The sequence below is a fragment of the Peptostreptococcus porci genome (assembly GCF_009695815.1).
GTDB lineage: Bacteria > Bacillota > Clostridia > Peptostreptococcales > Peptostreptococcaceae > Peptostreptococcus > Peptostreptococcus porci.
Window position 1 is genome coordinate 115,344 of sequence record NZ_VUNE01000003.1, and the last position, 57,671, is coordinate 173,014.

51 protein-coding genes, 1 pseudogene, 1 CRISPR repeat array and 1 other annotated feature (2 of these 54 cut by a window edge) are annotated in these 57,671 nt (G+C 32.4%); of the genes and pseudogenes, 8 read left to right on the forward strand and 44 right to left on the reverse strand.

Features of this window, described 5'->3' with window-relative positions; all coding sequences use genetic code 11:
- The 19 genes from FYJ71_RS06250 to FYJ71_RS06330 all read right to left on the reverse strand — a co-directional run.
- Positions 1-1,401: the 5' portion of a DEAD/DEAH box helicase gene (locus FYJ71_RS06250; RefSeq protein ID WP_154537947.1), read on the reverse strand. 1,134 nt of this gene lie to the left of the window's left edge; 1,401 of the gene's 2,535 nt are visible here — the first part of the coding sequence; its start codon is at positions 1,399-1,401; the stop codon falls past the left edge of the window.
- A gap of 19 nt (positions 1,402-1,420) precedes the next feature.
- Positions 1,421-2,335 (reverse strand): HamA C-terminal domain-containing protein, encoded by a 915-nt coding sequence (locus tag FYJ71_RS06255; RefSeq protein WP_331468043.1) that lies wholly within the window; start codon positions 2,333-2,335, stop codon positions 1,421-1,423.
- A 33-nt stretch (positions 2,336-2,368) separates the two neighbouring features.
- Positions 2,369-2,521: a hypothetical protein gene (locus FYJ71_RS09880; RefSeq protein WP_195836911.1), complete on the reverse strand. Its 153-nt coding sequence runs from the start codon at positions 2,519-2,521 to the stop codon at positions 2,369-2,371.
- 84 nt (positions 2,522-2,605) lie between these two features.
- Positions 2,606-3,949 carry an RNA-binding domain-containing protein gene (locus tag FYJ71_RS06260; protein WP_154537949.1) on the reverse strand — a complete coding sequence of 448 codons (1,344 nt, stop codon included), beginning with the start codon at positions 3,947-3,949 and terminating at the stop codon, positions 2,606-2,608.
- Between the two features lie 144 nt (positions 3,950-4,093).
- The gene (locus FYJ71_RS06265) at positions 4,094-4,516 is read right to left on the reverse strand and encodes a sigma factor-like helix-turn-helix DNA-binding protein (RefSeq protein WP_154537950.1); all 423 of its coding nucleotides are present in this window, start codon (positions 4,514-4,516) and stop codon (positions 4,094-4,096) included.
- A gap of 268 nt (positions 4,517-4,784) precedes the next feature.
- Positions 4,785-5,369 (reverse strand): MptD family putative ECF transporter S component, encoded by a 585-nt coding sequence (locus FYJ71_RS06270; RefSeq protein WP_154537951.1) that lies wholly within the window; start codon positions 5,367-5,369, stop codon positions 4,785-4,787.
- Positions 5,370-5,379: 10 nt separating this feature from the next.
- Positions 5,380-6,084, reverse strand: a complete 705-nt coding sequence (locus tag FYJ71_RS06275; protein WP_154537952.1) for an energy-coupling factor transporter transmembrane component T — start codon at positions 6,082-6,084, stop codon at positions 5,380-5,382.
- Positions 6,074-7,591, reverse strand: a complete 1,518-nt coding sequence (locus tag FYJ71_RS06280; protein WP_154537953.1) for an ABC transporter ATP-binding protein — start codon at positions 7,589-7,591, stop codon at positions 6,074-6,076. Before FYJ71_RS06280 ends, FYJ71_RS06275 begins: the two co-directional genes overlap by 11 nt.
- Positions 7,592-7,593: 2 nt before the next feature.
- Positions 7,594-9,303, reverse strand: a complete 1,710-nt coding sequence (locus tag FYJ71_RS06285) for an ABC transporter ATP-binding protein (RefSeq protein WP_154537954.1) — start codon at positions 9,301-9,303, stop codon at positions 7,594-7,596.
- Positions 9,296-11,035: an ABC transporter ATP-binding protein gene (locus FYJ71_RS06290; protein ID WP_154537955.1), complete on the reverse strand. Its 1,740-nt coding sequence runs from the start codon at positions 11,033-11,035 to the stop codon at positions 9,296-9,298. Before FYJ71_RS06290 ends, FYJ71_RS06285 begins: the two co-directional genes overlap by 8 nt.
- Positions 11,036-11,138: 103 nt before the next feature.
- Positions 11,139-11,711 carry a TetR/AcrR family transcriptional regulator gene (locus tag FYJ71_RS06295; protein WP_154537956.1) on the reverse strand — a complete coding sequence of 191 codons (573 nt, stop codon included), beginning with the start codon at positions 11,709-11,711 and terminating at the stop codon, positions 11,139-11,141.
- Positions 11,712-11,822: 111 nt separating this feature from the next.
- Positions 11,823-13,280, reverse strand: a complete 1,458-nt coding sequence (locus FYJ71_RS06300; protein WP_154537957.1) for a relaxase/mobilization nuclease domain-containing protein — start codon at positions 13,278-13,280, stop codon at positions 11,823-11,825.
- On the reverse strand, positions 13,280-13,660 hold the full coding sequence (gene mobC / locus FYJ71_RS06305; protein ID WP_102905361.1) for a plasmid mobilization relaxosome protein MobC: 381 nt from the start codon (positions 13,658-13,660) through the stop codon (positions 13,280-13,282). The genes FYJ71_RS06300 and mobC overlap by 1 nt, the downstream gene beginning before the upstream one ends.
- 299 nt (positions 13,661-13,959) lie before the next feature.
- Positions 13,960-14,970, reverse strand: coding sequence for a virulence-associated E family protein (locus FYJ71_RS06310; protein ID WP_235899091.1), 1,011 nt, complete (start codon positions 14,968-14,970; stop codon positions 13,960-13,962).
- 87 nt (positions 14,971-15,057) lie between these two features.
- Positions 15,058-15,351, reverse strand: a complete 294-nt coding sequence (locus tag FYJ71_RS10005; protein ID WP_235899092.1) for a hypothetical protein — start codon at positions 15,349-15,351, stop codon at positions 15,058-15,060.
- Positions 15,344-16,270, reverse strand: a complete 927-nt coding sequence (locus FYJ71_RS06315; RefSeq protein ID WP_331468045.1) for a hypothetical protein — start codon at positions 16,268-16,270, stop codon at positions 15,344-15,346. Before FYJ71_RS06315 ends, FYJ71_RS10005 begins: the two co-directional genes overlap by 8 nt.
- A 109-nt stretch (positions 16,271-16,379) precedes the next feature.
- Complete coding sequence (locus tag FYJ71_RS06320; protein WP_321055972.1) at positions 16,380-16,829, reverse strand: plasmid mobilization protein; 450 nt, start codon at positions 16,827-16,829, stop codon at positions 16,380-16,382.
- Positions 16,801-17,904, reverse strand: coding sequence for a site-specific integrase (locus FYJ71_RS06325; RefSeq protein ID WP_154537959.1), 1,104 nt, complete (start codon positions 17,902-17,904; stop codon positions 16,801-16,803). The genes FYJ71_RS06320 and FYJ71_RS06325 overlap by 29 nt, the downstream gene beginning before the upstream one ends.
- On the reverse strand, positions 17,904-18,089 hold the full coding sequence (locus FYJ71_RS06330) for a transcriptional regulator (protein ID WP_009529244.1): 186 nt from the start codon (positions 18,087-18,089) through the stop codon (positions 17,904-17,906). Before FYJ71_RS06330 ends, FYJ71_RS06325 begins: the two co-directional genes overlap by 1 nt.
- A 168-nt stretch (positions 18,090-18,257) precedes the next feature.
- Here FYJ71_RS06330 and FYJ71_RS06335 point away from each other — a divergent pair, with 168 nt between their 5' ends.
- A complete protein-coding gene (locus FYJ71_RS06335) occupies positions 18,258-18,803 on the forward strand; it encodes a helix-turn-helix domain-containing protein (RefSeq protein ID WP_328597751.1) in 546 nt (181 codons plus the stop codon).
- A 135-nt stretch (positions 18,804-18,938) separates the two neighbouring features.
- On the opposite strand, the gene FYJ71_RS06340 is transcribed toward FYJ71_RS06335, so the two are convergent.
- Both FYJ71_RS06340 and guaA read right to left on the reverse strand, forming a co-directional pair.
- Positions 18,939-19,754, reverse strand: coding sequence for a hypothetical protein (locus FYJ71_RS06340; RefSeq protein WP_154537961.1), 816 nt, complete (start codon positions 19,752-19,754; stop codon positions 18,939-18,941).
- A 280-nt stretch (positions 19,755-20,034) separates the two neighbouring features.
- Positions 20,035-21,570, reverse strand: a complete 1,536-nt coding sequence (gene guaA, locus FYJ71_RS06345) for a glutamine-hydrolyzing GMP synthase (RefSeq protein WP_154537962.1) — start codon at positions 21,568-21,570, stop codon at positions 20,035-20,037.
- 228 nt (positions 21,571-21,798) lie between these two features.
- Here guaA and FYJ71_RS06350 point away from each other — a divergent pair, with 228 nt between their 5' ends.
- Entirely contained in the window at positions 21,799-22,104 is a 306-nt protein-coding gene (locus FYJ71_RS06350) for an ArsR/SmtB family transcription factor (protein ID WP_154537963.1), read from the forward strand.
- A gap of 100 nt (positions 22,105-22,204) precedes the next feature.
- Positions 22,205-23,173: an NADH:flavin oxidoreductase gene (locus FYJ71_RS06355; RefSeq protein WP_154537964.1), complete on the forward strand. Its 969-nt coding sequence runs from the start codon at positions 22,205-22,207 to the stop codon at positions 23,171-23,173.
- A gap of 255 nt (positions 23,174-23,428) precedes the next feature.
- On the opposite strand, the gene FYJ71_RS06360 is transcribed toward FYJ71_RS06355, so the two are convergent.
- From FYJ71_RS06360 to FYJ71_RS06400, 9 genes are all read right to left on the reverse strand, one after another.
- Positions 23,429-24,172 carry an amino acid ABC transporter ATP-binding protein gene (locus FYJ71_RS06360; protein WP_331468047.1) on the reverse strand — a complete coding sequence of 248 codons (744 nt, stop codon included), beginning with the start codon at positions 24,170-24,172 and terminating at the stop codon, positions 23,429-23,431.
- 14 nt (positions 24,173-24,186) lie between these two features.
- On the reverse strand, positions 24,187-24,852 hold the full coding sequence (locus FYJ71_RS06365) for an amino acid ABC transporter permease (protein ID WP_154537965.1): 666 nt from the start codon (positions 24,850-24,852) through the stop codon (positions 24,187-24,189).
- A 176-nt stretch (positions 24,853-25,028) separates the two neighbouring features.
- Positions 25,029-25,877, reverse strand: coding sequence for a transporter substrate-binding domain-containing protein (locus FYJ71_RS06370; protein ID WP_154537966.1), 849 nt, complete (start codon positions 25,875-25,877; stop codon positions 25,029-25,031).
- Between the two features lie 174 nt (positions 25,878-26,051).
- Positions 26,052-26,256, reverse strand: a binding site (T-box leader).
- Positions 26,257-26,324: 68 nt separating this feature from the next.
- Positions 26,325-28,214 (reverse strand): ATP-dependent helicase, encoded by a 1,890-nt coding sequence (locus tag FYJ71_RS06375; RefSeq protein ID WP_235899093.1) that lies wholly within the window; start codon positions 28,212-28,214, stop codon positions 26,325-26,327.
- Between the two features lie 62 nt (positions 28,215-28,276).
- Positions 28,277-29,866, reverse strand: a complete 1,590-nt coding sequence (locus FYJ71_RS06380; protein WP_154537967.1) for a ClC family H(+)/Cl(-) exchange transporter — start codon at positions 29,864-29,866, stop codon at positions 28,277-28,279.
- A 20-nt stretch (positions 29,867-29,886) separates the two neighbouring features.
- Positions 29,887-30,741: a bifunctional 5,10-methylenetetrahydrofolate dehydrogenase/5,10-methenyltetrahydrofolate cyclohydrolase gene (locus FYJ71_RS06385; protein ID WP_154537968.1), complete on the reverse strand. Its 855-nt coding sequence runs from the start codon at positions 30,739-30,741 to the stop codon at positions 29,887-29,889.
- An 82-nt stretch (positions 30,742-30,823) separates the two neighbouring features.
- Positions 30,824-31,462, reverse strand: coding sequence for a cyclodeaminase/cyclohydrolase family protein (locus FYJ71_RS06390; RefSeq protein ID WP_154537969.1), 639 nt, complete (start codon positions 31,460-31,462; stop codon positions 30,824-30,826).
- A gap of 222 nt (positions 31,463-31,684) precedes the next feature.
- Positions 31,685-32,959 (reverse strand): YeeE/YedE family protein, encoded by a 1,275-nt coding sequence (locus FYJ71_RS06395; protein ID WP_154537970.1) that lies wholly within the window; start codon positions 32,957-32,959, stop codon positions 31,685-31,687.
- A 166-nt stretch (positions 32,960-33,125) separates the two neighbouring features.
- On the reverse strand, positions 33,126-34,817 hold the full coding sequence (locus tag FYJ71_RS06400; RefSeq protein ID WP_154537971.1) for an FAD-dependent oxidoreductase: 1,692 nt from the start codon (positions 34,815-34,817) through the stop codon (positions 33,126-33,128).
- A 391-nt stretch (positions 34,818-35,208) separates the two neighbouring features.
- On the opposite strand from FYJ71_RS06400, the pseudogene FYJ71_RS10185 reads away from it, so the two are divergent.
- Positions 35,209-35,358, forward strand: a pseudogene (locus FYJ71_RS10185) (ISL3 family transposase); the annotation flags it as partial.
- 130 nt (positions 35,359-35,488) lie between these two features.
- A CRISPR array of direct repeats spans positions 35,489-36,052; the repeat unit is 36 nt; unit sequence GTTTAAGTACCATATAAAATTACACCACTCTCAAAC.
- A gap of 64 nt (positions 36,053-36,116) precedes the next feature.
- Here the strand turns inward: FYJ71_RS10185 and csn2 are convergent.
- The 6 genes from csn2 to FYJ71_RS06435 form a co-directional block, all read right to left on the reverse strand.
- A complete protein-coding gene (gene csn2, locus FYJ71_RS06410) occupies positions 36,117-36,788 on the reverse strand; it encodes a type II-A CRISPR-associated protein Csn2 (RefSeq protein ID WP_154537972.1) in 672 nt (223 codons plus the stop codon).
- Positions 36,785-37,105: a CRISPR-associated endonuclease Cas2 gene (gene cas2 / locus FYJ71_RS06415; protein WP_235899094.1), complete on the reverse strand. Its 321-nt coding sequence runs from the start codon at positions 37,103-37,105 to the stop codon at positions 36,785-36,787. Before cas2 ends, csn2 begins: the two co-directional genes overlap by 4 nt.
- Positions 37,095-37,976, reverse strand: a complete 882-nt coding sequence (gene cas1, locus FYJ71_RS06420) for a type II CRISPR-associated endonuclease Cas1 (RefSeq protein WP_154537973.1) — start codon at positions 37,974-37,976, stop codon at positions 37,095-37,097. Before cas1 ends, cas2 begins: the two co-directional genes overlap by 11 nt.
- A gap of 2 nt (positions 37,977-37,978) precedes the next feature.
- On the reverse strand, positions 37,979-42,109 hold the full coding sequence (cas9, locus tag FYJ71_RS06425; protein ID WP_154537974.1) for a type II CRISPR RNA-guided endonuclease Cas9: 4,131 nt from the start codon (positions 42,107-42,109) through the stop codon (positions 37,979-37,981).
- A gap of 319 nt (positions 42,110-42,428) precedes the next feature.
- Positions 42,429-43,655 carry a sensor histidine kinase gene (locus FYJ71_RS06430; protein WP_154537975.1) on the reverse strand — a complete coding sequence of 409 codons (1,227 nt, stop codon included), beginning with the start codon at positions 43,653-43,655 and terminating at the stop codon, positions 42,429-42,431.
- Positions 43,648-44,325 (reverse strand): response regulator transcription factor, encoded by a 678-nt coding sequence (locus FYJ71_RS06435; RefSeq protein ID WP_154537976.1) that lies wholly within the window; start codon positions 44,323-44,325, stop codon positions 43,648-43,650. The genes FYJ71_RS06430 and FYJ71_RS06435 overlap by 8 nt, the downstream gene beginning before the upstream one ends.
- 472 nt (positions 44,326-44,797) lie before the next feature.
- Between FYJ71_RS06435 and FYJ71_RS06440 the strand changes: the two genes are divergently transcribed.
- The 3 genes from FYJ71_RS06440 to FYJ71_RS06450 all read left to right on the forward strand — a co-directional run bounded on the left by FYJ71_RS06440 (position 44,798) and on the right by FYJ71_RS06450 (position 48,332).
- On the forward strand, positions 44,798-45,520 hold the full coding sequence (locus tag FYJ71_RS06440; RefSeq protein WP_154537977.1) for a polyphosphate polymerase domain-containing protein: 723 nt from the start codon (positions 44,798-44,800) through the stop codon (positions 45,518-45,520).
- Positions 45,513-46,190, forward strand: a complete 678-nt coding sequence (locus FYJ71_RS06445) for a DUF4956 domain-containing protein (protein WP_154537978.1) — start codon at positions 45,513-45,515, stop codon at positions 46,188-46,190. The genes FYJ71_RS06440 and FYJ71_RS06445 overlap by 8 nt, the downstream gene beginning before the upstream one ends.
- A 93-nt stretch (positions 46,191-46,283) precedes the next feature.
- Positions 46,284-48,332: a carbohydrate-binding domain-containing protein gene (locus tag FYJ71_RS06450; protein WP_154537979.1), complete on the forward strand. Its 2,049-nt coding sequence runs from the start codon at positions 46,284-46,286 to the stop codon at positions 48,330-48,332.
- 152 nt (positions 48,333-48,484) lie between these two features.
- On the opposite strand, the gene FYJ71_RS06455 is transcribed toward FYJ71_RS06450, so the two are convergent.
- The 3 genes from FYJ71_RS06455 to FYJ71_RS06465 all read right to left on the reverse strand — a co-directional run bounded on the left by FYJ71_RS06455 (position 48,485) and on the right by FYJ71_RS06465 (position 51,036).
- Complete coding sequence (locus FYJ71_RS06455) at positions 48,485-49,342, reverse strand: PrsW family glutamic-type intramembrane protease (RefSeq protein ID WP_154537980.1); 858 nt, start codon at positions 49,340-49,342, stop codon at positions 48,485-48,487.
- Between the two features lie 245 nt (positions 49,343-49,587).
- Positions 49,588-50,097, reverse strand: coding sequence for a hypothetical protein (locus tag FYJ71_RS06460; protein ID WP_154537981.1), 510 nt, complete (start codon positions 50,095-50,097; stop codon positions 49,588-49,590).
- Between the two features lie 351 nt (positions 50,098-50,448).
- On the reverse strand, positions 50,449-51,036 hold the full coding sequence (locus tag FYJ71_RS06465; protein WP_331468048.1) for a nitroreductase family protein: 588 nt from the start codon (positions 51,034-51,036) through the stop codon (positions 50,449-50,451).
- Positions 51,037-51,339: 303 nt separating this feature from the next.
- Here FYJ71_RS06465 and FYJ71_RS06470 point away from each other — a divergent pair, with 303 nt between their 5' ends.
- The gene (locus tag FYJ71_RS06470; RefSeq protein ID WP_154537982.1) at positions 51,340-52,143 is read left to right on the forward strand and encodes a thermonuclease family protein; all 804 of its coding nucleotides are present in this window, start codon (positions 51,340-51,342) and stop codon (positions 52,141-52,143) included.
- Positions 52,144-52,215: 72 nt separating this feature from the next.
- On the opposite strand, the gene FYJ71_RS06475 is transcribed toward FYJ71_RS06470, so the two are convergent.
- The 5 genes from FYJ71_RS06475 to dapB form a co-directional block, all read right to left on the reverse strand.
- A complete protein-coding gene (locus FYJ71_RS06475; protein WP_154537983.1) occupies positions 52,216-53,169 on the reverse strand; it encodes a Gfo/Idh/MocA family protein in 954 nt (317 codons plus the stop codon).
- Between the two features lie 71 nt (positions 53,170-53,240).
- Positions 53,241-55,232 (reverse strand): transketolase, encoded by a 1,992-nt coding sequence (gene tkt, locus FYJ71_RS06480; protein ID WP_154537984.1) that lies wholly within the window; start codon positions 55,230-55,232, stop codon positions 53,241-53,243.
- 384 nt (positions 55,233-55,616) lie between these two features.
- Positions 55,617-56,138 carry a gamma carbonic anhydrase family protein gene (locus FYJ71_RS06485; protein ID WP_154537985.1) on the reverse strand — a complete coding sequence of 174 codons (522 nt, stop codon included), beginning with the start codon at positions 56,136-56,138 and terminating at the stop codon, positions 55,617-55,619.
- A gap of 28 nt (positions 56,139-56,166) precedes the next feature.
- On the reverse strand, positions 56,167-56,856 hold the full coding sequence (locus FYJ71_RS06490; protein ID WP_154537986.1) for a DNA alkylation repair protein: 690 nt from the start codon (positions 56,854-56,856) through the stop codon (positions 56,167-56,169).
- 90 nt (positions 56,857-56,946) lie between these two features.
- On the reverse strand, positions 56,947-57,671 hold the 3' portion of the coding sequence (gene dapB, locus FYJ71_RS06495) for a 4-hydroxy-tetrahydrodipicolinate reductase (RefSeq protein ID WP_154537987.1). 40 nt of this gene lie beyond the right edge of the window; 725 of the gene's 765 nt are visible here — the last part of the coding sequence; its start codon lies beyond the right edge, outside the window; the stop codon is at positions 56,947-56,949.

Here is a 57,671-nt window from a genome sequence, read left to right on the forward strand (position 1 = left end):
ATTTTTATTCGCTATGGCCACCTCCAAAGTTCTTCTCACATGCAAAGGTAATTTCCCATGGTGATATGCAACACCCTTCATAAGTGTTTCGCATAAAGAATAATTTTCACTTACAGAATTCCGATAGTACTCTACTAAGTCTGAATTAGATTGTGTTACAGGAAACTCTAACGTTACCGCTATTTTTCTTGCAGTGGATGATGTCGGCGCAAAAATAATATTTTGTGAATTCCTGCCAATTTTATCTACAATACAACCCAAATATTCCAAATAATCATTAGTATATATCTTCTTGCCATAGCACTTTATAAGATTAGTATTTTCAATCCCTATTACTAATGGATTTTTAGTAAGAATACAGTACTGTTTTAAAAAATATCTTTTATCTTTTTTCTTTATACTGTACGTCAAATTTAAAACTGGACTAATATTCGTCGTATGCTCAATAGTCTCAATACCGAAAATATGCTCTCCTACCTTGTCAATTTCTTCTATCCTAGGACCAGAAATAATAATTTTGTCAACATTATCCTTGTATCTAAATTCTACTAATGTATCAAACAATATTTTCGCTCGTTGATCAGAGTCTTCTTCAATCCTTTCTATATTTTGAATTTCATCTGCCACAAGTATCAGTTTTTTTGAAAAAGCCTCATCAAAATTATCAAATGCTGCAATGGCTTTTTCTTGTGTCATTACATAGATAGTTTTTCTATCTTTTACTTGCTTTCCATCAAAAGAATTAGTAATCCAATAATTATCGACACCATTAGCTTTTAATTCACGATTAAAGTCTTCCATAACTTGATTAAGTAGACTCAATGTAGGAACAATGTATACAATATCAATATTTTCACTTCGCAATCTATTTACTATTTTTAATAGAATTACAAAAGATTTTCCTGCAGAAGTTGGTGCAGAAATCCCTAAAATCTTATTATTGTCCATACTATCCCAAATTTTCTTTTGAAAATTTGTTAACAAATACTTCCGATTACCTATATTTACCTCATTATTTAACTGATTTATTGTTGTTGTTATCTCATCAATATAACTGTCTAATACAGTAAATTTACAATTAGTTCTATCAAAATTCTCATCACATATAATAGCTGAGGTTGGATAACCTATTCTGGATAAAAATTTTACAATAATTTTTCTCAAATCATATTCTTCAAAATTAATATGTTCCCACATTAGACCAATAACAGTAATAATATAATTAACATCGGGAGAAGCAACCATAATAGATTCATAATCCAAACATCTAACAGAGTTATATATTAATGCTTCATTATAACTAACTACTCTATCAGCATTTATCAGTCCCATTTTATGAGCAACTGAAGTAAGCTCAATATTTAACCATTGTTCAAGAATATCATTCTTTAGTTGCTTCATTAATTTGTTCCCCCTTTCTCTATATTAATTTCTGAAATTTTTCGGCTAATTCTTTTAAATCCCAAACTGGAAACACTATGTAAGTGATTCTCGACAATATTGGATTTTTACTCATATCAATCTTATTATTGTCATAATTTCTATATCTATCTTCAATTATTTTTTTTATATTATTTCTAATAGTATTCTCATCGATTTTATCAATTATGGATAATTCATTATAGGTCACTATACTCACCAGTTGAATTTCTACAGATTTTAAAGTATTATTCAAATATTTTTCAGCAACCACATTCATTTCATCATCTAAAAAATCTTCATGTATATACAATCCAAGCTCTGATCTATGATTATTATACGTATTCAATATACTATCTAACGCATCAGAAAAAGCTTCATTAAATTTATATTTTGATGTATATGTTTTAGCTTCTCCTAATATAATTATATTTTTATCATTTTCTATTTTAAAATGTATTGCATCAGCACCAAATCTTTCATGATCAGAAGATGTAGCTATATTCATTTTTCTAAGTAAAGGAACTGCTTTCATGCACTTTTGAATAAAATGATAAAGTAACAATTCTCCCATTTGACCCTGAATCAAAACATTCTCACTATTTTTATTGGCTCTGAACTTATTTTTGGCTTTTCTGCCGATATATTGCGAAGCTGCTGCTTCAGACTTTCCGTTGTTAACCAATTTTTTCTTAATTTCTTCATATTTTTCTGAACTATAAATCCAATCAACAATGGTGTCAGATAATTCTTCAACAAATTCATCTCTAAGCTCTTGCATATCTTGGTACTCTATATATGCGCCAATATGTTCTTTGTTATTTGGAATAATATCATACTGTTGGACAACAACGCCAATCATATTGAATAAAGAATCATTTTGTATTAACCTTTTTAATATATCCTTTTCCTCCAAAATTAACATCCTCCTTTAATGGTGCACAAAAATTTATACTTTATACTCCCCAGTAGCCTCTTTTATCATCCCAGCATGCCAATCTACAGTCTCTAGTGGCATTTCATGGCATTTGTCAAACACTTCATATAGATACTTGTATTTGACCTTGTTTTTAATTATCTTCTTAAGCGAATCTGCGTCCATTATACAATCTTCATTCCTGTGATAGTTTCTTCATCGCTAGCATATAGCATTATCTTTCTATATCTTAAATCTGAAATCACATTCTCACCTAACCACAATCCAATTTCCATCACGCTTTGAGCCAATTCTTTCTATCATCTTCTTTTCTTGCAAAGATTTAAATGTTCTTTCGATGGTTCTCTTCGTTACTCCTACCTTTTCTGCCAACTCAGTTGATGTTATGCTCGGATTTTCTACCAAAAGCTCTATAACTTTTTTTTCTGTTTTATTCAAACCGACATTCAAACCAACATTCAAACCGACATTCAAACCGACATTTTTATTGTCTATTTGGTCAATTACTTCTTTTTCAAAAGGAATAGTGCACCTAATATAATTGCTTTGAATTTCAAAAACTTCTTTTCCGTATTTTTCTACAATTGTTGGAATACCATGTCCTGTGTGCTCGGTCAGTCCCATATTTAAAAAGATTCTCATCAATGTGGCATTTCTAGGTTTACTTATTCCATCAAAAAATTCCTCTTTTGTCATTCCACTAGGAAGACCACCATGAGAAAGGATCTCCAGTCTGTCATGAAACATTGAAATCTGAGGTTCTGTAATTGTCCAGTCGTTGTGAACTAAAGCATTAAGAATTGCCTCATTAACACAGTCAAAATCAAATAAATAAGTATCTTTTCTTGGTCTAACCGTCGTATCAGAAATACAAATATTCTCTGCTTGCAACCTGTTTTTTATTTTCCCATAAGTCGTTAAAATACAGCCATAACCGTAATCACTTCGTTCAGAGATTGATGCCTTATTTTTCCCTTTAAATTTTGCAAAAATAAATGGAATATTATTTCTATCCGATAATAATTCTGCCAATAAATTATATTCTCCCGCTTCATTTTTTAAATTTAAATTTATTTCAAAAGATTTATCTTCTAAATGGTATCCTTTTTCAGAATAATATATCTTAAGCTCTCTAAATGATAAATTCGATGAATTTGCTCTCTTCTTAAGCATATATTCATTATCAATAAACTTTTTCTCATATCTAATTTTGATCTGGTCAGAGGTCATCTCTTTGCATGTTGTACCTATTCTTATGGTACATCCGGCAGAAGAAAATCCATATTTTTTTTGACAATAAATATGATTTCGGCCTTTATTTATATAAATTGCGATGATTGTTTTGCCTTCATCAAATTTAAGCTCTGAGTTAATTTCATCTTGAGGATTCGGTTCAATTTGACTCGTTATGATATCGGATATTTTTCTAAGAACTTCATCAATTTTGCTCACACCAATTATAGTTCCATTATCTTTTACACCGATAAGAATTGTTCCACCACTACTATTTAGGAAAGATACTATTTCTTTTGCAATTGTATCTGTATATTTTTCTTTTAACTCTAATGTCTCTGATTCAATAAATTTGTTCATTGCAATCCTCCTTCAATGTAATATATTATATCATATTTTAGACATTTACGAAATATAAACCGACATTTTATTGTCGCATTCGTATTTAATTTCTCATAAAGAAAGGGTAAGCACATTTTCTGATACTTAACCTCTCAGTGTTTTTTAGAATTTATCTTCTAAAATCTTTCTTAGCTTTTCTAAAATTCTATCCCTCCTTTTCCCGATTGCCTGATGCGTGACTTTCTCTTTTTCTCCAATAGACCTAAGACTTTCTTCTTTGTAGAATATGGCTTCCATTAGCTCTCTTTCTTCTTTTGTCAGTGTAGCTAATGCCTTGTTTAATTCTTCAATTTGCATTTTTACTTCTACAATTTTTTCTAAGTCTATTCTTTCATCTATGATGTTATCTACAAAGTGCCCATCATAATCTAATGCTGAAAATGGAATAACACCATATTTCCAATCCTTTCTCTGAAGATATTTTTCATGCTCTGTTATCTTCCAATAGGCTTTGTAAACTTCTTCACTTACAAGTACGGCTTTCCCTCTAACATAAATGAAATATTCTCTTTTATCTTTATCCATTGTATATTCCTCCTTTTTATGCTCTCTGTTTTCGCTTTTTGAGAATAAAAAAGGAGGACTTCTACACTTTGGCGAAAAAAGTCCTCTTTGCTTAAAAACTACTGATTTATTATATTGACCATTTGGATGTTTATTATAATGAAATATTGCTATACAAAAGCAACGCCAATTATAAAAAAGGATAACTATATCGTTTTATAAAAATATAAACTATAAATTTTGACATTATTACCCCTCCATTACCTTTCCCTCTCCAGCAACTTTATTATTAAATCACTCCTGCCTTTTCAAAATGTTTTTTAAGTATCCTTGTTGCAACAAATGCTCCTATGCAAGCAAGAACAAAAGTTATCAAACCAAATCCTACTGCCCACGACACTTTGAAGTAAGATAATGCTTCATTTATTTGTGCTTCACTCATTTTCCATTTTGATGCCCTTTCCACAAAAGAAGCTGTTCCGAATAAAATCACAGGAATTACTGTCCCTAAAAAATCTGCTAATGCAAATGTCCCATATCCAATAATCATTCGTCCCTTGCTCTCATAATTTCCTATAATCAAATCACATATAATTCCACCGATTACAGCAAATACTGCATGAGGCAAATGTCCTCCTGACAATGCAATTAAACCAAGAAGCGTTCCTGATATTGTAAATACGCCCTTCTTTTTAACTTTCACAGCCATAAGAATATAAACGGTAGCAGCCACCATAAAGCTAACTCCTGAAGCAATAAATCCTCCTATAACTGTTGTTGCCATAGCAAATGCTATTGCCATGTATATGACAATTCCAATTGCGTTAAAAATTCCGATTGTAATAAAATCACGACCATTTAATTTGTTTTTCATAAAAGTCCTCCTAATAAATTTTCTGTATTACTATCACAAGAGCAATCATCAAAGCTCCTAATAGTACAATAATTAAGTCTGTTTTTCTAAACCGCAATTCTGTTAATGTTACCCTCTTCTCGTCACTATCAAGTCCTCTAATGAGTGCCGAAGCTGACAGTTCATCTGAAATCTTAATCATTCTCATTAAAAGCGGAACAAGCGTATATTCCATATATTTAATTGGATATAGCAACGGGAAAAATCTGCTTGTTACGATTCCTCGAAGCTTCATATTCTCTTTTAATGCCTTGAGTTCTATTTTTATAGTTGGTACAAACCTAAGCAAAACACTAAAAGGTATACCAATGCTTCTTGGTACTTTCATTCTATTTAATGCTTCAAGCATTTCACTTACACTTGTAGTCTTTGTTATATATCCACCAAACATAGCAATTAAGGTCATTCTTGATGCAAAGTAAATAAACATATATATTGCAAATACGATGTTTGCTTCACAAAACTTTCCAAGCCCTAACTCTATGCAGTATAAAAGCACAAAAAACAAAATAAAGCGTAATGCTCTTTTCCACATACTGCTGAATACATACAGAAAAAAGGCAAAGACAATCAGTCCGAAAAGTAGAATCGTATCGCTTATAAAAAAACTGGTAAATCCAACAATTGGAAGTAGAGTAAGTTTTATTCTCGGATCGACTGTTTTTCTATCTATCAAACTCTCTACCTCCTCTCATCTTGTCTAATATGAGAAATTTATTACTTTCACTCATATTCAAAACTTTTTCTATTTTTCCATCTTCCATTACCCAGAGCTTGCTCACTGTGTTTGCTAAAAACTCAAAATCATGACTTATCACCAAAACTGTTGTCCCATTTTTTAATTGTTCTTCAATCAATTTTGCCACTGAAAGCATTGAGTCTTTATCACAACCTGATGTTGGTTCATCATAGATAAAAACTTTTGCCCGTTTCATCATGCCACAAGCTATTGTCAGTCTTTGTTTTTCTCCTCTTGATAAAGCAAACGGATGTTTATCAATGTATTTATATAAGCCAAGTACATTCAAAATAGACTTTGCCTTTTGGGTATTTTCTTTTTTATCTTTATTTGAAATACCAAGTAACATTTCATCAAGTACACTTTCCGAAAATAACTGATAGTCTGAATCTTGAAATACAAAATATGACATATCCATTAAATCTTTATGATTAAGCGACTTATCTTTTCCCGCCCATATTGTTCCCTCTTTTATCTTCTCAAGTCCTGAAATTACCCTTGCAAAGGTAGTTTTCCCAGTACCATTTAACCCAATAAGACCAATGGCTTTTCCGCACTCCATATTGAAATCAAGATGATTTAAGATGTACTCGTTTTGCTTATTTTCAACCTTAGTTGCACTTGGGTAACAAAATTTCAAGCCTTTCCCAATGATACTTTCATCATTTAATTGATATAAATCTTTCTTCTCACTTATCCTGTATTCTTCTAATTCAAGAGTTCTTAGTCCATTATCAGCCCAAAACGCCCCTTCAAGATGGATAACTTCTTCCCGACTCAAGTCCTGTACAATTTCTCCATCTTTCACCAAAAGAAAACGGTCAAATAAAGATTTTACATAGTACAAACGATGTTCTATTAGAACAACAGTTGTTCCTTTTTTCTTTAATTTTTCCAAAATTAAAAATAGGTCAAATGTTGCTTTCATATCCAAATTGGCTGAAGGCTCATCTAAAATTAAAACTTTCGGATTCATCGCATAGATACTTGCAATAGCTATCTTTTGTTTCTGCCCGCTTGATAATTCAAAAACAGATTTTCCTTTCAGTTCCTCAATATCCAACTCCACATATACTTCTTCTACTCTCTGTTTGATTTCATCTCTTGATTTGCAGATAGTTTGAAGCCCAAAAGCTATTTCTTCATCTGTCGTTGTCGTGAAAAACTGACTTCTTGGATCTTGAAATACAGTCCCTACAATATGCCCTACTTCATGAAGTAATAATTTTCTTATATCTTTTCCGGACGCAAAGGCTTCTCCTTGCATTTTGCCTTTGTAATAATGTGGAATAAGACCATTCATTACACTTCCAAGAGTGCTTTTACCACTTCCACTTTTCCCTGAAATTAAAACAAATTCACCTTTTTTAATTTCAAGATTGATATTTTTTAAAGCAGTTCGCCCATCTTCCCATTCATAAGAAACATCTTTTAACAAAATCATGGTTACACCTCATACTGAGCTTTCCATAATTTTGTGTAGTAACCATCTTTCTCAAGAAGTTCCCCATGCTTTCCTTTTTCAAGTAAATTTCCTTTTTGAAATACGAGAATTTGGTCTGCTTTTTGAATTGTTTTTAAATGATGCGCTACTACAAGTACAGTTCTATTCTTTGCAAGTTCTGTGATAGCATCCTGTATTAAAGATTCATTTACCGGATCAACATTGCTTGTCATTTCATCAAGAATTAAAATTGGTGCATCCTTTAAAAAGGCTCTTGCAATAGATATTCTTTGTCTTTGACCCCCTGACAAGATTCCACCATTTTCTCCAATATCGGTTTCATAAGTATTTGGCAAGCTCATAATAAAATCATGTATTCTGGCTTTCTTTGTAGCTTCAATAATTTCTTCTTTTGTTGCACCTTTTTTGCCAACTCTAATATTTTCTTCAATCGTATTATCAAACAGTTGAACATTCTGCATGACAATACTGATACGATCCAAAAGCTCATCATAAGGAATATCTCTTATATCAATTCCACCCAGTGTAATTTTCCCTTTATGCACATCATAAAATCTTAAAAGCAAATTGGTTATAGTAGTCTTTCCACTACCTGATTCTCCAACTAAGGCTGTCATTGTTTTTTCAGCAATAGAAAAGCTCAATTTTTCCATTTTAAATTCATCTTTTTCATAGGAAAAATCAATATTTTCAAAAGCTATATCATTATGTTCAGGAACAATACCATCCACCTTATCAGGGATTACATCTGCGTATAGAATTTTTGAAAGTCTTTCGTAACTATCCATTGCCGAAACATAGTACATATAGTGTTGTTCCATTGAAGCAAAAGGCTTATAAAATTCTTTTGAAATTACTGCAAAGATAATAAAATGAAGTACATTAAGATTACCTCTTAACACAAATATCGTTCCTAAAGCTAAAAGAATCAAATAACCTATATCAAGCAAAAATCCAAATATGGATAATTGTTTTGCCTTAAATCTTGAAGCTGTTTTGCTTGTTTCTCCAAACTTTTTTGTTTTATTCATAAGCTCATTATCCAAGCTCTTATTGTTTGAAAAACTCTTTAGTACAGGTATTCCTCTAACATATTCAACAAATAAGCTAACCATATCAAGAAGTGCTGAGTTGTTTTGATTTTCAATTCTTTCAGATTGCTTAATTGTTAGATATAGAAAGATAAGTGCAATCGGAACAGATACAGCCATAATAATAGAAAGTTTGAAATCAATACTTGCAAGACCAACAAATACGACTGCACCTATCAAAAAATCACCAAACATTCTCGACCACATGTGTCCTACAACAAGGGACATATTATCAACATCTTTGTGTAAAATTGTATTGATCTCTCCCAGTCTTTCATTGGTATAAAATCCCAAACTGAATTTCTTTAATTTGATAATCATGCGTTCTCTTATTTGCTGAACAATATCAAAACCTGCACTATGCTTTTTCATATCTGCGACCATATTACAAATACCTTTGAAGACTACAAGTAATCCAATCGCAATAAAATATTTATATAGGCTTGCTAAGCTCGTTCCATCAAAGATTTGGAACAGTATAGAAAATACGATAACAATCATGGCTATGGAGCTTAGTCCATAAAGAGCAAAGAATATACTTGATATAATCAAATCTCTCTTGCCGGTTTTTGTAAGTAGTTTTAACATTTCTCTAAACATTTTCTGTTACCACCTCTTTCAAATTCCATCTATCTACCTTGTTCTGTGCTTCAACCATATCCTTATAGAACTCACATCTTTTCATCAGCTCTTCATGGCTTCCTGCATCAAGAACAACACCCTTATCCATAACAATAATTTGGTCTGAATCTCTAATCGTATTTAGATGATGAGCAATTGTAATGATGGTTTTATCCATGCTTAAATCGTCAATTGCTTCGCCGATTAGTCTTTCATTTTCACTATCAACAGCTGCCATTGCTTCATCTAATATCAAAATCGGTGCATTTTTAAGTATCATTCTTGCTATGGAGATTCTTTGTTTTTCTCCACCGGATAACTTAACTCCCATTTCACCTACTCGTGTTTCATATCCATTTGGCAATGCTGAAATAAAGTCATGACATCTCGCTTTTTTAGCAGCTTCTATGACTTCTTCTTTTGTCGCATTAAGTTTCCCGATTGCAATATTGTCAAAAATACTTAAATCGAAAAGGATGACCTCCTGTTGCACACTTCCAATAAGATTTGAAATATTTTCCTGACTGTAATCCTTTATATCTTTCCCATTTATTTCTATTCGTCCGCTGTCAGCATCCCAAAATCCCATAAGCAAATTAGATACAGTACTTTTCCCACAACCACTTGCTCCTACAAAGGCATTCAAGCTATTTTTCTTAAAAGTCAAATTGATATCTTTAAGCTCAAAACCATCTTTTCCGTATGCAAAATTCACATCTTTAAATTCTATGTTTCCAAATTCTAAACCTTGTTCTGTCTTTTTGTTTGGAAGTGGAACTGTTAAAACTTTTCCAATCGCCTTTAATGCCTCCCTAAACACAATAGAAAAATGTTGCAATGTAGCTGTCTTACTTATAGATGCAGTAAAAGCAGATGATAAAATTATTGCAAGAATAAAATTAGGTGTTGTAATATTTCTATAGTAAAGAAATATGCTTCCTAAAATCATGACAATAACTACTCCAATTTCCATAAATATGTCAATGAGTCCCATTGGAATTGTAATTGCTCCCATGCTCTTTTTAACCCAGTAAATATATTCCCTTGCCGTTTTTAATGTTCTTTCACTAATCTCCTCTTCTTTAGCAAAAGCCTTAATCACAGAAATGTTTTTTACATATTCCATCAACTCTTCTCTCATCTTATTTTCATGATTAAAGTAAATCGAAAAGTTTTTATCCATTGTTTTCTGTGAAAGAACTTTTACCAAATACATGAGTGGAACTCCGGCAATCATTCCAAGAGCAAGACGCCAATCCACAAAAATCATAGCTACAAAAATAATGGTAGGTAGAAGTGTAACTGACATTATTTCAGGAAGACCATGGGCAAGGTATACTTCCACTTGCTCCACATCATGTTGAACAATGTTGGTAAGCTCTCCTGTATTATGTTCTTTGAAAAATCCTAAACTTAGTTTTTTTAGATGCCCGATAATATCTACCCTAAGTTCTGTCAATTTTTCGTATGCTTTCTCATGAGCAACCTTTGTTGCAAAATAGTAAAACACGCCTTTTAATACAAACGATATAAAGATTCCCAAGAATATATACTTAAAATTACCTTCGTTAATATTGTTTGTGATTAAAGAACTAATTAAATATATAAGTAATATTTGTGGTATCAAATCAAATACTATTTTTAAAGCAAGAAGTGAATTGGATAAACCATTTTTCCCAATCACTTTTTTCCTTAATTCTTTTTCTGGCATGAACAACTCTCCTTTCAAAATTGAATAATATTGAATTTTAATTCAGTATTAAAGTTTAAAGTAAGACTTTGCTGATTAAGCAAAGTCTATTTTTTAGTGCTGATTATAGGGATTCCACTCCCTTGTAATAACACCTTGCAATAAGTTTTAACATATCTTTCGCCCACTTTTCACTTTGATAGTGCCTTGCTATTTCAAGAAGCCCCTCTGTAAAGTTACTGGCTAAAATATGGGCAAGCATTTGATCATATTCCTGTTTCGATTGTCTTTTTAGACTCACTTCAATATGAACCTGCATTTGCGATATGAGTTTTTGTTTTGCTTCTGTATGCTTTGTACCTGAGCTTTTATCCATTAAAATAATTAACTTCTTACGCTCTTTTAAAAGTTCATGAATATAATTTTCTCCAACTTCATCAAACCTTTCAGAAGCAGAACCTTTTTCCAAAGATTCCTCCTCATTAAAAGCTGACTCAAAATTTATATAAACAGAACTCACTACTGCATCAAACAAAACTTCCTTATTTTTGAAATAGGTATAAATTAGTGCCACAGGTATATCTGCTTCTTTTGCAATTTCTGTTAATTTGGCACCTCTATAATCCTTTTTATAAAATACTTTTTCTGCTGCTTCGAGTATTCTATTTCTAACTTCTTCTTTTAATACTTGTGCCATAGCACACCTCTTTCTATTCCAATACTGAATTTATATTTAATAATAAATTAAAATTCAATATTTGTCAAGATTCTTTATTTTCAAGAAAACATAGTCTACCGCAATATAAATTCATCTTTCTACTTCTTTCATCTTTTCTTTTTTCTCTTTAGAAATTTTTTTATCTTGTTCCTTATGTCTACTAATTTTTTCTATAACTGACTCTTTTTTCTCCCTCTTATCTCTACCAAGATACTCATTCATATTAACTTTCAGATGTTCCAACTCCTCATATTTTACTGATAACGCATTATATTTCTTTGCAATTTCCTCTTGTTTAGCCTGCAACTCTTTTGAATGCTCATTTAATTTTCTAAAAAGATTTTTACCTGATTTTGTCTTCAACTCTCCCAATACCATATGTCTCAAATGTGGAAATTGCTTAAGAAAAATATCTATTTCTTCATATGACTTTTGATAGTCTTCTACATCTTTTCGATTCATCATCATATAAATTTTGTCATTCGGATTTTTACGATAACCTTCGTAATGTTCTCTTTTACTGATACAGATTTGAATATGCTTTACTACTTCCTTTATCCTCTTTTGCTCCCATGAAATTTTATCAAATTCTTGCCTTAATCCGTTCTTTTCAACAGAAATTCGGGCAAGAGCTTTTTCCAGTTCTTTCATTGAGTCAAATCCCTTTTCATGAATTGCAATCATAGTACTGGCAGCCGTCTTCATATTATGCTTTGTCGCCCAATGCTCATATCCTTTGCTTAACTTTGCTTTATGGTTGTTCTTAATGTCTATGATATTGCCAAGTTCTCTGTCTTTGTTAAGTATTCGTTCCTTAATTCTTTCTTCGGTATAGTTAGCTCCTATGGTCTTTGCCCTAGTAAATCTTTGCTGATTTTTACTTCTGAAAGCTATGTGTTTTCCTTGTTTAATTTCATAACCACAGCTTTCCATTTTAGATAGAAAGTCCTGCCAATTGATTGACTGCTTTATAGTCCTATCAATATCAAATTGAAGCCTCGATTTATAGCTACTTCCTTTTTTATCTTCATTCCAGTCGTACCAATTCACAAATTTTCTTCGCCTAATCTCGTTGATTTCTTTTTGTGCTTCTTGGTCGATGACAGATAAATTATGCTCCTTACATAGCTTGTCGCTTTGATTTCTGATATTCATATATGAGCCATAGTAAGAATGATAAATCTTACCCTCATCCACATCTATGGAATTAAAAATTATGTGATTGTGTATATGGTCTTTGTCGATATGTGTCGCTAAAATATACTCATATTTCCCGCCTAAAATCTTTTCACAAAGTTCAATTCCTACTTGATGTGCTTCTTCAAAACTCACTTCTTCCGGAACAAATGATTGAATTAAATGATGAGCTAAAGTTTTGGTTCTTGAGTTAAACTGCTTTTTAGTAAGCTCAAATTCTTTATGGGCATTTTCCCTACTGCAAAGGTGTGTTGTAACATAGATTTCATCATCGGTTTTATCTCCGTTACAAATATAGTCTATCGCCTTTTTCAGTGTTGTTTTAATCGGATGTATTTTAGTAACAGCCATTATCCGATTACCTCATTGATGATATAGTCGGAAACTTTTTCTCTAAATTCTGATAGGAAAAGCAGTTCCCCTTGCAAAGCTTTCTTGATATTTTCAATATCATCTTTGTAAATAACTCCTGTGCTGTTTATCGCCTTTGCAATCTGATTCAGGTTCGCTGAGTTACGACTGACAAGAGAAGATAATTCCCTCAATTTTTTTCTAAACTCACCGGATATATCTATGCTGATAATTCTATTCTTGAAAATACTGTCTCTATAAAACTCCCTTTTGCTTTTAAAATTGGTCAATGCAAATCTTCGGTTAAGCTCATTCATATCTTCTTCATTCACCATAAAGTGAACGGTACAGTTGTTTTTACGATTAACGATCTTTGACATTTATCATCACTCCTTTCTTACTCGGGGTCTTAGGGTCTCCCTAAACTCTTTAAGCTGAATTACCAGCTTACAAGCCTACTTTTTAGGACTGTGGTCAAAAAGTATATGCTTGCTATCTCACTGAAAATAATACTTTTACTAATAATCTCTTATAACTATCACAGAAAAACAATGTGGTTTTGTCTTTAGCATTGCTTCTCAATATTTCCTCTGCTTTTTATGAAAGTTTGAAAGTTGTCGCTACCTCACTACCTGCCTTATAGGTAGCAAAGTAGCGGTAGCGGACTTTTTCAAAACTATTAGAATGGTATGTCCGAAGAATCAACCTCTATAAAATCAACATTTTCATTTTTCTTATAAAATTTCTTACTTACCCTGACGACACCGTCAATCCTGACCTTCTTACTTTTAACAGACGGCTCTAATGTCCACTCACTTGCCATTTCGTTTGCCATAAGTTCCGAAAATACTTTTTCATTGGTTTCAGGATACTTACTTGTAAACTCGGCAGAGCATAACAAGTTCGGCGTATCTGATTTTGTAATTTTCCATTCCATGAAGTCAAAGAAGTTTTGTATATGCCTGTTATCGCTCTTGTGTGTTTGAATAACATAGTCTAAATCAGTTCGTAACTCTTTCGGCAAATAGAAATCGTGAAGTTTGTTTTCATAAAGATAGACAGCTTCTGCAACGGCTCCTTCAAAGTCCAGTTTTATGATTTCCTCATGTTCTTTTCTTGTGATAGTTTCCAATATCGGATATTTTTCGGGATCATACATTAACGGAATTTGTATGTTCTCAGCATTAACCTTTACAGGTAAATATCTTCGTTCTCCGGAAAAATCCCCTAAAAATGTTGCATCATTTGTAGTCGCAATCAATATGCAGGTTCGTTTTACATCTGTTGAAAACCGTTCATATGGAAGTCTTACTGTGCTTGTCCTTGCCGATATAAACAGCTTCGCTTCATCGGCACTTTTTGCATTTCTAAGAGCAACAAATTCTTCAAGTTCTACTACAACTTTCCCGACAAGATTACTGACTGCATCCTTACCTTTGATATTGTTTAAGGAACAGTACCATTCAGGAAGTAATGCAAGTTTTTCTATGAAAGAAGTCTTGCCTACACCTTGAATTCCCGTGAGAACCATCAGCTCATCAAACTTACAACCGGGATTAAAAACTCTCTTTACCATACCAACTAAAACATGCTTCATAATCCAAGCATTTAATGCTGTATCTTCTGCTCCAAGATATTTAGGCAAAAGATTTTTAATATGGTTTTCCCCGTCATAACTTAATGATTTCATATACATAGCCGACAAATTAACCGTTCTTTTATGTGCGACAAAGGTAATGGCATCTTCCATTCTGTTTTTAGCATATTTGATTCCGAATTATCTTTCGATTTCAACTCCAAGAACATTAGTCATATGGTCATTCCATTTTCTTATCTCCAATTCAGAATGATTTTCTCCTTTTAGCTTCCCAAAAAACTGAATCGTCCTGCTGCATGAATCGAAGAATATATTCCCTGATATAATGGATTGTTCTTTGCAAAAAGAGGGATTAACTAACACAGTAATTAGGTTGGTTGCTGTACTTTTGACTTGTCCTTTGTCTGTGATTTCAAGCTCACGATTCAAATAATCGTTAAGCTCCACATCATCAAATTTAAGCCAATTATTCAAGAGCATGACCTCCTTTATTTTTTTGATAGTTGTATTCCCAATACTGCCCCCAGCCTTTCTTTACCGCTTTGTTGATACTCTCATCTAAATATCTAAGATATCCTTCTTCGGTTCTTCTTTTGCTTCTATCATCAATTCTGTTAAGAGCCGATTGTAAAAAAATTTCTCTCATCATTTCCGCATTTCCATGAGTAAAGCTGTTTAGAAAAAGAAGCAACGAAAAGTCATCTTTACTGGCATCTCCGCTGGTGTATGAGCCTTCAAACAATGCTCTTGCCCTTGCGTTATACCTGCACATCGTTTCTATAACCTTATCCGTTTCCGGAACACTGTTTGACCTCTGATAAGTCAAAATCTTTTTTCTAATGCTGTCTTTAGGTGCAAACAACCTATAATATTTATCAAGTTCGCCTTGCTTTGAAATAATTTTCCGTACACTTGAGTTCTCAAATTTATGAATATCGCCTGTCATCGCAATACACCTGTTTACTTGATACATCTCCACTTTTTCAATTTGGTTGTTAAAGTTCTTTTCAATTTGCCCTTTAACAAAAATGTGTACACCATTTCCCGACTGTGATATTTCTTTATAGGTATCAATAAAGTCCATCTGAAACATCTTGAGTATGTTCCCCTCAACATTATCCAAGTCGATACAGACAAACGGATCATCTCTGCTTAACACAAAAGACAATCCGTCACAACCACTACTTTCTAAATTATTAACTGCTGTTTCAAAATCTGCCCATTGCTCTTTATTATTCCAGTCATCAGATTTTAAGGTAATCGGACTTACAGGAAGCTTTAGTATTTTTTCTTTCCCTTTCAAATCCTGTTTTCTGATTCTCTTAAACCATAGCCACTGCTTGTATTTCCTTAATTCAGCTGGAATATTTCGTAAGTAATTTTCCTTGTTCATCATCATAACCTCCAATCTTTATATTGCTGATGGAAGTACAACCTGATAAAATAATCTTGTCAGGGATGAAATACCAAGCTGTACTTTCATCTTGCCTTTAGTCATTTGGCTAAATGCTTTTTTCTTGTATTGCCGCTTCTATTATTTCAGTAATCATTTTCAATTCATGCCTATAACCCGCATCCAATTCTCCGTACTGCTTCACTCGTTTAAGTTCCGATAGAATTTCCTTTAGCTCATTTTTACAATTATCTATAACATTTCTTGTTGCGAATACTTTTATAGGAGCATTAAGGATGGCATTGGTCATATAATCCTGTCTGCTGAGTCCGGACATTGTAATCTTTTTGAAAATAAGCTCCCTATCTTTTCGATTTGTTCTGAATGCTATGGTTACATCCTTTTTTCTGTTACCAACAAATCGCTTACCTTTGTCTCGTTCCTTTTGCTTTCTTTCCTCCTCTAACGCTTGCCATTCTTCTTTACTCAGCAAGTTTTGAGACTTTTTCTTTTTACAATTTACAGCTTCATCATAGCTTGGAAATTTTGGTGCTTTCACTGTACTCTCCCTCCTTATCCAACTTATCCGCCATGTCCATCTGTTTATTCGGGAACATATGACTGTAATCCATCAACACCTTTATGCTCTCATGTCCTGTTCGTGCTGCAATGTCAACAGGTGTAAAACCCATTTCTATGAGCAGCGATATATGGCTGTGTCTCAGTGCATGAAGCTTGATTTTCTTAACTTTCGACTTTTTAATTCCTCGCTCCATTTCCTTATTGAAATAGGTTTTGCATTTTGGAAAGATTTGTTCATCTTCCGAAAAATATTCAATCTTCAAGAAATAGTCTTTAAGTTCTCTGATTAAAAAATCCGGAAGCATAATTGTTCTTTTGCTTTTCGGTGTTTTCGGATCGGTAATAACTTCTTCTCCGTTAATTCTCTGTGCTGATTTACTGATTCGCATCGCCTTTTTATCAAAGTCAAAATCAGCTTTTGTTAATGCTCTAAGTTCACCCAACCGAATACCTGTCCAATAAAGAATTTCAAAAGCATAAAATGAAATATCCTTGCCCTTAATAGCTTCTATAAATTTTAAGTACTCCTCTTTCGTCCAAAACTCCACTTCCTCATCACTTTTTTGCTTTCCTATACGCCCTGTTACCTTGCAAGGATTTTGCCTTAACCCGTAATACTTAACTGCATGGTTAAACATACAACTTAGCTGTGCGTGAATGGATTTAAGATAGGTCGGCTTATAGGCTTCTCCTTCTGCATTTTCAATGTTTAAGAGTACGTTATGCCACTTCTTTACTACAACAGGTTTAATCTCACTCATTTTCATACCGCTGAAAAACGGTAAAATCTTTGTTCTTATCATATGTTCTTTTGTCATCCATGTATTAAGTCGAATGGTTCCTATAACATCAGCCTTATAAAGTTCAAAGTAATCTTCAAAGAGCATATTGAGAGAACCCGACATCTTTACCGTAAAATTCCTCTCGTAAGTAATTGCTTCTTTCTTGGTTTCAAACCCTCTTTTCAGCTTCTTTCTGCTCTGTCCGTCCCAATCCTTATAATAGAATGAAGTGAACCATTTTCCGCTTTTTTCGTCCTTATATGCAGGCATTATTCTCCCTCCTTCGCCTTGTAGATTTGTTCCATAAAATATTTCTTATTGATTCTTCCCCTAAGGACAAGAAAGCCGTGTTCAGCAAGCTGCTTATTCATATCTCGGATGATTTTATAAGCTTGCTGCTGCGATATATTTAATAAATCGGCAACTTCATTAGAAGTAAGAAATAATTTCTCCATCGTACTTTCCTCCTTTCTTTTTAGAAACATATTTGTTTCTGTTTCTATTTTAGATTATAAGTAGCTTTTTTGTTTCTGTCAATACTTTTTTCTAAATTTTATTTTTCTATTGTGTTTTTTCTTATTTTCGATTATATTATTAAGAGAAACAAATTTGCTCCTAAGGAGGTGTTTAAATTGAGTTTGGGTAAATTGATAAAGAAATTCCGTGAACTAAGGAGAATTACTCAAAAGGCATTAGGAGACAGAATCCATTTAGATGATGTAAGAATAAGACAATACGAACTTGATATTCGTACTCCTAAAGACGATGTCTTGGAAAATATTTCCGCTGCACTGCATGTAAACAAAGAGTATTTGAAAGAACCTGATTATCCATATACGGAACATGATTTAATGCGATTTTTATTTAAGCTAGATGACAGTATTGAAGTAAATATACGACCTGTTATCCTAAATGATGAAGATCCCGAATACACTACCACAGGTATATATTTCGGCAGTGAAGCTATATTAAGAATTCGTAATATGCTTGAACAGTGGCAGGAAATGAAAGAGAAATATGAAAATAACGAAATTACTAAAGAAGCCTTACAGGATTGGAAGGCAAACTATCCTAACAGCCTGAAAAAAGATTATGTTCCCTTTGAAGAAAGTAATGTGAAGTTCTATAGAAAAGGCATAACCGCTAAGATTCCACCGGATATAAAATAAGCATAGAAAAAGCACATAGCTGAAAGATTTTTAGATCTTAAAGTTATGTGCTTTTTTATGTTGTTTGATGCTTTAGACAAGCTGGGATTGTCGTTCTGAAATCACATAATTTTTACGATAATTCATTAAAACAGATTATGAAGATATATCTTCTATTGCACAGCAAATGATTGAAGCAAGTTGGTTTATAGCATTTTCACTCATATTAACATTAGCATTTATATTAGCGGGATGCGCTATCTTATTTCGCAAAGCAGTAAATTGCTCTTCTTTCTCATTAGGTTTTGCACCTAGGCGGGTACATAAAGATAGACTCAAATTTATTCCAACCCTAGAACAGTTATCTGAAATATATTTTACTACTTGTTTTTGACTTTCTCTTTGGCTAGAATATATTTCCTTTACTAAGCACATCAGATAAGCATACATCGCCATATACTTTTGAACGATATTACCTCCCTGAAGTAATAAAAACAAAATATCATACTTATCATTTTTTATAGTGTAATCTGAAATTTTAACATCTTCTATCCATTGTCTCAAAATTTCATTTCCGTTATCAAACTTAGAACAACAAACTAAGGAATCAGTAATTCGAATATAGTCATTTAATCTAACTTCATTTTCTAATAAATGCAACTCTAAAATACGAATAGTGGGTTTAAGCAAAACACTTGAATACTTCAAACTATTTTTTATAAGAGCAATCATAATATTGCCAAGATACAACGAAAGGTAATTAACTATTTCCAAAACATTATTTTCTGAAATCTCAAGTGAATCATGCAAATAAAAGATAGCCTTACTGATATCTGACGATACTTGTATTTTGCTTATATACTTATCATTGTTAATTATACATTCCGCATCTTTATCAAATACAAAAGAATTCTGACGGTCGTCTTTCTTAACTCCTAAAATTTCAAAAACAACATATTTACTATTTTCCATTTTCCTCCTCACAATTACAAATTCTTATTTATCAACCACTATTTTCACAAAAGCCTCCCACCATAACGATGGAAGGCTTTCTATAAACTTTTACCTACCTTATTGCCCTTCGGTCAATAAGTATCGCTCGTGAAACTCGCTCAATTCAACAACTCCCTTTTGAACCTATTATTTCAACTTTTTAGTATCAAAATAGTATCACTCAAGAGTTTTTTGTTTTTACAAACCGCAAAAACTCGCTGTTTTCAACGCTTTCATAACAGTAACATATTTGTTTCTGTTATTCCCACTCAATCGTACCAGGTGGTTTACTTGTTATATCATACACAACCCTATTCACGCCTTCGCATTCATTAATAATCCTATTACTAATCCTTTCCAGCACATCATAAGGTATCTTATACCAATCTGAAGTCATTCCATCACTAGAAGCCACTGCTCTCAATCCCACAAGATAAGCATATGTTCTTTCATCTCCCATAACGCCTACAGTCTTAACATCTGGAAGCGTTGCAAATGCCTGCCAAATCTTCTTATACAGACCAGCTTTTCTCAATTCGTCCATATAAACAGCATCAGCCTCTCTCAATATATCACATTTTTCTTTTGTAACTTCTCCAATTACTCTAATTCCAAGTCCTGGACCTGGGAATGGATGTCTGAAAATAAGATTTTCTTCTATACCTAATTCCAACCCTATTTTTCTAACTTCATCTTTGAAAAGCTCTCTTAACGGTTCTATTATCTCTTGGAAATCAACATCTTCAGGTAATCCTCCAACATTGTGGTGAGATTTAATAGTCGCTGAGTCGCCTAAACCACTTTCAACTATATCAGGATAAATTGTTCCTTGTACCAAGAAATCCATTTTTCCTAGTTTATGTGATTCTTCTTCAAACACTCTGATAAATTCTTCGCCGATAATTTTTCTCTTGGCTTCAGGTTCTGTCACACCTTTTAATTTACCTAGAAATCTATCTTCTGCATTTACTCTTATCAAGTTCATGCTAAACTTTTCTCTAAATATTCTTTCTACATCGTTTCCTTCATTTTTTCTAAGTAGACCATGATCGACAAATATACATGTAAGGTTGTCACCAATCGCTCTATGCATCAACACAGCTGCAACAGATGAGTCGACCCCACCACTTAGTGCACAAAGAGCTTTTTTGTCTCCAACGATGCTCTTTATCTCTGCTATTTTATCATCAATAAACGAGCTTGTAGTCCAATCTCCACTGACCTCACAAATATCATAAAGGAAGTTTTTCAATATTTTATCTCCGTCAATTGAATGTTCAACCTCTGGATGGAACTGTACACCATATAATTTCTTTTCTACATTTTGCATCGCTGCAATAGGGCAATTAGAAGTAGTTGCAATTATATCAAATCCTTCTGGTGCCGATGATATATAATCAGTATGACTCATCCAAACTTGATTAGAATCTACATCTTTAAATATAGGCGATTTTCCATATTCGATAATAGTTTTACCATATTCACGTGTCTGATTATCACCTTTTTCAACTTTTCCGCCAAGAAGATGTGCCATCAACTGGTCCCCATAGCATATACCTAAAATAGGCACGCCTAACTCAAATATTTCGTTTGAAATCTTTGGTGAATCTTCCAAATAAGCGCTATTAGGCCCACCCGTAAAAATTATTCCCTTTGGATTTTTCGCTTTGATTTTTTCTAAATCTACAGTATACGGTAGAATTTCACAATATACATTGTTTTCTCTTACTCTTCTTGCAATTAGCTGGTTATACTGACCACCAAAGTCAATAACAAGAACTATTTCGTGCTTCATATATATCTCCTCTCAAATTGAAAATTTCATTCATCATTATAATTCGGTAACTAATATTATATCATAAATCATTTATATAATCACGTATTTTAATTGCAATATAGTATTATTTGTACGCTTTTTTATACCTATCATTAAAACCCTTTTTCTTTGATTCAAATTTTACAAAATAATTATTTTGTGATTAATCATTGACATATCGAGATATCTCGATATATAATTTTGAGTATGAAAAATATAGTAGAAATTTTAAAAGCCTTGTCAAATGAGTCTAGATTACAGATTTTACTTTGGCTAAAAAATCCAAAAAAATACTTTTCACACTGTACTGATGTTGACATGATTGAAATTGGTGTATGCGTTGGTGAAATACAGAGACTTTTAGGATTCACCCAATCCACAACATCTCAGTATCTTTCTATTTTGCAAAAGAGTGACTTAGTTATCGCTACTAGAGTAGGAAAGTGGACATACTACAAAAGAAACGAAGAAACAATTAAAAAACTTGGAGAATTTATAGGAAAGGAGTTATAGACAGTAATTTGATTTATTATTAGACAGTAATTTAATTTATTAATTTATTATTAAACTTAATTTTGATTAATTATTCTTTAAAGAAAGGAATCTATGTATTATGAATTTTTTTGATAACACTACAATAGGAAGAATTTACGTCAAAAACCATTTCGTAAGATCTGCAACTTACGAGGGTAAGGCTACCATTGATGGCAGGCCAACTGATGATATCACCAAATTATATATTGATTTGACAAAAGGAAATGTTGGAACAATCATAACTAGCTATGCTTATATTGCAAATTATGAGCAACCCGCTGAATATCAACTGGGAATATATTGCGACGACATGATTGAAGATTACAAAAAATTGACCGACGAAGTCCATAATTCTGGCGGAAAAATTGTCATGCAAATTGTCCATGGTTCGTCTATCAGTCAGGGATATCCAGAAAAAGCGGTAATACTAGGACCGTCTGAAATAACACACCCTAGATCGAATTTAACTCCAAGGGAAATGACAAAAGACGATATTGAAAATGTTATTGGCTTATTTGCTTCTGCTGCGGCTCGTGTAAAAAAAGCTGGTTTTGATGGTGTACAAATTCATTCAGCTCATGGATATTTATTGTCACAGTTTATCTCACCAATTTTCAACCATAGAACTGATGAATATGGTGGTTCTGTAGAAAACAGGTTTAGAATTTTGGAAGAAGTCTATACTGCTATAAGAGATAAAGTAGGGTACGATTATCCAATTTGGATAAAAATTAATTCTACAGATGACGTTGAAAGAGGATTAACTGTGGATGAGTTTTTGTTTATGTGTAAAAAATTATCTGATTTGGGAATTGATGCAATAGAAGTCAGCGGGAATAAATTCCTAAAATACAAAGAAACTGATGATGCTTACTATAGAGAAGCAGCAGGAAAACTAATATCTTTGGTAGATACTGATGTAATTCTAACAGGAGGCGTTAGGACTTTGGAGCAAATCGAAAGGCTACACAATAATCACAACATAAAGTTTTTTGGATTCTCCAGACCTCTTTTAAAGGATGTAAATTATATAAATAAACTGAAATAACTCTTATCAATAATAACTATAACCAAAAAAATCATCAAAAATAACTATAAATTGAAAGTAAAACAGTGTAGCAAATTTGCTACACTGTTTTTGATAAGGAGATTTCTACCTAGGTATGAAAAGTTTTGAAAGTAACAACTAACAAACTTCTCAATTACTAGATTATGTATAATTTAAACAAATCATTCCAAAGTTTTAGATTGATTTGAATAATTAACTACTTTATTTCCTATTTTCATTTTTATACTTAAAATCTTAAATTAATATCTTTGCGAAGAAATCTTTTGCTCTTTCGCTCTTTGGATTATTGAATACTTCATCAGGTGAACCATCCTCAACAATTTTTCCTCCATCAACGAAAATAACTCTATCAGCAACTTCCTTTGCAAATCCCATTTCGTGAGTCACTATCGCCATTGTCATTCCTTCATCTGCAAGCTCTTTTATTACATCGAGAACTTCCTTGACCATTTCTGGATCTAATGCTGAAGTGGGTTCATCGAATAGCATCATATCTGGCTCCATTGCCAAAGCTCTTGCAATAGCAATACGCTGCTGTTGTCCACCAGATAACTGATTCGGGAATGAATCCTTTTTTTCTATAAGCCCCACTCTTGTAAGCAATTCTTCTGCCTTTTTCTCAGCTTCTGCCTTGCTTATTCCTTTTACTTTCATAGGTGCAAGAGTGATGTTCTCTATTATAGATTTATTTGGAAATAGATTAAAATTCTGAAAAACCATACCGATATTTTCTCTGATTTTATCTATATTCTTTTTATTTTCCATTATACTCTGACCTTCGAACACTATATCTCCAGATGTAGGTTGTTCCAACAAATTCATGCATCTCAAGACAGTGCTTTTTCCTGATCCTGATGGGCCGATTATTACAACGATATTACCTTTATCAATTTCTAAATCAATGCCTTTTATTACCTCAAGATTTCCAAATGATTTATGTAAATCCTTTATTTCTAACAAAACTTCTTTTTCTTTCATTTTATACAACCTCCCTATTTAGCTGCCATTTTCTTTTCAAGAAGAGCAACCAATCTTGAAAGAACAAATGTAAGTACAAAGTAAATCAAAGCGGCTAACAAGTATGGTCCAAATGATTTAAATGTAGTGTTCTTTACAGCTCCAGCAACAAACATTATGTCCATAATACCCACTGTAGAAACAATTGCAGTTTCTTTTACAAGTGACACGAATTCGTTCGCTAATGCTGGTAATATGTTTTTGATAGCCTGTGGAACAATAACATATCTCATTGATTGCCAATAGTTCATACCTAAGGAACGACTTGCTTCCATTTGCCCTTTGTTTACTGACTCTATTCCTGACCTCAGTATCTCTGCTATATATGCACCTGAATTAAGAGTCAATGCTATTGCACCGGCTGTAAATTCTGGACCAAGCCCCAAGAAATCTGGATATTTGATATCCAACAAAGTCGGCAAACCAAAGTATATAATTGACAACTGAACCATCAAAGGTGTATCTCTAATTACCTCTATATAAATATTTGAAATAACCTTGAAAATTTTAAAATTTGAAATCTTTGCTATACAAGCGATTAGTCCTAGAACAAATCCAAAACATAACGCAACGATCGATAGCAATATCGTAACCTTCGTACCTTTTATAAACAGGTCCGAATAATCTAATAAATAGCCCATAATCTAACTCCTTAAAAAAATCCTTATCTTCTTTTGTTTCTATTTTTATTTGTGTTTTTATTTTATTTCTATGTTTATTTTATTTCTATACTTATTTTTATTTCTATGTTTGTTTACATATATTACATTATTAGCATAATTAGTATAATTAGTATAATTAGCTTAAATTAAGCTAATTATTTCTTTTCTTTTGATACTTGGTCAACAGCATTAGCTAATATCTTGTCATATTCTCCACTATCTTTTAGAGTCTTAATTTCTTCATTCAATGCAGCTAGTAGCTCTTTATTGTCGCCTTTCTTTACTGCTACTGCCATCAACTCTTCATCTCCACCACTAGTTAATGCCAAGTTTTCAACAACCTTTACACCATCATATTTTCCTGCATTTATGCTGGCAACTTTATCATTCAATACAACTGCATCTATATTTCCATTCTTCAAGTCCATTACTAGGTCTGGAACTGATGTCAAAGCCTTGTAATCAGTAAGCTTTAATTGGTCCTTAACATATATTTCCTGAGTAGATCCCTTTTGAACGCCTATCTTCATCTTCTTCAAATCGTCTTCTGATTTAACTTTTCCAGCGTCGCTTTCTTTCACTATTACACCATTTTTTCCAGTGAAGTAAATATCTGTGAAATCTACTGATTTCTTACGAGTTTCATCAGGTGTCATACCTGTAATTACTAAATCTACAACATCAGATTGCAGTGCTGGTAATAGTGAGTCAAAATCCATTGATTTGATTTCAAGCTTTACTCCCAATTTATCAGCAAATTTTTGTGCCAATTCTATATCAGCTCCAACTATCTTGCTCTTTCCATCTTCTGAAATAATAAATTCAAAAGGAGGATAATCTGGTGAAGTACCAACAATTAGCTTTCCATCCTTCTTAATCTGTTCAATCTTAGTTGCTCCAGCTGATGAAGCTTTTTCTTCCTTTTTACTTCCACAGCCTGCCATACCTACTGCCAATACAGCTACTAATCCCAATGCCATTAATTTCTTTAATCCCTTTTTCATCTCTCTAACTCCTTATCAAAATACCTTAAAAATTTTTTAAAAAATAAACCTTAATTTATAAAAAAAGTCCCTTGGCCATAATGACCAAGAGACGAATATACCGCGTTACCACTCTTGTTGACAGCTACGCAATAAGAATACCAATGTACAAAAAAATCCCTCAGTCATAAATGACCAAGAGACGAATATACCGCGTTACCACTCTTATTGACAGATAGACTGCCCTCTCAACCCCTTAAGGCGGGAAACCTATTAGAATACTAAATTTCTTCCAATAATCTCCAGAGCTCTTTTCACAAATACTTCCAATATTGGGCTCACACCATATCCCAACTCGCTGAAAATTCCGTAAAGCTACTTTCTCTATCACTGATTTTCTAAACTATTTAGCTATGAACTATATTATACTCACCGAATAAACTATTGTCAATATATTTTTTTATTTTTTTAAAATTCTTTTTCTATGCCTTTTATAAATCTTGATTTTTCAGCTTTTTTATTATATTTTTTTGCTGGAATACTAATTGTCAAATTATCCTTTGCCCTAGTTACTCCCACATAGAACAATCTTCTTTCCTCTTCTTCATGATTTTCATCTATATTTTCATCCTCAGAATTAATATAAGGAACTATTCCATCAATAACTCCAGCAATAAAAACATTTTTAAACTCAAGACCTTTGGCGCTATGCATGGTAGTCAACACAACACCTTCATCTAGCAAATCGTCCAAAGAGCTTTTTTTCTGTTGGCTATTTTTCCTTTTAAGCTCTTCTCTTACATTATCAATATGCTTAAAAAAATCAAAGCTAGATCTAAAGCTTTTAGATGAGCTTTCAAACTCATCTAAAATATCCACAATACCTTTTGCTTTTATCTTCCTCTCGTGACAGTATTCAAGTATGTATCTGTCATAGTCCAAGGTTGTTCTAATATATGAAATAGCATACTCTGGTGCCAATGATCGAATATACAACAAATCTTCATATAAATCTCTTAAATCTCTTTTTTGAAACTCCTTTATATCTGTATTATTCAATAAAGATTCAAAAAAATCCACACTTTTCACTGCTTTATCCACTGCTTTTTTTGAAATATACCTGAAAGGCTTATTAATAATCCTTGCCCACTCCTCATTTGTAGCTATATTCATAGCAATTCTCAGATATGCAATCAAATCCAAGCTTACCCAATGATCAAAAATACTTTTTGCTGAATCTTTTAATACAAATGGTATTCGATTATTCATAAACGAGTCAACAAGCGCTCTTGACTGCCTGTTTGTCCTATATATAACGGCAAAATCAGAATATTCATTTTCATCTTTTTCCACAGCCTTTTTTATTTCTTCAGCTATAATATTTGCTTCCTCTTCAATATCTTTTGGATAAATATAGCAGATATTTCCCTTCGTCGCCCTATATGGAAATACTCTTTTTTCGTATCTATTTTTGTTGTTTTTTATCAATTTCTGTGACAGTTCTACAATATTTCTATTGGATCTGTAATTTTTTTCTAGAATAACAGTTTTCGCTCCATCGAAATACTTTGAAAAATCTAACATAAAATCCGGTCTTGCACCTCTAAACCCATAGATACTTTGATCCTCATCGCCAACTACAAAGACATTGTTTAAAGGCTTGGCAATCAATTTAATTACTTCAAATTGGACTTTATTGACATCTTGAAACTCATCAATTAGGATATATTTGTAAACACTTCTCACTATTTCTAAAATATCTTGATTTTCCAGCAATAGTTTATATGTCATAATAAGCATATCATCAAAATCGATTTTTTTGACGCTATTTTTACCTCTCTCATAAAGGTCAAAAATCTGTGAAAAAACCTCTGCTTCAAAGGATTCACAATTATATGACATCGGCTCAATCATCTCATTTTTTACATAGGAAATATCTGACAATATCGCAGCTATATCGTCGTCACTGATATTTGAAATTTTAAGCTGTCTCAAGACAATTTTCATCAATTTATATCTGTCATTTTCTGAAATAATATCCTCGAGATTAACTCCACTATATCTTCTCAATATCCTAAAAAATGAAGAATGAAATGTCCCAAAATTAACCTTTTTCACTCTATCATCTCTTGCAAAATCGAGTGTTTTTTTCCTGATATCGTCCGATGAAGCCTTTGTAAAGCTAATAGCCAAAATTCTGGTAGGAGGGATATCATGGTTTTTTATCATATTATAAATTCTATGTGCTATTACCCTTGTTTTTCCAGATCCCGGTCCTGCAAGAACCAGGCAAGGTCCGTCAATATGTTCAACGGCAATACGTTGATTTCGATTTAATGTATTCAATATGTTAGACAACCCAATCCCTCCTTTCCATTTTTTTATATAAATATATTTATTTCGCAGGGAAAATAATTCTACTACGCACCTATTGTAAGCCCATTCAAATAATCCAACATTTTCGGATAGTCTGATTGATTCACCATAACAGTCAGCATATCACCCTCCAATATCATAGTCTTTCCTCTTGGCAAAATTTCAGTATCACCTCTGTATACAGATACCACCAAGCAATTTTGTGGCCAATCAATTTCGGATATATACTTGCCCTCAACTTTGCTTCCCATATGTACAGCAAATTCCATCAGAGTTTTTTTATCATTTTCTATAATCTCGGTATCCTTTCCCTTTGATGACAAAATGTCCTTTAACAATAGATCATACACAGGCTCAACTCCAAGTAAATCTGATGTGATCAAGGCAGAGAAAACTACCAAAGCGAGTGACAGCAGATGCTCAAATGAACCAGTCATCTCAAAAATAAGTATTATTCCAGTGATTGGAGCCTTAACAATGGCAGCGAAATGCCCAGCCATAGCCAACACAGCAAAATTAATAATAAATTCCCTAGGTATTCCTAAAAACTTTACACAAAAAATTCCAAATATACTACCTATCATTGCACCCAATGCCAACAATGGAAAGAAAATTCCTCCTGGCACTCCAGATCCAAAGGATATAAATGTAAACAAGTATTTGATAACTAAAAAGGCAAGCAATGCCATAATACTATAATCAACAACACTCAGCTTCGTAATTATCTCATGGCCACCACCAATTAACTGTGGAACTGTCATTCCCAAAATTCCAGAAAAAATAAATGGTATCATTATTTTTAGCTCTAATATTATAGGCAATTTTTTATAAAAATGTTTTGTAATAAGTAACCCATGATTAAATATGTAAGCACTCAAGCCCACCAAAACACCTAATATTATCAGTGTCCAATAATATTTTATGGGAATAATCTTTAAGACAGAAAACCTTAGAGATGGATTCATACCAAGAATGGATTTACTAACCATATCCGCAGTTACTGCTGAAATCATTGCAGATGTCAAAACGACAGGCGAAAAATTTTTATGAACCTCTTCCAATGCAAACATAACACCTGCCAAGGGTGCATTAAATGCTGCAGCCAAGCCGGCAGAAGCACCACTTGTTATCAGATATTTTTGTTCGCTATCAAGTCTATTCGCATTTTTTGAAACACCTTCACCAACTGCTGCACCCATCTGAATTGATGGACCCTCTCTACCAACTGACAATCCAGCAGCCAATGAAATTATCCCACCAATAAATTTATAGAATAACACCTTTTTCCAATTAACCTTAATTCTTCTGGTAATAATGCCTTCTACTTGAGGAATACCAGAGCCTGAAATATTAGGCTCTTGCTTTACGCAAAAAGCCACGAATAATGACGCAATGATAAGGCACAGAAAGACCACTGCAATATTGAGTGGTTTTCCTGACGTTTTTCCATATAATCCATTTACAATTTCAAATAACTTTTCACCCAAAATCCTGTATGCAACAATCACAAGACCACTGAGTATACCGATTAAGAAAGAGTAAAAAATCATATTATATTTTAGAGATTTCGTGGATTCGAGAATATCACCTACACTCTGCTCCTCACGATTTTTTCTTGCACGTCTAATAAACATAAAATCACCTCTAAAAAGAATTATAATGTATTTTTAAACGCTTTTAATACCTGGCTTGCCAATATTGAAGTCGTTACTGCTCCAACGCCACCCGGAACAGGAGTTATTCCTCCAGATTGCTCTAAAACCTCGTCATAGTCGACATCACCCATCATATTTCCGTCTTCATCAAAATTGATACCAACATCAATAACGATCGCACCTTCTCTGACAAATTCTTTTTTCACAAAACGACCAGCACCAATACAAGAAATCAATATGTCAGACTTACTGCATATTTCGCTCAAATTTTTGGATTTTGAATGACATATGGTTACTGTTGCATTCCTATTTGTCAGCATTATCGAAAGAGGTTTTCCAACTACCATCGATCTTCCTATTACTACAACATTCTTTCCTTCAACATCAATTCCATAAAAATCGAGAATTTCTACTACACCCATCGGCGTACAAGGAACAAATCCATCTTTTTCCCCAGAAAACAACTTCGCTAGGTTAATGGGAGAAAAGCAATCCACATCTTTTTCAGGAGAAATAATATTTTTTATAACGTCTTCGTCTAATCCCTTTGGCAACGGTCTAAAACACAAAATCGCCGTTACTGAAGTGTCGCCATTAAGTTTTTCCAACGAATCTATATATTCATCCATCGAACACTTTTCATCCAGCTCAACCACAACAGCGTCTATACCACACTTTTTGCATCTATTTGAAGCCGCTCTCTGATAAGAAAGATCATCTTCCCTATTCCCAACTCTAACCATTGCAAGAGTCGGCCTCTTGCCAGTATTCCCAAAAATATCCTCAATTTCAGATATTATTTTTTCCGTCAATTTATCTGCTACAGGCTTACCCTTTAACACTTTATTTTCCAATAAATATCCCCCCTTAAATAATAAAAATATTTATTTAAATCTAAATATACAATTCTAAAACCGTCTTATATCTCTGTTTTTGTTAGATAAGTTTTTCCACAACTGATTGATATATCCTATCACAGCTATCACATATTTTTTTCTCCAAAGACTCTAACTCAAGCTTATATTCATTTACAAAACTTTCATCATCTATATACTTTATATTAATTAAAATATTTAATTTTGCACTAAGCACTGATGCCTTTAACATCATAACACCAACCCCAACATCACTTATTAGCATATTTGAGCCTTTCACCAAAAGTTCTTCATGAAGCTTCAATATTTCATTTGAAATCTGTAATGTTTTTAATGGAACTGATGCTGCAACCTTCAGGCAATCTTGAATAGTATGCTGCTTTAGTTTCTTTTCTTCTTCTGTATCACTTGGCAATTTATACGCATTTGAAAGTGGTAAATATGCTTCGACATCCTCATCTACCAAATCCAAAGAAATCTTTTCATACTCCTTTGCTTTTTCAATAATTACATTGACATCCTCATCATATTGTTGATATTTCTTCTTTCCTACTGTAAAATTTCCGACCATAGATGCAAGAGCGGATGACAACGAAGAACAATATGCTGCAACACTTCCCCCACCTGGCATGGTCTTCTTCGCAGCAACCTCATTTGAAAACTCTTCAAGAGAAAATTCTACATACCTTCTATTTTCCATACAATACCCCCTTCACAAATTTTCGCATGAAAATAACATGCATACTCACAAAAAATTTCGTCACTATTTATTATATGTGAACAGACAGATTTTAACAATATATAGACCGAAAAAATGTACATGATACAAATCACAAAAAACTCGCCCATTCAAATTCCAAGAAATGAATTAGGCGAGCGATAATTTATATTGTGTCAAATAACAGAAATCTGCTTTAATACATTATACATTTAATTTTCTTGCGACTTTGTTTCCAAGTATTCCACCTGCTACTAGCACTATCAAGAATATCCATCCCGAAAGTGAGAAATTTGCTATAGGTGTATAAAGTGCACCAACATTACAACCGTTAGAAAGTCTTGTTCCAAATCCCATACACAGACCACCTAATGCATAAAAAGCACCCGATTTTACACTAATTTTCCAGTCAGTCGAAACAGTCTGAGAAAATAATTTTGCAGTAAACAAATAAACCAAAGCGCCCAGAAAAATTCCCACATTTTGTACTGTTACTGGATGCTCAAAGAAAGGCAAGCTGTACGGACCCGCAGGCATTTTTGTAAAAGCTGAGATTGCATCTGCAGAAACGCCAAATTTCATCAAAGCCTTACCAAACCAAATACCATAAGGAGTACTCGCTCCCCAGCCTGCTTTTGTAACACCCATTAGCAATACGAAAATACCAGCTATTATGAAAGCACCAGTCTTTAAACTCCATGGCTTAATAAAGAATTTGTAATAAAAATCGGTCTTTAGTGCTTCCTTACTCAAACTTTCTGTAATTGCCTTCTGTTCTTCGTTATCCTGCATCACTTCACTAAGATAACCGTAGTAAGTTTTGTTGTTTTTTCTCTTATTTTCATATGCATTTGCAATAAAAATTACAATCAAGCAAAAAATACCGGTCAAAACAATTGCACCAAGATATCCCTGCATTCCGTCAAATTTAAACAAATCAGGTAAATAAACACCCTTTGTTCCTATTTTTGCTCCTGTTTCAGTAGTAAACCAAGATTCGGTTATCCAACTCTTTGTATTTTGAATTGGAAATCCGATAAACACACCAAAACAGAAGAATATTAACGTAATCAAAGCTCTTGGAAGAGAGCTTGCCAAATCGGTTAACACTCCAGATGCACAGCAAGCCGAAAAAGTCATTCCGAACCCAAACAAAATTCCACCTAATAGTAAGCCTGTATTTATCGGATTTACCCATAAATCAAACTTACTCGCATCAGCATTGAACAGCACAGCCGTTGAAAATAATGATGTAATAAAAAACATAAACATCAATGTTTTCATTAATTTAGTTGATCCAGTATTATAAGCTCTATTCACGCTACCCGCAAAACCAAGATACCCTCTTGATAAAGTGTAACCTAAGCCAACACCTATCAACAATCTAAAAAATAGCATATCACTCATCAAATAATACTTTCCAAACAGAAGTATCAAGATAATTAGTAAGCCGCCTATATATCCTTCAAATTTTTTCATATATAACTCCTAAAATAATTTTTTATAAACTTCACACAATTTCTTCTCATTATTTTTTTATAGACCTCATGTAATTTCCTACAAATAAATCTCAATTTGTTTCATGTAATTTCTTTTTTAAGTATTTTTAATTAATTTCATCGAAATTACTTCCAACAATTATCTATTAATTAAAATTATATTCAGTTACAATTTTATCTCTTGATGTAGTTTGATCTAAGAAATATTCATTAAACGATATTCCCAGAAATGAACCTGAGATATTTATCAAATTCCTATATCCCAATCCTTGCAAAGCAGAAATAACATTATAGCTTCTCTGCGATGACCTACAATGCAAATATACCGGTATATCTTTTGGAATTTCATCCAATCTATCCCTAAATTCGGACATTGGAATATTTATCGCATTTACAAGATGACCACTTTCAAATTCTCCTTTTTCTCTAACATCAATGATAAACGCATTATCTTCGACCAATCTTCTGACTTGCGAAACTGGAACCTGTTTGAAGTCGGCGTGCAATACATTTAATGCAACTAAGGCAGCATGGTTTACTACATCTTTTGCAGTCGAATAATAAGGAGAATAACATAATTCTAGTTCTTTCAAATCTTCAAGAGTACCATTCATAGATATCAATGTAGCTATGACATCAATTCTCTTATCAGCTGCACCCCTTCCTATTGCCTGTGCTCCTAATATTTTTCCAGTTGGAACCTCAAACAATAGTTTGAAAAATAAAGGCTTAGAATTTGGCATTAATCCAACCTTGTCGTTTGGAATAATATAGACAAAATCATAATTAATTCCATATTTTTTACAATCTTTTTCATTAAGACCTGTATTTGCAATATTGTAATTAAATAAATGTATACAGCTTGACCCTATTACACCTTTATTGTTATGATATTTTCCAAACATATGATCAGCCGCTGCCCTCGCCTGTCTTTGTGCAGGACCAGCAAGTGAAAGTCTGGTCTTATCACCAGTCAACTTACTTGTGACCTCAACTACATCACCAACAGCGTAAATATCTGGATAATTGGTTTGATAGTTATGATTAACTAAAATTGCACCAGTTTTTCCAATTTCGATACCACAATCTCTTGCCAGAGAAGTCTCAGGTTGAACACCTATTGCCATTACGACAACATCTGCCTCAACAGATTTGCCGGATTCCAAAATAACAGTAGATGCCTCAATTGAAACGACTTTTTCCTCAAGATACATCTTCACTCCATTATCAAGCAATTCCTTGTGAGCAATCTGTGCCATATCATAATCTAGTGGTTGCATAACTTGATTAGTTCCCTCAATCAAGGAAACTGATTTTCCCGCCTCAACTAAATTCTCACAAATTTCCAATCCAATAAATCCACCACCGACAACTGCGATATTATCGACATTTTTTTCAACGATATACGACTGCAAATTATTGATATCCACAACATTCTTAACCACAAATACATTCGCATTATTTACACCAGTTATAGACTGTGGTCTAATTGCAGATGCACCTGGTGCCAAAGCCAACTTATCATAGGACTCTTCATATAATTTCCCAGTTATCAAATTTTTTATTTCGACGATTTTGCCATCTGGTCTGATTTTTACCACCTCGTGATTAACTCTAGCTTCAATATTATATTTGGTTGAAAATTCAACTGGGTCCATCAGCACCAAATCATCACTTCGTTCAACTATTCCACTAAGATGAAACGGTAAACAGCAGTTAGAAAAAGAAACATGAGGTCCCCTTTCAATAATAATAACTTCGGATTTTTCATCAATGCGGCGTACTCTAGCAGCAACACTTGCACCACCAGCCACACCACCAATAACTAAAACTTTCATATATTGCCCCTTTCTTTTAATATATCTTAGTATATACCCAAATACCATTAAATTACTATAGTAAAAAAATAGTGGAGTATCATTTTTTTCATTTTGATACGCCACTTTAAAAATTCTGTTGTATAATATTTAGCGTTTATGGTAAAAATTTTCAAATTCATTGAAAGATGAATTCAGAAACAATCAGCGCTATTTTTTTCAAAAAAATTGAAAACATGTCAAATCCGTTGTACAATAAAGTCGACAAAAACAATAGTAAAGGGGATTCAACATGTTTTAAAGTAATAGTATATCAAATATTTTAGGAATTGGCGATAAAAATTTAGTATTAACTGGAGAATAAATTTTCGAAACAATAAAAAGTGTAAAATATTGTGTATTAAATGCCATTTTGACATATGAACCATCACACTGTCCACATTGCAATTCTAATAAAGAAGGACATAACATTGTAAAAAATGGTAGCCAAATGGTCAAAATCGTTTTTAATAGAGCTGGAAATAATCCAATACTGTTAAGAGTAAAAAAACAGAGATTCTATTGTAAATCGTGTAAAAAAACATTTATGGCAAAAACATCTTTGACTAATAAGGGTTGTTTCATCAGTAATGATGTAAAACGTTCAATAATTGGTGATCTTTGTGAATTCAACTCTAACGATTGGATAAGAAGTTTAAGTACCATATAAAATTACACCACTCTCAAACTTCATAAGCTACTTTACTCCAATCATATAAGTTTAAGTACCATATAAAATTACACCACTCTCAAACATGGTATTTAATCAAAGTTGGAGTGCCAATGTTTAAGTACCATATAAAATTACACCACTCTCAAACATAACTGTAAGAACTTAAAGAAGAATTATAGTTTAAGTACCATATAAAATTACACCACTCTCAAACATTTAGCAGTTAAATCGTCAATCTGTTCAGGTTTAAGTACCATATAAAATTACACCACTCTCAAACATTAAGGATATAGTAACTCTTGATACTCCTGTTTAAGTACCATATAAAATTACACCACTCTCAAACTTGTTATCACCCATAACAACAACTTTAACAGTTTAAGTACCATATAAAATTACACCACTCTCAAACCTTGTAGCCAATTCATTTATTCGTGATTCTGTTTAAGTACCATATAAAATTACACCACTCTCAAACAATTTAGCTTCTGCAGTTTGTGCATTAATCGTTTAAGTACCATATAAAATTACACCACTCTCAAACCTCAAAATTTTCATAGCTGAGATCAAGAGCACAACTACCACAATTGCTGTATAATTTTATATGACTAGATTTCACACAAATCTATATCTATAATATATCTAACAATGTGACTACTGTCAATAGGAAAACAGTCTCTTATTTCACTTTCTATGTCTAAAATATAATACTCCTTTTTTATCATTTCTTCACAAAAAAGTTCAAATTCACTTTCAGTAAAAAAAATTGATAAATTAAAAAAAACAAAAACATCAACAGACAAGTAATTGCTACAAAATTCAATATAATTTAATAATGTATCTAATACATCATCAGTTTTTTCAAATTCTATATCAACAAGTTTCAACAAATCTTCAAAAAAAATGTCCTTCTTTCTATAAATAGGTGTCTCAAAATCGAATATTGCCACATCTATTGAATTCTCCAAATTATCAATTAAATGCTTAATCTCATCATAATTATCTTTTACTTCATTAGAAATTATTGAAATCAACTTATTTTTTATTTTTTTTGAGTTTATATCAATATTGAAAATATCAGAAATCGCCACCATTCGTTTAGACATATCTAAAATTTTATCATTATTTGACAAACAAAAACTGCCTTCGTTACCTTCAATCTGATCAATTAAATTATAAATGAATTTTCTATAATAACTTTTATTTTCAATTGTTAATAGTTGAAAGTATCCTTTTTCAAAATCTATTATCATTTCAAGATTTGAATTCACAAGTTTCATATTACTACAACCCTTTCTTCTGAGTTTATTATTTCCTCATTTGTTTCTCCAAGAACCAACTCCATTTTTGAAAATTGTTTTTCTGTAATAGCAATCATCTGAATTAGTCCTGTTTTTGGTTTATTTTTTCTTACAGCATTCATTATATAAGTTGAAGCATTTTGATTTAGAGCCAGTTTGCAATAAACTGACTCTTGTAACATCATAAAACCATTTTTTATTAAATATTTTCTGAAATTTCTATATTCCCTTTTTTCCTCTGAAGTTACAGAGGGTAAATCAAACATTACAATAACTCTCATAAACCTATAACTCATATCTCCAAAATTTCAACCTCGATATATCATTTTCATTTAATGCATCGAAAACACTTCTACAATACACATTTATTGCATTCGAAAAATACATATTTTGATTATCAATCAATATGCTTCGTTCAAAAATTCTATTTAACAATTCTTTTTTTTCCTCGCTATCAAATTTTTTAACATCCATTTCAAGCACAATTCTATCAATAAATATTCTAAAAGGTTCCATTAAATCGCAGGAAAGATTAAATTGATTAAACATATTATCATGAAATAATCCAAATTGTGTCATGTACCCCATGGATACTATCTCTCTATTTATTGACGAAAGTAATATAGCATATCCATAATTCAATGCCGAATTAATATGAGAACTTGAATCTGATCTTGAAAATTCACTTCCAAAAATCAAATTAAAATATACTTTTGCCGCATGACCTTCTCGATTTGTCACATCAAAATGTTCTAATTCATCACAATATTTCTCTAGCAAAATATAATCTTCCACTCCATTTTCTTTAAGCAACTTAGACTGATTATTAATTTTTTCTCTTACTATTTCTGTCCAAACTAGCTCTTTAGTATGCTTTGTCCACGATAATTGATTTCTATATTTCATACTTGTATCGTGAGAGCCATAGTACCCAATCAACTCTGATGATGGATTTCTTTTTTCATCACAGAAAATAACTTTAATTTTTCTAGAAATCAACTCATTAATGAGTACAGCCGTTATAGATACGGCTGTTGACTCAATAATGAGCATATAAATTTCATCCAAAAAAATCTTCTTTGTGTCTTCAATATTTCTTACAACAAGATAATTCATTTTGTAATCTAGTTTTGACCTTTTACTAACTACAACTGTTCTCCAACTCATAACTATTTTATTATTTCTATATTATTTTCAAATAGTCCAGTAACTGACTGGTTAATAATTGTAAAACTATTCAAGTTGCTTATGTCCAAGGAAAGAGTAGATCTACTGGATGTTACGAGTGGTTTAAGGTTACGAGTGGTTTTTTTATCCGTTAAGGAGTTTAACATTTCAAGTAACAGTTTCGATTGCTCTACAATTGTTAGATTACTAAATTTTTCTAATACACTGGAAGAATCGAAATCGTAGTATTTGTTATTTTTTTTCTTTAAAAACATCTGTGTACCCATTTTTTCTACTATAGTTTTATACATTTTAATATTTTCGTCTTTTGAAATACCGTAATATACCGCACTATCATCATCTATTTCATTTATATTGCATGCCTTTACAAGTTTCTTTAAATATGCTAGCTTATCTAAACCAAAAATCACTTGTACTGCACTATCTATCCATGCACTATTGTTTGTTTTTCCTCCTAAATAGTAATTAAATTCATCAACTTTTATTAAAGACCCAATATAAAGCTTATCAAATAGAATTTTAAATTTACCTATTGTTTTATCATTTTTTTTGAAATTATTTTCATATACATATTTTTCTAACATATTTCTATTTTTTATCGATTTTGCGATAAAAATTGGTATAGGAACTAATCTCGTTTCGATTTTTCCATTATCTTCTAACTCATACCTAACTATTGAAAAATATGAATTTTTTATATTTGTAAATCCACCATACTTTTTAACATCTTTTAATCTCTCATCACCCATCTTTATTGGAAAATATGATTCTGGTTTCGCTTCAGATTTTTTGTATAGTGTTGCGTTATAAAGTGCGCCTTTCTGCTCCTTAACCATCCTTGTTACCCTAACATCGTTACATCTCATCATCTTTTCTACAGTTTTTATTGATTTTGATTTATCCCAAATAACTTTTTCACCATTTTTTAAATCCTGATAAAATAATTTGGCTAAATTATACTTTCTCCCATCTTTTTTGGAAATAAAATTCATAGGATTTTTAGTAAATTTCTCATCATACACATTTCCTACAACTATGTTTAAATATGCATCCTTTGCATGATGATGATCATTTATTTCTCTAACCTTAACGAATGGATTTTCTTTTTCTTCTTTGAATTTATTGCTGATCTCTTTGCCTTTTTTCTTCTTATTATTTTCCTTATTTGGATCGCTCTCATTCCTAAAATCGCTCACATTTTCAGCTTTCACATAAACAATACTTGATTCACGATAAATTCTACCCATTATTTCAGCAGCTGCTTTTGCTGATTGTGATGTTTCTACTATTTGCCTTGCTATAAATCCAGAAAGTTCTTCGTCAGTAAAATCCTCCGTTCTGGTCAATTTTTCAAATTTTCTATCACTAATAAGCCCACATTCGTGTAATGATTTCCAAAACATTAGTTTGTTTTTTCTTACATCAGAAGAAAGCAATTTATCTTCTTTTATTTGATTGCAACTCAAATGAACTAATACTAAATTATCAAAACTATCATCCTTCGTTTTACTTCTAGGATAAATGTGATCTATCTGATAGTCATTTGTAAATAATTTTTCCAAGACTATCTCTTCATCGCAGTACATACATTTTCCCAATTGTGTAAAGTATAAATAAAGCTTCTTTCTTCTAAGATCTGAATCATTATATGACTCAAGTTCATTTATTAATTTTTGATCAATATCTTTTACTGCCTTATATGATAGCTTCAATTTCGCTTTTCTAGACTCTGTTCTCTTACCCTTTTCACCATGTTTTCTTGTCGTCTCAATGAATATTTTCTTTGGTTGACAACCCATAATTTTAACAATTTCCTCTGTTATTTTTATCGATTGCCATAGACTTCTTTTTACAGCAGGAGAAACATATAGATCATCAATAATAGAATACTCAATCTTTTCTATTTCAGATACTGTACTATTATTTATTTCATTTATTTTTTCCATAAAGTCGTATCTATTACTCAATAGTTGCATCAGATTTTCAGGAAAACTTCTCATTGCTTCTATAATATTCATATGTTCCCCTGTTTCGACATTTATTAGTTTATCACTAAATATCATTGACAAGAATTTTGAAGAAAAATTCCCCCAGTCTTTATATTTTAAATTTGTGATTTTCCTAATCTGTTCTTTTGTCAATCTGTCGCCATATATCTTTTTAATTTTTGATTCAAGTATCTTGCTAGAGTCGCCAAAAATAGTTATCCATCTAATCAAATCTTCAACCATCATATAATTGAAATCATTACCAAGTATGTCCATCATTTCTCTGTGAGACTTCAAATCTGACTTTATTTCAAAATCCATACCTGTTATTTCACATTTACCATCGCAATACCCTTGCATTTTTAGAAATTCAGATATTTTATTCTTGGTAATTTTTCCGTGCTTCTTTAAAAAAACATTTTCAATCATATCTTGTTTTATATTTGTCGGCAATACCTTTCCATCACATTTCAGATTGTTCAATTCATTCAACAAACAAAATTCCGAGTACAATAGAGACTGCTTTGGCAAAACATCTTCGTTTCTTAAGTATGTGCATTTATTAGTCAGGTTTTCAATAAATTTTTCTGAACTTGCCTCAATATCTATTACTTTATCAAAATTCCATGGAGTAACTTTTTCATTCGAATTTCTAACAACCCAAACATTACTTCTATTATTTCCATTTCCTTTGCTATGAAAATCGTTTATAGGTCCGACATAATAGGGAATTCTAAATGTCATTAGCTTCATAATCATTTCAAAAACGCTCAAGCCATCTATTGTTTTATTTAAAAAATCATGGTGTTTCGAAGCTTTTTCAAGAATTTTTCTCAATTCGTTCGCATGAATTTGATACGGAATAGTACCATTTTCCTTCACTCTTTGGAGAGGTAAAAAGTCTAGGAGTTCAATATCATTCAAAACTTGTTCCTTTTCGGCAGAATCCCCAATTTTTTTCAACTGATCCTTTAGATATTTGTAAAAATCCTCTCTATTAGTACCTTTTCCATTTTCATTGTTTTTTATGTAAGAGGCATAACTAGGACGTTCCTTGTATTTTTTGTCATCCGAAGTTTTACTTTCCTTGAAAATCGAATCGTACACAGACTTATTACTTTTTGTTATTTTCTTTAATAGCCTTAAATCATTTTTGTGTTTATTATATGCATCTATTTTTGCTTGTGATAAGCTTTTCCCCTCTGGTTTAATTTTCATAAGTATTAGAGAGTCATACAATTTTTTTGCCAAATCTATATATTCTATCCTGTCCCCCAATACTTCTTCAAATCTATCTCTTACTTCATCATAGTCTTTTGAACTAAAACAAATTTTCTTTACATCATTGTCGAGTTTCTGTAAATCTTCATCGTTGAACATATTTTTTAACTGACCCGTTCCTCCAATTGCGACTTTTAGAAATTCCAACAAACACTTATTTTTTTTACAAATCGCCTTTATTTTGCTGGTTTTATCGGTAATTGTCATTTTATTTTCTTTGATTATTTCCAAAATACTATCAACTTCACTATCTGATAGCATCCCTTCTTCTAAATAATTATTTAAATTAAGTTTTTTAATTAAATCCCCCAATAATATCCCAATTGAGTCACCATTATCTGATATCTCTCCTTTTAGCAAGAAATGACCTCTGTATTTTACGATATGGTGAGCCGCCAGAAAAATTTCTCTGATATCATGTTCACTGTCATCTGTCATCAAAGCTTCTCTCAAGTGATATATGGTTGGATATTTTTCGAAAAATTCTTTGTCACCAAAAGTAATATCATCGAATAGTACGTTTAACGTTTCTATCCTTTTATCTGAAACATGATACTTACTTTCTTTTAATCTCAAAAAGAAAGCTTTATCTATTTTAGAAATCTCTTCTGAAAATAGTATTTCTAATAATTCTAATCTGTTTTTTCTTCTTTCTAGTCGCCTTCTGTTTGATCTATATACTCTTCGTTCTTTAGCAGTTTGACCTTCTTCAAAAAGTCTAACTCCCCACATCCTTTTGCCCCTAAACTTGAGTACTTTGTAGCTTTCATCTGTTACTGCCCATCCTACTGAATTAGTTCCAATGTCCAATCCTAAAAAATAATCCTTAGTATTAACACTCATAAAAATAAATCCTCCTCAAAAATATTGACAATAACTAACAATTGTTATATAATGTAGTTAATAATTTTGTAAGACCATATAAAATTATACCACGAGTTCAAATAAAAATTTATTCAAATCGCCAGAGATGGCCACCCGTTGTAGGGTTTTTGCTTGATAAACATCAAGCTTTTTTTATTTGTTTTCTATATTGATTTACAAAAAATAACATTAATACAACAAATTGTTTCATTCTTTCTAACTCTATTATATGTTTTTTTCAAGCCTTTTCAATGATAAAATACGGTACCAAGCTTTCGCCCAATACCGCAATTTCACCTTATATCACCACCCTAAAAGTAGTTCCTTCTTCTATATTACTACAAACATCTATTTTCCCATTATGAGCCTTTACTATACTGTTGGCAATAGATAATCCAAGCCCATATCCACCCTCTTTTCGAACTCTGGATTTTTCCGATCTATAAAATCTATCAAATAATTTTTCTATATCTTCTTTCGGTATCACATTACCCTTGTTATTTACTTCCAATATACTTCTACCCTTGTCATACTTTAGACTAACCTTAATATCTGTTTTTTCATCTGAGTATTTACAAGCATTGTCAAGCAAAATATTGACTAGCTGCTTTAGCTGTGATGAATTTCCAGTAACTATTACATCATCTTCTATTTTATCTTTAAATTCTACATTTTTTTCAAATGCTATTGATTCCATGGTCAATATACTTTCCATAGTTAACTCACTCAAATTTACCTCTTCTTCTACTGTCGGTAACTGATATGAATCATATTTTGCCAGAAATAGCATTTGTTCAATTAGTTCTTTCATTCTCATTGCTTCAAAATTACTATTCCTAATCCACTTCAATTGTGATTTATCAATTAAATTCGAATTTGACTCTAAAATACTAAGATTTGTCAATATTACAGTTAGTGGTGTTTTCAACTCGTGCGATGCATCCCCCAAAAACTGCTTTTCATTAGCCCATGCCTTTTCAACTGGCTTTAGTGCCACTCCGGCTAGATAAACACTCATCACCCAGAAGACAGCAAGTGCAAATATTTCAACTATTAACAGATTTCTCATCAAAATAAATAGCGATTCTCTATTGTGTATTTGATCTGCAAAAACAATTCTCATGCTTCCATCATTATTTATATGCCTTAAATATAATAAGTTCAGTTTCGATAGACTACCTCTGACATTTTCACTTTTTGTCACCGCTTCTACCGCTGTCTTAATAGTGTCTTCAGTAATATTGACATAGTCTGTAGTCGTAGAAACAATATTACCATCAGAGTCCAAATCCACAAAGAAAATCGGTGCAAATTGAAAATCTCTTCTCTCTTCTTTTTCATCTATCTTAGGTTTTTGGAATGCTCCATTCATTTTCCCCATTACGACCCTATCCATCGATCTATAGCTATCGTTCGTCAATCTACTATAGTGAATAACAGAGGTTGCAATAAATACTGCAACTAAAACAACCGTGATCAACGACATTGTTATCATAATAAATTTTCTTTTTAATTGCTTAATCATTAGAGTACTCCAATCTATATCCGACCTTTCTAACAGTTCCAATATTTACCTTAGATTTAACAAAAAACAATTTTTTTCTTAAAAATGATATGTATACCTCTACATTATTATCCTCAGCATCAGAATCATATCCCCAAACCTTTGTTATTAGCATTTCCTTCGAAATTATTAAAGCCGGATTTGAAAGCATCAATTTCATTATCTCGAACTCTTTATGAGATAGGTGTACAGATTTGACGCCACATTGTAGAGTGTATGTGGATAGATTTAATTTTATGTCCTCGTACTCCAATTCTTCAAATATAACCTCACCTTGTCTTCTAGTTAACGCTCTAAGCCTCGCCAATAATTCCTCTGACACAAAAGGTTTTGTCATATAGTCATCTGCTCCAAAATCCAAACCTGTCACCTTATCAACTATCTCATCTTTCGCAGTCAACATAATCACTGGAGTCGCAATCTTATTTTTTCTAAGATTTCTCACGACATCAAATCCATTAATTTTTGGAAGCATCACATCGAGAATGATCGCATCATAAATACCTGACATAGCATAGTCAAGACCATCTTCGCCATCATTTGCAATATCAACTTCATACTTTTCGTTCTCGAGGATCTGACCAATTGCTTCAGACAATCTTATCTCATCTTCTACCACTAATATTCTCATAATAACTACCTTCTTCCTATTTTAATATGATTACTATCTCTTAAAATTTATTTTATATTATTTTGCCTTATTAATTCTTTCATTTTGTTATTCATTCAAATATTTATTCCACTAAGTATATATTTTCTTACATTAAATATATATGATGTATTTTGTAATTACAAGCTTAAAATATTCTGAAATAGAATTTTAAGATTCGTTTCAGTGAACAAAACTATACTGTACTCAAGTTAAAACAAAACAGCTAATAAACCAAACATAAATATCAGTTGGAAGGATTCTTAAATATTCATAAGAATACCCAAAAAATACCTTAAAGAACATAATCCTTTTCAATACTTTTTAAGAATCCTTTCAATTTCTGATATAAAACAAATAGTAAACTTTTGTTATTAACAAAAAACCTAATGTTATTAACAATAATTAATAAATAGAAATCAAATATAAATAAAAATTTTACGGAGGTAGAACCATGAAAAAATCAATCAATACTTTTAAAAGATATGAGAAGAAATATATTATCGACACCAATCAGTATGACAAGCTAATGATGCTGTTCAAAAATCAAATGCAGTTCGATGAATATTCTGAATCGCAAATTAATAATATATACTATGATACTCATGATTTCAAAATGATTAGAGCATCAATCGAAAAGCCAGTGTATAAAGAAAAAATTAGATTGAGGAGCTATGGAACGCCTGAAGCATACGATGATGTTTTCCTAGAAATCAAGAAAAAGCATGATGGTATCGTATACAAAAGAAGACTACAAATGCCTTACAGCACTGCAAAAGTCTGTATGATGAAAAATAAGTGTATGGATAATACCCAGATTGGAAAAGAAATTCAATGGTCACTTGATTACTATAAGCCTGAACCAAAGGTATTTATTGGATATCACAGATTGGCTATGAAGGGAATTGAAGACGAGAATCTAAGAATAACACTTGACAACAATCTACTTTTCAGAGATTATGATCTCTCACTTTCTAGTGGTTCTTACGGACAGTATTTGTTGGAAAAAGGTCAATACATAATGGAAATAAAAACGATAGGTGGGATGCCACTTTGGTTATCAAAAGTGCTTGATGAGCTAAAGATAATGCCTTCTTCCTTTTCAAAGTACGGTGTCGCATACAAGACGATGCTTAGAAGATTTTTATTAGAAGAGGGGGTAGTAAACCATGATTAATGAAATATTAACAACGTCGATTGTAAGTAATGGAATAACTGCTCAGAATTTCTTAATTTGCTCAATTGTGTCAATCGCACTAGGAATAATTTCTACATTTATCTATATGTATAAAAACTCTTATTCAAAAAATTTCGTTGTTACTTTGGCGCTACTACCAGCTATAGTACAAGGAGTTATACTACTGGTAAATGGAAACCTAGGAACAGGGGTTGCAGTGATGGGAGCCTTTAGCTTGGTAAGATTTAGATCAATACCAGGTGGGGCCAGAGAAATAGGAAGTATATTCCTGTCTATGGCAATAGGCTTGGCTGCTGGTATGGGATACATTGCAATAGCCGCACTTTTCGTGTTGATAATTGGAATTGCAAATCTAATACTTTTATCTAGCAATTTTGCTGATCAAAAAAACTCAGAAAAAGATTTGAAAATAATAATACCTGAAAGTCTTGATTATACAGAAGTTTTCGATGATATTTTTGAAAAGTATACTACAAAATCAGATTTAATAACAGCAAAAACAACGAATATGGGAAGCCTATATGAGCTTTACTATCAAATCAAACTAAAAAATGTAAAGGATGAAAAGAAATTTATTGATGATCTTCGTTGCAGAAACGGAAATCTAAACATCATGTGTGGAAGATTAAAGAAAAAAGAAGAGCTTTAGCTCAAAAACGACTTAAAATATTTTTAAATATTTAAATCTATTTTCAAACACACATTGACTATATATAATACATTAATTAATTGGAGGAGAAATATGAAAAACTATAAAATAAAAAGCAAATTAGCCCTGGCTCTGATAGCCACATCGCTTATCGCATCTGGCTGTAGCAATGCTCTGACAAATTCAAGCTCAACTTCTACAACTGCCACATCAACATCATCTATAACAGATAAATACTCTGACAAAGATTTGGATCCTTCATGGGATGAAAGCACTGCCACAAAGATCACATTTTCAGGTGACTCAATCACAGTTTCTGGAGATGGTACTCAGGAAGAAAATGGGAATTTAATAATCAAATCTGGAGGAACATATGTTTTGTCAGGAACACTGGATAGTGGGCAAATAATTGTTGAAGCTTCTGACACCGATAAAGTTCAAATAGTTCTTAATAATGCTAGCATAACCAATAAAGACAGTATACCACTAAATATAAAGACTGCAGACAAGGTATTCCTTACATTGGCAGACAATACCACAAATAAAATAGTGGATAGCTCTAGCGCTGTAGTTTCAAACAGCTCAACAGATAGTTCAAATACAAGCTCTGTAAGCAATGCTTCAACCTCTACAGAAAATTCTGAAAGTGCAGAAACAAATAGTGCAAATAGCGCAGAGAATAACTCTTCAACAACAAATGAAACTGATTCACCCGATGCTGCCATTTACTCTAAGTGTGATTTGACAATCAATGGTAATGGCTCACTAACAGTCAATAGTAATAACAATGAAGGTATCAAATCAAAGGATGAATTGGTAATAACAGGTGGAAATATCAAAGTCGATTCCAAAGGCGATGCCCTAACAGGAAAAGATTCAATTGCGATAAAAGGCGGTAGTTTCGATCTTAACTCAAATAAAGACGGAATCAAGTCATCAAATTCAACAGATTCATCAAAGGGATGGATTTCTATAGACGGTGGAACATTTAAAATATCTGCCGCAAATGATGGCATTGAGGCAGAAACAATACTTGAAATAAATGATGGGGATTTCGATATCACTACCGGAGATGGTGGAGAAACTGTATCTACGCAATCACAACAAAACTCATTAGGTGGAGGGCGTCAAAATGGTATGAGACCAGATATGAATCAACAAAACGGGAATCCACAATCAAATTCGGAATTTGGCAATCGAGGGAATATGAAAAATTTTAGCACAAATGCTGAAAATTCAGATTCAAGCGAAAGCATCAAGGGATTAAAGTCAGGTACCGATCTCGTTGTCAATAGTGGTAGCATTACGATAAATGCCGAAGAAGATGCTCTTCATAGCAACAAAGACATTAATATAAACGGAGGAACTCTAAGTGTAAAAGCCGGAGATGACGGAATACATAGTGAAGATACCTTGAATATCACGAATGATGCAAAGGTAGATATTTTAAATAGCTACGAAGGAATTGAATCTAAGGTGATCAACATTAAGGGTGGAACGACTTCTGTTGTTTCTAGTGACGATGGAATAAACGGAACCTCTGGTAGCTCTGACGTTCAAGGAATAAGAGGCAGCGGAGAAAGTGCTCAAGACGGCGTATCTGTAAACATCTCAGGTGGTTCTCTGACTGTAAACGCACAAGGAGATGGTCTGGATTCAAATGCCGACATCAATATAACAGGCGGAAAAACAATTGTCTACGGACCTTCCAATGGTGGAAACGGAAGCCTTGACTACACAGGAACAGCAAAAATAACAAAGGGAACTTTTGTAGCTATTGGTACTGCGGATATGTATCAGGGATTCGACGATAGCTCTTCACAAAATACAGTGACATTTGGATTTAATTCCACACAAAGTGAGAACCAAACCTTGACATTGGTAGATTCTAATAACAATATAATCACATCTTTCAAAGCTCAAAAGTCTTATCAAGCATTATTGATAAGCTCTGACAAGCTTAAGGAAGGCGAAACATATACACTTTACAGTGGAGGAACTGTTTCAGAAAACAGCTCAAAAAATACTTCAGATAAGGATTCCTCAACTGATTCGAGTCTAAATACTAGTGGTAGTCTTTCAGGTGGAGAAAAAGTAACACAATTCACACTGTCTGAAAAAAATACAGTGGTTAATATATAGTAAAAACTCAAATTAATCAGTATAAGTTTACCATAAAAAATAGGAGGGAAACCCCCTCCTATTTTAGCTTTTTTATTAAACATATTTTTATTAATTATATCTTTTAATTAGCTTATTATTAAACAATTTTTTATATTTTTTTGAACACAATGTCAGTTTAATTTTGCAGCTTTATCAAATTCTCTCGCCGCTAGTATATTGTCATTGTCATCCAAGCGATTCACAATGGTGAATACATAATAAGCAAGATTTAAGTTAATACTTCCAAACAAAGGATTCACCCAATCTCCTTCAAGTGGAGAATTCCATATAAAATGCAGTATAACCGGTGCTAAAATTAAGCAAAGTGCTTTAAGCCTTGGTATTGCAGGCACATTTTTAATAATGGCTATAAGTCCAACACCAAATACTATCCCAAAAGCCATATGACTGCCAAGAGCATTTGACACTCTCTCGAAAGCTATTGAAAATCCACTGTTTGTTTCTCCAAAAGTAGCTTGAGAAATATACGCCCAATCCTCCAAAACCTGAAAACCGAATCCAGAGATCATGCCTGACACAAATGCTTCCTTTAATGAAATTCCTCTGCATAGTAAATATACTAAAAGTACAACTAAACCTTTTGCAATCTCTTCTGTAAATGGTGCTGTTAAAGCAGCTCCCCAACTATCAATCACAGCTCTTGGAACACTTGTTGAAAATAAAACCTGTGAAATTAGAGCGTTCCCCTCACCACCTAGATACAGCGGTATTGTAAATCCTAGTATAAAGCTTAGTAAAACAACCTTACGTGAAACATTTAATCTGTTAACCAAATAGCGTACAAAGAATGCAGTCGGCACAGCATACAATAGCACCAGACTCGAAGCAGTCAAAAACGCTGGAAACAGCGCTACGGATTTATCCTTCTCCGCAAACTGACTAAAAAAGTCACGAAAACCTATAAATACCAATGCTACAGTTATGATAACCAGCAATTTGTATCCATAATTGTCAAAAAATTTCCTCATATAAACCCCTCCAATTTTTTAAGAATATAGATATACGATTATATCAATACTATCCAAATATGATATATCTGATAAATTTACTATATAGTTAACTTATATAGTTTTTGAAAATCCAGTATAATATATCATAAAAAGTTGATAGTGTCAACTTTTTATGGAGTTTTTTTGTCCAAATCGTCAAGTATATGATATCAGTCCTCCCTCAGTTATAACACCAAAATTAGATGGGTTTAAATATTAAATTATTATTTTAAAATCGCATAGTATTCTTCCATACTACACTCTTCGATTTTTACATTATTTGAAATACCTATGTAATACTCAATTTTATGCTTACTTTTAGCCATATTGCTCAAATTCACTATTTTTTTTATATTTTTAGGCAAATCATCATAGCAAATTGGTTCTAAGTAAAAATAAAAACCATCTTTATCAATTTCATAGTTTTCTGTTTTACCTTTAAAAAACTCATCTACCTCAGCACTATCATTAAATATTAATATCGATGAATTTGAAATAGTAGACATATTCATCCATCCAATTGAAATCCTATTAATATCATTATCTTTTTTAAAACTTAGTACATCCAGTAGAAGATTTAATATATATACTTTTTTTGAATCAGTATGTTTCATGTTCCATTCTTCAAAGGAGTATGGAACATAAATCTCATTTATATGGTTATTCATTTTCATATTATTGATTTCTATAGGTATTTTTTTCCAAAGCCTACTTACAAATCTATTTTTTTTCATAAAAATTCCCTCGGATTTGATTTTGCTAAATACTCTTCCATTTTTTTCTCCTTTATTTGTGTCAAATACAACAGAATCATGTTAAAAATATAAAATATCTTGCATTACATTAATAATATACCAAAAAAAAATTGATTTCAATATCAAAATCTAATATGTACTGAATATTAGTAATTGAGCATAACTAGTATTAGTTTGACAAATACTAAGTACCAATTTAGAGCATTAAAATACCCCATTTCTATACTCATACACAATATCACTGCAAGAGAAGAAATGAGGTATTAATCCAAATACTAAGACCAATATCTACTAGCTTTTTATTTCTTGGTCATGTACATCATCCAACAACTACTTAACAAATTTCACTCTATTCGATATATCTTCCTTTTCCTTTGCATCAGGCTCTGAAATAATTCCACCGAACGGCATCTGAGCATCTAGCACATAGCTATCGGGCAAATCAAATAAATCCCTAACCATATGATCTATTGCTGGGTTGTAATGCTGTAAACTTGCTCCAATGCCTAGCTCTCTCAAGCCACTCCACAATGAGATCTGTAGCATTGCAGATGATTGACTCGCCCATTTCGGAAAATTGTCAGCATACAGTGGGAATTGATCCTGAAGTCCCTTTACCACATTCTTGTCATAGAAATAAAGAATTGTTCCGTAACCACTCTTAAAACTATCGATTTTTTCTCTTGCAACCTTTCCACCAAATGCGTCATATATTTTGTCCCAAAGCTCATCTTGTTTTGAACCTGTTGCAACAACAATCCTCGTACTCTTCATATTAAATGCATCTGGTATCAATTCAGTAGCTTCATTAATCAACTCAACAACCTTATCCTCTGAAACTGGTATATCCTTATTAATTCCGTAATATGTCCTTCTTGCCCTCAAACTTTCTAATATTTTCATTCTTAATTTTTGCATATGATCTACATTTAAATCATATACTCTCCTTCCCTTCATTATTTTATCATCTTAATTATTAATTTTTAACTTCCACCTTTTGATATTATTAATGTACCCCTAATTAGATGTAAATATTCATGTGAGCTTTATTTTTTTTCAGAAATAGTATATAATTTTATTCATAGCTATTATGATTCACTGAAATTCAAGGTAATCACGAAAGTAATATTTCATAATATAAAAAAAATTGAAGATATCAAGCAAATATATCAACATATAATTTTGAAGATAAAATTAATTAGATTTGGAGAAAAAATAAAAATGAGATTAACTAACGACAGATTAAAAAAAATAGACACTAGAAAAGAGAAAAATATTAAAATATTGTTCACATTTATTATTTTGTTCATTAGTATCACGTTCCTTGCTGGCTGTAGCGACTTGTCATCTAGCAGTAGCGATTTTTATGAAACAGCAGAAGTTACAAAGGTAGTAGATGGAGATACAATAAATGTACAAATAAACGGAAAAGATTACAAGGTTAGGATGATAGGTGTAGATACTCCTGAAACTGTCCATCCAAGCAAGCCAGTTCAATTTTACGGTCGAGAAGCTAGTGATTATACCAAAAAAAATTTAACTGACAAAACTGTGTATCTGCAAAAAGACGTTTCAGATACAGATAAATATGGAAGGCTTTTAAGATATGTTTGGACAGCGGCACCAAGTAGTGACAATCCTTCTGAGGAGGAGATTATAGAATCTATGTACAACGCCAATTTGGTAAAAAATGGGTATGCACATGCGTATACCTATCAGCCTAATAGTAGATACAGCGATTTATTTTCAAAGCTACAATCATCAGCTCGTGAAAAAAACATCGGACTTTGGAATCCAGATTTGGAGAAAAAATTCAATAACGGTAATTCTGGCGAAAAAAATATTTCAACCAACTCAAAAAAATCAAGTGATGCCACATCAAATAAGATTAAAGGTAATAAAAAAAGCAAAATATATCATTTGCCAGGCTCAAAGACTTATAGCCAAGTAAGCGAAAAAAATGCAGTGTATTTTGACACTGAACAGGATGCCATAGACGCCGGTTACAAAAAATCTGGAAATTAAATATTTTATCAAAAAATGGCTAAACTAAGCACGCGATATTAACATATTTTGTGCTGATATTTAGCCATTTATTTATATCATTCTTGCTTTATCCACAATTTCCATTACTAAAAGACTATGATTCATTCTATCTTTTGCAGATTTAAGGTCTTTTTCATCAATAATTCTCTTAAATTCCTTAAACTCACTGTACATCCTATGCTCGTGTTCATTGATGTTAAATACCTTCCTGTCCCCAAGAATGTTTTCCAATACACTTGGAATTGAGTTTGTTGCACCATTCACGACAAAGCTACCTTTTTCACCCTGCACAGTTGTCCTAATTTCAGATGTCGAATCCTTTGCACCTATACAAACCACCTTTGTGGTTTCATATTCCATAATCAGTATTCCTGATGTATCAATTTCATTATCAATATTTGCCACATATTCAACCCTATTTGGTCTGCCAAGCAATCCAACAACAAAATGAATGTTGTAAATATTTATATCCATCAATGCTCCTCCACCCTTTTGTGGATCAAATGCCGGCAAAATTATCCCTTTCTTGAATGCGTCATATCTCGATGAATATTGTGAATAATTGCATTCTATTATTTTTATATCGCCAATGCGTTTTAAATTACTTTTTATGTACTCATAATTTTTTAGATATTGATTGGTTATTGCCTCTATCAATATTAGATTTTTTTCCTCAGCAAGCTCCTTTATTTCAATCAATTGATCCATATTAAGAGTAAATGGCTTTTCACAGATTACATTTTTACCGAACAACAATGCTTTTTTTGAATATTCATAATGAAGATGATTAGGGATTCCTATGTATACGGTGTCTATTTCTTGACTTTCAAGCATATTTTCATAATCAGTAAATACTTTTTCGATACTAAATATTTCCTTCAACTCAATTAACTTTTGTTTACTTCTCTCAGTTCCTGATATTCCAACTATTTCTATATCTAACTCTTTTAATATTGGTAACACATCGTTTACTATCATTCCAGATCCAACAATTCCTAGCCTCATAATAATCACCCTTCGTTTAATCCAAAAAGAGGAAGCGTATTTAACACCCCCTCTCAATTTATTTCAATTTACTAGAACATCAATTTTTTTGCTCTTTCTACCACGTTTTCAGTTGTAAATCCAAAATGCTTAAACAACACACTAGCTGGTGCAGATGCTCCAAAAGATGTCATACCAACAACATCTCCATCTATTCCAACGTATTTAAACCATGGCATTGTTCCACCGGCTTCAACCGCAAGTCTAGCTCTAACATTAGAAGGAAGAACTTCTTCTTTGTATTCCTTTGATTGCTTATCAAATATATCCATACATGGTACAGATACAACTCTAACAGATTTTCCTTCTCCTTCTAAAACAGCCTTTGCGTTTACAGCCAACTCTACCTCTGACCCAGAAGCAAGTAAAATTAAGTCAATGCTATCCTTATTAGATGCTTCGGAAATTACATATGCACCCTTAAATGCATCCTTTGATGAACCTTCTATCTGTGGTAAATTCTGTCTTGTCAACACGATAGCTGTAGGAGTAGATTTTGATCCCATGGCACTTGCCCATGCAACTGCAGTTTCAGTATAATCTGCCGGTCTGAATACATTTACATTTGGAATTGATCTAAGCATAGCTAGCTGTTCAACTGGTTCATGCGTTGGTCCGTCTTCTCCGACACCAATACTGTCATGTGTTAGCACATAGGCAACTGGTAGCCCCATCAATGCTGCCAATCTGATCATCGGCTTCATAAAATCACTAAACACAAAGAATGTTGCACAGAATGGCTTCAAACCACCATGTAAGTATATACCATTTGTAATAGCTGTCATAGCCATCTCTCTTACTCCAAAGTGAATATTTCTTCCCAATCTGTTTTCTGGTGAGAAGAATCCTTCATTTTTCATCTCTGATTTATTTGATGGAGCCAAGTCAGCCGATCCACCAATCATATTTGGATAGATTTCTTTTAATTTGTTGATTAAATCCCCAGAAACTGCTCTAGTAGCCATTGCCTTTGATTCATGCTTCCAGTATTCCTCTGAATTAATTATATTTTCAACATCTATATCTGAATGATATATATCCCACTGTTCTTTTAATTCTGGATATTCTGTACAATATTTTTCAAACATTGAATTCCATTTATCTTCCTGTATTGCATTCTCTTTGGCGATTGAATCATAGTGAGAGTAAATTTCTTCTGGTACTTCAAATGCTTCGTTGCTTTCCCAGCCCAAGAATTTTCTCAATTCTAATATATTTTCTTCTCCAAGAGGTTCTCCATGAGCAGATGCCTTGCCGACTTTGGCTGGACAACCATATCCAATCTGTGTTCTACAAATAATTATAGAAGGTCTTTCAAGATCTGCCTTTGCAGCATCTATCGCCTCGCCTATAGCTTTTAGATCATTTCCGTCTTCCACTATTTGAACTTGGAAACCAAAAGCCTCAAACCTTTTTGCTACATCTTCCTTGAATGCTGTCTCAGTATTACCCTCTATAGTTATATCATTTGAATCATATAATACTATCAGTTTTCCTAGTTTTAATGTACCTGCTAATGAAAGTGCTTCATAAGAAATACCTTCCATCAAACATCCATCACCAGTCATAGCAAACGTATAATGATCTACTACTGGATAACCATCTCTATTGAACTTAGCTGCCAAATGTGATTCTGCAATAGCCATACCGACTGCTGTAGATACACCAGCTCCCAATGGACCTGTCGTAGCTTCTACACCAACAGTATGTCCATATTCAGGATGTCCTGGTGTAAGATGATCAAGCTGTCTAAAGTTCTTAAGCTCATCAATAGTTAGACCTTCATATCCAAACATATGCAATAATGAGTACAAAAGAGCCGAACCATGACCAGCAGATAATATAAATCTATCTCTGTTTGACCAATTTGGATTTTGTGGATTGTGATTCATATGATTTGCCCATAATTCATATGCGGCTGGTGCTGCTCCCAAAGGCAATCCTGGATGTCCCGAATTAGCTTTTTGAATCTGATCAGCAGACAGTATTCTCAATGCGTCCACTGCTTTTTGATTGATATTCATTAATTTTCCTCCTATAATTTAAGCTTTCATCATTTGAAAACATTACTATCAAAAATATACTTATCTCATTCAATTTTATCATATATAAATAAAATGTTCAAATTAATAATTACAGCAGATAGTGTCATTTTTTTATTGATGTGTTGAAAACAACAATTGGTATTTATGCAGGTTTTATGGTGTATTTTTCAATCTCTTGCCCACTATTCATTTGACTATACAATCTGTTATTTTTAGAATATTGTTAGTATTGTTTAAAACCAATTGATAGTAAGTATCTAAAATGCTATAATAAAAATGTATACTGATTATACCAGTATCTTTTTTTATATTTATTTACATTGTTTGGATGGATAATTATGTCTAAAAAATTTAAAATTATATTTATTTACAAGCTTTTTTCATACTCTCAATTTTGTAGTTTTCAAGAAATACCATGTATTCTTCAGCATTTTCGATAATTCCCCTGATCTCATCTTCTGTCAGCTTTCTAACAGCTTTTGCTGGTGAACCAACTATCAATAATCCATCTCCAAAAACCTTGTTGCTTGTCACCAAAGATCCAGCACCGACTATACAATTTTTTCCTATTTTGGCACCATCCAAAACTATTGCACCCATACCAATAATCACATTATCATCAATATTTGCTCCATGTATTATGCATCCATGACCTAGTGATACATAGTCACCGAAAACGACTTCATCATATCCATGCACTACAACACTATCCTGAACATTACAGTTGTCGCCAAAAGTGATATTACAGCTATCTCCTCTTAGTGATGCATTCGGCCATACACTACACCTTTCTCCGAACTTAACTCCACCCGCAATCGTTGCTAGTTCATGTATAAAACAAGATTCAGGTATCACTGATTCCTTATCTAAATATTTTTCTATCATCCCTATCACCCTTTTCTAAAATAATACACTATTTTTTCAATGTCTTTAAATATTCCTTCGTATCGTCGTCGATCCTTCTACTTTCTACGGCTTTTTGAATAGATTTATTGTGTACAAATTTATCCATAGTTTTACCCTCTATCAGCCCAATAGTATGGTCATACTGTTTAATCAAGGCAAAACTAAAGTACCAAGCAATTGCCATATTGATATAATATTCATCTGACTTTATTGAAGAGACCAACTCCAACATTTCTGGTAAAAACTCATCATCAAGATAATTGTTCATCAATCTAACTATACCATATCTCTTGGTATATGTTTTATCACTTTTAATCCACTCTTTTATTTTTTTATATACTTCTCTTGGATATTTTTTAAATATAGGTGGTGAAAAACTATCGCAAGTCGCCCAATTATCAATATATGGAAGAATTTCTTCAGTCATTTTTATTAGATAGTCAAAATCCTTTACTGTACTGAGAATAAAGCAATGTAGATTATTTTCCTCATAGTATTGATGTGGTAAGTCCTGTAAAAATTCATCTATGTCTTCTCTCTTTGAAAATTCTTTTGCGAGCTTCTTTAACTCCGGACTACGCACCCCGATTATTTTCTCTTTATCAATATTCGGTATAAGCTTTGCATTAAAATCTCTATAACCTAAATCCTGTAAATCAAACAGCCTCGTTTGTATTTCTCTTGAAATTAAATTCATTTGTCCTCCCACCTACATTTTTCGATTTTTTTTATTAAATATTTTTTTATGAATATACTCTATAATCTCTTTGAGTATTCTTTGATTATTCTAATGGATATCTAGCAATACATCTTTCATATCAAAAAGTCCGTTTTCCTTATCCTTTAGATATAATATTGCTCTAACAGCACCATTTGCAAAGGATCTATCTGATTCTGCATGATGGCTAATAGTAATCACTTCATCGTTGCCTGCAAAAATAACATCATGATCACTAATTATTGTTCCACCTCTGACAGAATGAAAGCCGACCTCATTTTGTTGTCTCTTTGAGTTTGGACCGCTTCTTCCAAATGTTGTAAATAAATCTGGATTGGCAGATTTCATACTATTAAAAATCATCTTTGAAGTTCCGCTTGGAGCGTCCTCCTTCCTGTTGTGGTGCTTTTCAACTATCTCTATATCAAATCCTTTCAACAAATCACAAGCATTTTTCACTATATCTAAAAGCACATTTACTCCGAATCCAGTATTATGAGATAGCAATATCGGTATCTTTTTCGAAGCATCTTCAATATGTTTCTCATCAGATTCAGTAAGCCCAGTAGTCCCTATAACCAATGGAATACTCCTATCCAAACAAAATTTAACGACATCATATATATTTTCTCTATTTGAAAAATCAATTACCCCATCACATTCTTCCGATACGCTCAATATATTTTTGTATACTTTAAACCCTTGATGCTCATCTCCGTCTACGGATGCAGATCTAGAAACACCAAAAGCCAAACTAGTATCTGGATTAGACATTATTGAATCATAATTAGCCT

What these genes read in the sequence shown, in the direction of transcription:
- FYJ71_RS09880 (WP_195836911.1), bottom strand. Translation starts at nt 2,521, where the DNA reads ATGGACGCAGATTCGCTTAAGAAGATAATTAAAAACAAGGTCAAATAC.
- FYJ71_RS06260 (WP_154537949.1), bottom strand. Translation starts at nt 3,949, where the DNA reads ATGAACAAATTTATTGAATCAGAGACATTAGAGTTAAAAGAAAAATAT.
- FYJ71_RS06265 (WP_154537950.1), bottom strand. Translation starts at nt 4,516, where the DNA reads ATGGATAAAGATAAAAGAGAATATTTCATTTATGTTAGAGGGAAAGCC.
- FYJ71_RS06270 (WP_154537951.1), bottom strand. Translation starts at nt 5,369, where the DNA reads ATGAAAAACAAATTAAATGGTCGTGATTTTATTACAATCGGAATTTTT.
- FYJ71_RS06280 (WP_154537953.1), bottom strand. Translation starts at nt 7,591, where the DNA reads ATGATTTTGTTAAAAGATGTTTCTTATGAATGGGAAGATGGGCGAACT.
- FYJ71_RS06285 (WP_154537954.1), bottom strand. Translation starts at nt 9,303, where the DNA reads ATGTTTAGAGAAATGTTAAAACTACTTACAAAAACCGGCAAGAGAGAT.
- FYJ71_RS06290 (WP_154537955.1), bottom strand. Translation starts at nt 11,035, where the DNA reads ATGCCAGAAAAAGAATTAAGGAAAAAAGTGATTGGGAAAAATGGTTTA.
- FYJ71_RS06295 (WP_154537956.1), bottom strand. Translation starts at nt 11,711, where the DNA reads ATGGCACAAGTATTAAAAGAAGAAGTTAGAAATAGAATACTCGAAGCA.
- FYJ71_RS06300 (WP_154537957.1), bottom strand. Translation starts at nt 13,280, where the DNA reads ATGGCTGTTACTAAAATACATCCGATTAAAACAACACTGAAAAAGGCG.
- mobC (WP_102905361.1), bottom strand. Translation starts at nt 13,660, where the DNA reads ATGTCAAAGATCGTTAATCGTAAAAACAACTGTACCGTTCACTTTATG.
- FYJ71_RS06310 (WP_235899091.1), bottom strand. Translation starts at nt 14,970, where the DNA reads ATGAAATCATTAAGTTATGACGGGGAAAACCATATTAAAAATCTTTTG.
- FYJ71_RS06315 (WP_331468045.1), bottom strand. Translation starts at nt 16,270, where the DNA reads ATGAACAAGGAAAATTACTTACGAAATATTCCAGCTGAATTAAGGAAA.
- FYJ71_RS06325 (WP_154537959.1), bottom strand. Translation starts at nt 17,904, where the DNA reads ATGCCTGCATATAAGGACGAAAAAAGCGGAAAATGGTTCACTTCATTC.
- FYJ71_RS06330 (WP_009529244.1), bottom strand. Translation starts at nt 18,089, where the DNA reads ATGGAGAAATTATTTCTTACTTCTAATGAAGTTGCCGATTTATTAAAT.
- FYJ71_RS06340 (WP_154537961.1), bottom strand. Translation starts at nt 19,754, where the DNA reads ATGGAAAATAGTAAATATGTTGTTTTTGAAATTTTAGGAGTTAAGAAA.
- guaA (WP_154537962.1), bottom strand. Translation starts at nt 21,570, where the DNA reads ATGAAGCACGAAATAGTTCTTGTTATTGACTTTGGTGGTCAGTATAAC.
- FYJ71_RS06350 (WP_154537963.1), top strand. Translation starts at nt 21,799, where the DNA reads ATGAAAAATATAGTAGAAATTTTAAAAGCCTTGTCAAATGAGTCTAGA.
- FYJ71_RS06355 (WP_154537964.1), top strand. Translation starts at nt 22,205, where the DNA reads ATGAATTTTTTTGATAACACTACAATAGGAAGAATTTACGTCAAAAAC.
- FYJ71_RS06360 (WP_331468047.1), bottom strand. Translation starts at nt 24,172, where the DNA reads ATGAAAGAAAAAGAAGTTTTGTTAGAAATAAAGGATTTACATAAATCA.
- FYJ71_RS06365 (WP_154537965.1), bottom strand. Translation starts at nt 24,852, where the DNA reads ATGGGCTATTTATTAGATTATTCGGACCTGTTTATAAAAGGTACGAAG.
- FYJ71_RS06370 (WP_154537966.1), bottom strand. Translation starts at nt 25,877, where the DNA reads ATGAAAAAGGGATTAAAGAAATTAATGGCATTGGGATTAGTAGCTGTA.
- FYJ71_RS06380 (WP_154537967.1), bottom strand. Translation starts at nt 29,866, where the DNA reads ATGTTTATTAGACGTGCAAGAAAAAATCGTGAGGAGCAGAGTGTAGGT.
- FYJ71_RS06390 (WP_154537969.1), bottom strand. Translation starts at nt 31,462, where the DNA reads ATGGAAAATAGAAGGTATGTAGAATTTTCTCTTGAAGAGTTTTCAAAT.
- FYJ71_RS06395 (WP_154537970.1), bottom strand. Translation starts at nt 32,959, where the DNA reads ATGAAAAAATTTGAAGGATATATAGGCGGCTTACTAATTATCTTGATA.
- FYJ71_RS06400 (WP_154537971.1), bottom strand. Translation starts at nt 34,817, where the DNA reads ATGAAAGTTTTAGTTATTGGTGGTGTGGCTGGTGGTGCAAGTGTTGCT.
- csn2 (WP_154537972.1), bottom strand. Translation starts at nt 36,788, where the DNA reads ATGAAACTTGTGAATTCAAATCTTGAAATGATAATAGATTTTGAAAAA.
- cas2 (WP_235899094.1), bottom strand. Translation starts at nt 37,105, where the DNA reads ATGAGTTATAGGTTTATGAGAGTTATTGTAATGTTTGATTTACCCTCT.
- cas1 (WP_154537973.1), bottom strand. Translation starts at nt 37,976, where the DNA reads ATGAGTTGGAGAACAGTTGTAGTTAGTAAAAGGTCAAAACTAGATTAC.
- cas9 (WP_154537974.1), bottom strand. Translation starts at nt 42,109, where the DNA reads ATGAGTGTTAATACTAAGGATTATTTTTTAGGATTGGACATTGGAACT.
- FYJ71_RS06430 (WP_154537975.1), bottom strand. Translation starts at nt 43,655, where the DNA reads ATGATTAAGCAATTAAAAAGAAAATTTATTATGATAACAATGTCGTTG.
- FYJ71_RS06435 (WP_154537976.1), bottom strand. Translation starts at nt 44,325, where the DNA reads ATGAGAATATTAGTGGTAGAAGATGAGATAAGATTGTCTGAAGCAATT.
- FYJ71_RS06440 (WP_154537977.1), top strand. Translation starts at nt 44,798, where the DNA reads ATGAAAAAATCAATCAATACTTTTAAAAGATATGAGAAGAAATATATT.
- FYJ71_RS06445 (WP_154537978.1), top strand. Translation starts at nt 45,513, where the DNA reads ATGATTAATGAAATATTAACAACGTCGATTGTAAGTAATGGAATAACT.
- FYJ71_RS06450 (WP_154537979.1), top strand. Translation starts at nt 46,284, where the DNA reads ATGAAAAACTATAAAATAAAAAGCAAATTAGCCCTGGCTCTGATAGCC.
- FYJ71_RS06455 (WP_154537980.1), bottom strand. Translation starts at nt 49,342, where the DNA reads ATGAGGAAATTTTTTGACAATTATGGATACAAATTGCTGGTTATCATA.
- FYJ71_RS06460 (WP_154537981.1), bottom strand. Translation starts at nt 50,097, where the DNA reads ATGAAAAAAAATAGATTTGTAAGTAGGCTTTGGAAAAAAATACCTATA.
- FYJ71_RS06465 (WP_331468048.1), bottom strand. Translation starts at nt 51,036, where the DNA reads ATGCAAAAATTAAGAATGAAAATATTAGAAAGTTTGAGGGCAAGAAGG.
- FYJ71_RS06470 (WP_154537982.1), top strand. Translation starts at nt 51,340, where the DNA reads ATGAGATTAACTAACGACAGATTAAAAAAAATAGACACTAGAAAAGAG.
- FYJ71_RS06475 (WP_154537983.1), bottom strand. Translation starts at nt 53,169, where the DNA reads ATGAGGCTAGGAATTGTTGGATCTGGAATGATAGTAAACGATGTGTTA.
- tkt (WP_154537984.1), bottom strand. Translation starts at nt 55,232, where the DNA reads ATGAATATCAATCAAAAAGCAGTGGACGCATTGAGAATACTGTCTGCT.
- FYJ71_RS06485 (WP_154537985.1), bottom strand. Translation starts at nt 56,138, where the DNA reads ATGATAGAAAAATATTTAGATAAGGAATCAGTGATACCTGAATCTTGT.
- FYJ71_RS06490 (WP_154537986.1), bottom strand. Translation starts at nt 56,856, where the DNA reads ATGAATTTAATTTCAAGAGAAATACAAACGAGGCTGTTTGATTTACAG.